Below are 57,671 nucleotides of genomic sequence, written 5' to 3'. Positions count from 1 at the left end.
GGCTGCGCCGGAGTTGATGCCGAAAACAGCCACGGCCACGGCGATGGCCAACTCGAAGTTGTTGCTGGCCGCCGTGAAGGACAGCGTGGCGCTCTGCGCGTAGTTCGCCCCGACCTTCTTGCTGAGGAAGAAACTGAGCAGGAACATGATGATGAAGTAAATCAGCAACGGGATTGCAATCCGGACGACGTCCATCGGAATCTGGACGATCAGGTTACCCTTGAGGCTGAACATGACGACGATGGTGAACAGAAGGGCAATCAGGGTGATGGGGCTGATCTTCGCGATGAATTTCCCTTGGTACCACTCTTTGCCCTTGGTCGTAACAAGCACGAGGCGTGTCAGCATCCCGGCGAGGAACGGGATACCGAGATAGATGAAGACGCTCTTGGCGATCTGCGAGATGGTCACATTCACTGCAACCCCCTGGAGGCCAAACATCGGGGGCAGCACTGTGATGAAGACCCACGCATACACGCTGAAGAAGAGCACCTGAAACACGCTGTTGAACGCAACCAGCCCCGCGCAGTACTCCGTATCTCCTTTGGCAAGGTCATTCCACACGATGACCATGGCAATGCAGCGGGCAAGACCGATCATGATGAGTCCGACCATGTACTCGGGTTTGTCGGGCAGAAGGATAATGGCCAGCGCAAACATCAATATTGGGCCGATGACCCAGTTCTGGACAAGGCTTAACCCCAACACGCGGTAATTGCGAAAGACATCGCCAAGCTCCTCGTACTTGACCTTCGCCAAGGGCGGATACATCATGAGAATGAGGCCGATGGCGATCGGGATGTTCGTCGTCCCGACTTGGAACCGATTGATGAAGGCTTCGACACCGGGGATGAGATACCCCGCGGCGACGCCAATGGCCATACCCAGGAAGATCCAGAGCGTCAGAAACCGGTCCAGAAATGAGAGCTTTTTCAGAACGCCGCTATCCATGCGATCATATTCCTTTCCATCTCAAGCCAAGGGTTTTGTCGCGCTCACATACAAGCTTGTGACGAAGTCGCTCATCTTCGCACCCGGTGGGAGATTCTCTAAGATTTTCTTGAACAGAGGGTCTTTCCAATCTGTCAGCGCTTCGACATACCCCTGTTTTTCCGTCAGTGTTATATTATCGAGACCGGCCTCTCGCGCCATCCGGTCCGTTTCCTTCACCAAGACTGCCCCGGCGATGCACCCCACGAGTGCTTCAACCATCTCCGCGACATTTGGCGGAATAGGCTGAAGCAGTGCCAAGTCGGAAACTGCCACGCGTCCGCCGGGCTTGAGCACCCGAAACATTTCGCGCCACACTTGCGGCTTATCTGGCGACAGGTTGATGACACAATTCGAGATGATTACGTCCACACTGTTGTCGACGACGGGAAGGTGCTCGATCTCGCCCAGGCGGAACTCGACGTTGTCCAAGCCAGACTTTTCCTTGAACGTTACGGCATTCTTCCGGGCTTTGGCGAGCATGTCGGCCGTCATATCGACACCGATGGCTTTTCCGGTGGGGCCGACCTTTCGCGCCGCGATGAATACGTCAAAACCACCGCCACTGCCCAAGTCGAGAACGACCTCGCCAGGCTGCAGTTCCGCTATCGCCGTTGGATTGCCGCAGGAGAGTCCCATATTGGCGCCATCTGGCAACGCGGCAAGCTCTGCTTCGTCATATCCCACCGCTGTCGCCACTGCCGCAGCGTTGCCGCTGCCGCAGCAAGACTTTGAGGGACCGCAACAGGAACCGCCCTGGCGCGCAATTGCGCCGTAGCCTTCTCGCACTTTCTCTCTCACTGCTTCCGGATTTGTTGTCTCCGACGTCATACTGCATCTCCTTTCGGAAGGTCTGTCTCCTGCGAAGTGGCCTTGTGACCGGTCACAATCGCTCCATCCACCAAACGTAGTGTTCTCTGTGCAGTTCCCGCCGCCCGCATGTCATGGGTCACCATGACTATCGTGCGCCCCTCTTTGTTAACCTCTCGCAGGAAGTCTAAGATCGCCTGAGAGGTCTCGGGGTCGAGATTGCCCGTGGGCTCATCCGCAAGAATGACTGGCGGGTCGTTGGCCAACATGCGGGCCAGAGCCACCCGCTGTTGTTGTCCCACGCTGAGTTCGGAAGGCTTGTGGTCCAAGCGGTCGCCAAGCCCAATCCTTTCCAGGAGAGCGACGGCGCGCTGTTTTTGCGCAGCATCGCTCAGATGAGCTAGGAAGAGAGGGATTTGAACGTTTTCAAGGGCCGTCAGATAAGGGACCAGATTGAACGTCTGAAAGACGAACCCGATCTTTTCCCTGCGAACAGCCGCCCGGCGCTCAGGCGACATATCGTACAGCGACTGTCCTTCAATCAGAACGGTCCCCGATGCTGGCGAGAGCATTCCGCCGAACATCAGCAGAAAGGTGCTCTTGCCGCTTCCGCTTGGTCCAACGATAGCCACGAAATCCCCCTTCGGGATCTCGATGGTCACGTCGTCCAATGCCGTAATCGTCTTTCCGCGATGCTTATAACTCTTACTTACGGACTTCATATTGAGCATGGACTACATCTCCTGAAGTGCTGTGGCGGGGTCGAGACGCGCGGCTTGGCGAGCGGGGAAATAACTGGCCATGAGCGAAATGGCGACCGCCACACCAAGCGCCCAGAGCGCCAAGCTTGGCATTGGGAGGACAATCACCCCTGCGATACGTGGTCCAAACACCACAGCGACGGCCGTACCCAGGACATAACCGGCAATACCGCCTGCAAGTCCAAGCAAAAGCGCTTTCATCAAGAACATCTTGAGTACCACCCGAGAACCCGCGCCCAGGGCCATAAGTGTGCCGATTTCTTTGCGCCGTTCGAAAACGTTGGAATACATGTAATTCGCGATACTCGCCCCGCCGACGAGCACGATGATCGCCAGAAAGAGCAGCGATAGACGCGCCATCATCTGATTTGTCCGGATCTGGGTGTCAACGATCTGAGTGATGGTGACCACCTTGGCGTCAGGTAAAAGAGTATTGATCTTCTGGACCAATCCCTTCGATATCTGATTACAGCATCCGACTATTTCTATGGCGTTTAACACGGGGCCTTTTCCGGCAAGTTGCTGTACTGTGTGAAGATGCGCGAAGACTCGCGAATCATCCACGGTGCCGGTTGCAGGGAGAACAGCGGTAACCGCAAAAGACTTGCCCAACAGAGTCAGGGTGTCCCCCTCTTTGACCTTCAGTGCCGCTCCGATATCTGATCCAACAAGAGCTTGGTCTTCTTCAAGTGTAGTGATGACTCTCTTACGGACGAGGGTTTCCTTCGGCGGCTCCGTGCTGGCCCCCGGGACATTCACTGTACCGCAGTTTTCGGGAAGGGCAAATATACCGGCTCCTTGCCAAGCGGCCTTGGCCTGGAATTCCTTTGTCGGCAAGATCCCGGTCAGCGTGAACCGGTTTCCACCCGACTCCACGGGAAGAGAAAGCTTTGGCGAAAGGTTGTCTAATCCCTGGAGGTCCGAGGTAGTGAGTCGCGTCACGTATTCCTCGGGAAACTCCTCGCCCTGCATATCCGCGCTGTAGTAATCTTGAAGCGACGCGGATTTCGGTAGAATGAGGATGTTGGCTCCCAAGGCATCCAGTTCTGCCGCGACGGCCTTCTCCGAGTAGAAGGTGATGTTCTTGACGCCAACAATCACGCTTATCCCGAGCAAGATCGCCACAAAACTCGTGGCCAGTTGGTTCTTCCGCTCAAAGACCTCCCGCCAGACAAATGTCCTGAGTCTCATTCTTGTCCAACCCCTTCTTTATTTTGCCGGTCCACAGCTTCTGGGTCCACAGCCGCTAGCGCCAGGCCCGCAACCCTTCGGGCCACAGCCACCGGAGGAAGCGGCTGTCAAGGACGCGACGAGCGCATCCTTGGTGGTTGCGCCGTTTACTTTGGAAATGATGGAGCCAGGCGGGGCTATGAAAGCGGTAGTGGCTTCCGTCGTCTTGGGATCAATCTTGAGTTTCGTCAGGAATGGCTGTTCGGCAGCGGCAGCGGGGTCAATCGTTACCACCTCGGTTAGCTTTGCATATTTCGCGTCCGCCTTAAAGTCATTTACGCCCTTCATGGCTGCATCGTTGGACGTCGTCGTCCCATTTTGAGCACAAACAAAAACCAGCTTGCCGTCCTGTAAGGCCTTCATGCACTGCTGTTCCGCTTCGCTTGCGATAGAGTCTTGCAGTTGCGGGTCTTTAAGCTTTTCCCCGAAGTATGCGCCCGTAATGGCTCCATTGGGTGCAAAGGCCAACACAATGGGCATCGGGGCTCTGGCCAACTGAAACTTCTCGACCGTGTCTTTTTCCGCCGCGTCGCCGCGCTTGATGAAAGCCAAGTCGGCCTTATCGCCGAGCTTCGCTGCGGCGGCTTCGAGAACGCGCCTAGCCGTCGCGGTTTCCTCGTTCTCACTCTCGGAGACGAAGAGGAACAGATGCCTCTTTGCCTCCGCCGCCTTCTTGATTGCTGCTTGCGCGACACTCTCAGACGGTGCACTCGCAGGTACAGCCTTTGCCTCGGAAGCGGGCGCAGGAGCACTTGCCGGTTCATCCGCTGCCGCCGCTGTCCGGCTCTGTTGCGCCACGAGCAAGAAAGCGCTCCCCAGCACCGCCAACGCAACTACTGCCACTACAATCTTCTTCATCTCGACATCTCCTCGTAATCCATGTTCAAGAGTTTCAGGGTGTCCCCGAAGGACTCGCCCCTCAGCAGCAAGCATCCTTCTTATAACGCGTGCACAAAGCCTTGAGATCTTCCTTTATCACCGCCTTCAGGCGCTTGGCGTCCGCGGAGACAACGGGGAGCTTGACCAGCGCTGTCTGCGTCCATTTCAGCGTGTCTTGAACGAGTACGGGCGCTTCTTCGCCCGACAGACGGTAGTAGTGCCATTTCCCGTTCTTTCTGCGCTCGACCAGGCCTGCCTGTACGAGAATCGCCATATGCTTGGAAACCGTCGACGGGGCCAACCCAAGCATCTCGATAATCTGGCATACGCAGAGTTCGCCGCTCCGTAGAAACATGAGGACCCGCACCCGCGATTCGTCTGCGAGCGCCTTGGTTATGTTGAGAAAATCACGCATTGTCAATACCTCATTTCGCCATTTATCGAAGTATATGCCCCCAACGGCACTTTGTCAAACAAGAACCGTGTGCGAGACTCGCGTGTGTCAGAAGGTCATTTCGCCGGCAGAGACTCCGGTAGGCTTTCGACGAACCCTCGTATCTCATCGCGCACCCTGCGATAGATGTTCAAGGCATCCTCTTCCGTCGCCGCGTTCTTGGCCAGTGCAGGCGGGTCATCGAAACCGACATGAACCACTTTGCTCTTGCCGGGGAAGAACGGGCAGTTCTCGTGCGCATGGCTGCACACGGTCACGACGTAGTCAAATGGAGTCTCCTTGACCTCGTTGATGTGCTTTGAACGGTGGTGCGAGATGTCGACACCGGCCTCGGCCATCACTTTCATGGCAATTGGGTCGAGACCATGTGTCTCGATTCCTGCAGAGTGTGCTTCTATTGCTCCGGTCCTGAGATGCTTTGCCCAGCCTTCGGCCATCTGGCTGCGGCACGAATTTCCGGTGCAAAGGAAAAGAATCTTCGTGGCTTCCGACATATTGCTAATCCTCTATGCGGTGCAGGACTTGAAGGCGCAATCCGTCCCTTTCAAATCCTGCAACCGGAGCCGCACCGGCAGTCGGAATCTTTAGATAGACAGTCGCTACACCGACTCGTCAATAATCCTAATCAGTGCCTCCTCGACTTCGCGAGCGACTCCCTGGAGTGACGGCGAATTGAACAGGGCGATAAGTTCGGTTGGTTTGAGCGTGCTGACCTTTACCTTCCCATGTTCTTCATAAACGCAGATGCGGCATGGCAAGGCATTGGCTATGGACATATTCGTCTCCAGCACAGCCTTGGCTTTGACTGGATTGCAGACCTCAAAAATCCGACATGCCGCATCGAAACTCACCCCTTTGGCTTTCATCCTCTCTTTGAGATCATGAACGGCAAGTACACCGAAGTTGTTGGCTTGCGCAGCGGCCTCAAGTCGCTTGCATACATCTTCGAGATTCTTCTCACTTTCCTTCACGTACAGCATACGAGTTCCTTTCCGGCCATCCGTCTCGGCGGTTGGCGTGTTTTGCCGGTGTGGGCCTATCTTTCAAAGTACTTTAGGTGCGGCAGAACCGACTTCTCCCAATTATCCGCATCGTTTCCGCTGCTCTCGCCACACTGAGAAGATGGAGAACAGGCAGGATTTCCTTGTGGCGTTCTTCCAGTTGGACAGCAAGCAGCACCTGACTCTCCAGTGAGCAACTGCGCACCCGCAAGGAGCCCCGCTTTGACGATGAGTTCGGCAGGAATAGCTTCATAAGTTTTGCCATCAACCGTTACCGTTCTGCATTGTGAGCCTCCGCAAGCAGAACCGCACACGCTCTGGCCACTCTCGGCCGAAAGCCACTTCTCGAGCGGCTCTTCACCGATCCAAATGCGATTTGATTCGAGCGGCCCTTTGAGGAACATGGCAGGACTGAGTGCCTCTTTCTCGAAGATGACATTTATGCCGAGTTCTTTGAGGGAGCGCTTGAGCTTCCCGACTGCGTTCCCTACCGCTGTTTCGGTCAAACCACAGCGATCACAGGTTTTGCCGCTTTCGTCCACGAGGCGCTGCCAACGAATCTTCAGTACTTTCATCGTTTCCTTTTCGCTCGAGTCGTTCGCCCGAAACTCCGCGCAACCGGTCAGCAGTCCGATGCAAACGATCATTCCGATGTATCGTTTCATCTTTCTTTCCATCTTGTCTCCTCTCGGGCGGAATTTGACAACCGCCAGTCTTGTGAGCTACGTGCGGTCAGTTAGCCAGCCTCGGACGAGGCGGAAGGGATTTTCGGCTTAGTCGACAATTGCCTTCCTCCACCAAGTAACCGCAGTCCATTGAAGATAACAAGTAGCGACGCTCCCATGTCCGCAGCGATGGCCATCCACAGGGTTGCGAGGCCGCTCAAGGCAAGAACAATGAACAACAGTTTCAGGCCTAGCGCGAACACGATGTTCTGCTGAATGACCGCAAGCGTGCGGCGCGAATGCCGGACCAGCCAGGGGATCTTGCTCAGGTCGTCAGACATTAGAGCGATGTCCGCCGTTTCGATGGCGGCATCGGTACCGGCCGCACCCATGGCGATTGCCAAGTTGGCCGCCGCCATAGCCGGAGCATCATTTACGCCGTCGCCGACCATGGCAACGCGCCCGTACTGACGCGTCAGGGACTCGACGGCCTGCACTTTGTCTTCAGGCAGCAATTCGGCCCGGAACTCGTCCACGCCGCAGGCATCGGCCACAGCCCGCGCCGTACCCTCGTTGTCTCCCGTTAGCATAATGGTCCGCTCAATACCCGCTGCCTTCAAGTCGCGTAAGGCTGCAAGGCTTTCGGGCCTCAATGCGTCACCGACGCTGAGCATGCCACAGACATGATGGTCGTTCCCGACAATAACCACCGAATGACCCGCATCCTCCAGGGTCAGCGCCTTCTCATGCATCTCAGGGGATTCTGCCCCTTTTTCGTGAAGCATCCGGTGACTGCCCAGCCAGAACAGACGGCCTTCAATGTACCCTTCAGCACCCTTTCCTTTGATCGATTGAAAACCATCGACGGTCAGTGGCTTCAGATTTCGCTCCATCGCCTTGCGCACAATAGCCCGCGCCAGTGGATGGTCGCTCAATGTTTCCAGCGATGCCGCCCGCTGCAGCAATTCATCTTCAGAATGGTCATTCAACGGGATAATCCGCTGCACTTCCGGTTGTCCCCGTGTTAGAGTTCCCGTCTTGTCGAATGCGATCACCCTGAGCCGCGCAGGGGCTTCCAAGTACATTCCGCCCTTGATAAGCACACCCGCACGTGCCGCCGCGCTTAATCCGGCGACAATGCTGACAGGCGTAGAGATGACGAGCGCACAGGGACACGCGATAACCAAGATGACGAGGGCTTCGTAAATCCATTTATCCCACGCGCCTCCCAAGAGAAGCGGGGGGACGAGTGCTATGGCCAACGCCAGAACCATCATGGCAGGCGTGTAGTACCGTGCAAACTTCTCGACCCACTGCTCCGTGGATGCACGCCGGGACTGGGCCTCCTCGACCATGCGGATGATTCGGGCCAGTGTTGTGTCCGTTGCTGCTTTGGTTGTCCTGAACTCGAAGGCTCCGTCCTCGTTGATGGTTCCCGCGAAAACTTCCTGGCCCAAATTCTTTGAGACAGGCATAGATTCCCCCGTGATGGGGGCCTGATTGACGGAAGTGGAGCCCTTTGTTAGGACTCCGTCGAGCGGAATCCGTTCGCCGGGCCGGACAACGACTGTCGCGCCCACCGGCACATCCTCCACGGGCTTCTCTTCGATGTCACCGTCTGTGGGGCAGATAATCCGCGCACGCGGAGGCGAGAGATTCAACAGAGCGCTGATGGCGCGCCGCGCCCGTTCCACACTCCACGATTCCAGCAAGAGCGCGATGGAAAACAAGAACGTTACCGTGGCTGCCTCGAACCACTCGCCAATCGCCATGGCTCCCAAGGCAGCCACCGTCATCAGAAGGTTCATATCCGGTCGCATCCGCCGCGCCGAAGCGACTGCCTTGGGAAAAATGAACCACCCGCCCATTATGGCCGCCGCGACATAAGATGCAATGGACACCAGAGGAAAACGATGGTCCCCGCCTTCACCGGTAACAAAAGCGTCTGTCAACCCGTGCGTTGCTGCGTGAATCAGGAACCCAAACACACAGGCGATGCCGCTCGCTACGGCCATAGCCATCCTGCCATGGCGCTGCCAGAAACCAGCCGCGCCGGACTGTTTGGGTATTTGTTGCCCCCAGGGAACCGCCTGCATACCCGTCCGAGCGACTGCCTGGACGATCGCGTCTTCGGGAACGCCTTCTTCCGGCAGGTCCACTGTCATCTTGCCGTTGATCAAATCGAACTTGACATTGCCATCCGCGCCCAACAACGGACACACCTCGCACTTGAGCGCTGCTACCTCCTCGGCGCAGTCCATTCCTCGAATCCTATAGGTCCGCTGTCTCATGGGCCTTTCCTTTCAGCAAGCATTATACAGATACCCGTTTTGTTTCTGTTGGATTCACCGATGTCTCCATTCGTAGACAGACCAGACGGTAAATCCCAGACAGCCTAGCCAGAGCGGCAAAAAGACAATCGGGATATGCACGTAACCTGCGGTGGCGATCCTGTACCGCGCCCATACGACGCCAAGACCAAGCGATATCACCGTGATTCCACCGCACCACAACGCCATTCTACGGGCGGCACGCTGGCGTTCTTGGTCCTTGCTCAATCGCGTCTTGGGCTTTGTGTTCGTTGTCGAGTTTCCGTGAGGCAGTCGCATAGTCTTACCTCCACGGCTGCTTCCTTCTTGATATAAGCAGCGCGCATTCGGTTATCAGTCAGCTATCACCTCTGCATGTTCCAAATGCTCCTTGTCTGCGTCGTCCGCTAGACGGTCATCCTTGCGGTGCCAGAGGCGGTAGAGCGCCGGTAACACGATTAGCGTAAGCAATGTCGAAGAAATAATTCCTCCGATTACGACGGTAGCCAGCGGCTTCTGGACCTCGGCGCCCGTTCCCACGGACATGGCCATGGGCACGAAGCCGAGCGAAGCCACGAGGGCGGTCATCATGACCGGCCGCAGGCGCGTGAGCGATCCCTGCAAGATCGCGTCCTCCAGTCCCACGCCCTTCATGCGAAGGTGGTTGATGTACGTCACCATGACCAGACCGTTGAGTACGGCCACGCCGGACAAAGCGATGAACCCCACTGCCGCGGAAATGGAAAAGGGGATACCCCGCAACCAAAGTGCCGCGATACCGCCCGTCAACGCAAGCGGCACGCCGCTGAAGACCAGTATGGCGTACTTCGTCGAGTTGAATGTTGTAAACAAGAACAGGAAGATCATAAAGAAGCAGAATGGCACCACGATCATCAGCCTCTCGCGAGCCGCCAGCAGGTTTTCGTATTGTCCGCCCCAGACGAGCCAAGTGCCCGGCGTTAGCTTGACCTCCGAATCGATGCGTTTGCGCACTTCCGCTACGAAGGAACCTAGGTCTCGCCCGCGCACATTGGCCTGCACCACGAGCCGACGCTTGCCGTCTTCTCGGTTGATCTGGCCAAGTCCCTCCGTAAGCGACAGAGTGGCGATGGAACCGAGCGAAATCGTTCCTTGGAGCGTGCTGCCTGCTGGGTCTCGGCCCATGACTCCCTGTGGTTCGGCAGGCATGCCCTCTGAACGCGGCAAGGGAACCGGTAGCTGTTCCAGCGCATTGAGATTCGAGCGAAGCTCCTCCGGCAACCGTACGACGATGTCGAACCGGCGGTCTCCCTCAAAGACCAGCCCCGCTTCGCGTCCGCCGACCGCTGTGGCGACGATGTCTTGCACGTCGGCCACATTCAGCCCATGCCGCGCCGTTGCCTTCCGGTTAATGTCGATGCTTAAGGATGGGAAACCCTCGGTCTGTCCGGCCTTCACGTCGGCAGCGCCAGGAACGCTTTGTACGATCTGGATAACCTGTTGCACGATGGGCGCGATCCCCTCGAAATCGTCACCGAACACCTTTATGGCCAGATCGCCACGTACGCCCGCTACGAGTTCGTTAATTCGCAGTTCGATGGGCTGGCTATACTCGAAAAGGTTACCGGGAATTGTGGCGACCGTCTTGCGGATCTTGTCCACGAGGTCGGCCTTGGACATATTTGGGTCGGGCCACTGCTCGCGCGGCTTGAGGATCACGTATCCGTCGGAGATGTTTGGCGGCATGGGGTCGAAGGCCACTTCCGCGGTGCCGGTCTTGGAATACATCAGGGCGACTTCGGGCAACGCGGAGACAGCTTTCTCCACATTGAACTGCATCGCCTGCGACTGGGTGAGCGACGTGCTCGGGATGCGCAGCGATTGAAGGCTCATGTTGCCCTCGTCGAGCTTGGGCACGAACTCCTGGCCCAGCCGCGTGAAGAGCATCAGCGACCCCGCAAAGATGATGACAGACGCCAGCATAACGGCCCAACGCAACTTGAGCGTCCAACGGAGCGCGGGGGCGTACAGCCACTTGAGTCCCGAAACGATCCAGCTTTCCTTCTCTTTGACCTGGCCGGTGATGAAAATGGCGACCATGGCCGGCACAAAGGTCAGCGAAAGAACAAAGGCGCCCACCAACGCACAGATGACCGTTAGCGCCATCGGGTGGAACATCTTGCCCTCGACGCCCGTGAGCGCCAAGATTGGCAAATACACCGTGATGATGATCGCCTGGCCGGCCACGGAGGGCTGAATCATTTGCTTGGTGGCGGTGAAGACCTCGTGAAGCCGTTCCTTGCGGGTTAGCGTGCGTCCAAGATCGCGTTGCTTTTCCGCCATCATGCGGAGGCAGTTCTCGACAATGATCACGGCGCCATCGACGATCAGGCCGAAGTCTATGGCGCCCAAGCTCATCAGGTTACCGCTAATCCCCAGCCGTGTCATGCCGAAAGCGGTCATGAGCATGGCCAGCGGAATGGCCATAGCCGTTATGATGGCCGCACGCACGTTGCCCAGTAGCGCGAGTAGCACAACAATGACCAGAATGGCCCCCATGGACAGACTGTGTCCAACCGTATTGATCGTTTTGTCCACGAGTTCCGTGCGTACCAACACCGGGCGCAACCGGATGTCCGGCGGCAGACTCGACTGGATACCGTTGACTTTTTCGGTCACACTGGCCGCTACCGTGCGGCTATTGCCGCCGAGCAGCATCAGCACGGTTCCGACCACTACTTCCCGCCCGTTCTGGCTGGCAGCGCCTGTGCGCAGTTCCTTGCCCATGCCCACGGAAGCCACGTCCCGCACGTAAAACGGCGTACCGTCCTTCGATCCCAGCACGATGGCCCCGATGTCGTCGGAAGTGCGTACGCGCCCGTCGGCGCGCACGTTGAGGGCCTCGCCCTGGTGCTCGATGAAACCCGCCCCGGTACTGGCGTTGTTGCGTTCCAGGGCTTCGACAAGGTCACTCATCGTGAGTCCATAGGAGACCAGCTTCATCGGGTCGGGTTGCACGAGATACTGTTTCTCATAGCCGCCGATAGTATCTACGCCGGCCACATCCTTGACGGTCCGGAGTTGCGGCTTAACCAACCAGTCCTGCAGTGTGCGCAGATAGGCCGCCAGTTCAACCTCCGTCTTGAGGCGTTCGCCTTCGGGCGTCAGATAGGAACCGTCGCTCTGCCAGCCCGACGGACCGTCCGTGATGGCGCTGCCCTTGCCGTCGGGATGCTCATACTCGATGACATAGACGTAGACTTCCCCGAGACCCGTGGTGATGGGTCCCATGCGTGGCTCGGCGCCGGAAGGCAGGCTCTCGCGCGCTTCGGCCAGACGCTCCATGACCTGCTGACGGGCAAAGTAGATATCCACCTCATCTTCGAAGATGGCTTCGACTTGCGAGAACCCATTGCGCGTCAGCGAGCGCGTTGACCGGAGGCCGGGAATGCCGGCCAGCGCGGTTTCGATGGGGAAGGCAATCTGTTTTTCGACCTCGCCCGGCGATAACGCCGGGTAGAGCGTGGTTATCTGGACTATCTTGTTGCTGATGTCTGGCACGGCATCAATGGGCAGTCGCAAAAGGGAAAAGAATCCAAGCACGGCCGCGCCCGCTGTCAGTATCAGCACCAACCAGCGATGCTGAATGCTCAATTTGATCACATGACTAAGCATGAATAGATGTCTCCTGGTGAGAGTCTTCGTTTTTCTAGTGGCCGCTGCACGTTTTGCCTTCCATGATTCCCTTGGCGATCTCCGCTTTGATGACGAAGGCGCCCTCCACCACGATACGCGCCCCTTGCTCCAGGCCTTTCACGATTTCGACATGCGTGTCGTTACTGCTTCCCACGGTCACAGGCGCGGGCACGAACCCCTTGTCGGTTTGGACGAAGACACACGTGGCTCCTTCGAATGTCTGCAAGGCGGTCTTCGGCGCCACGACGGGAACAGTCTTTGTCGTTTTGGTGGACACAAACCCAGTCACGAATTGTCCGGGCCGCCATTGGCTCGTCTCATTCGGAAGCACAACGCGCGCAATGGCAGTGCGGGTCTCTTCGCCCACAATCGGACCCATGTAGTCAACGGTAGCGTCGACCCCGTCGGATGGATTTTCCCCCGCGCTTATGAGTACCTGCTGGCCCTTCCGAATGGAAGGGATATCCTTCTGGTACACGCTGAGATTTACCCAAACGGTAGTCAAGTCCGCTATCGTGAAGCAGGGTCCGTCGTCCTTGAGCGATTCACCGAGCGTGATATGCTTCTCAATCACAGAACCATCAAATGGCGCGGTGATTTCGTACCGGGTGTAGGAAATGTGTGATTGGCCCGGAATCCCTTTTAGATACTCTTCCGAGAAGCCCACGGCGTGCAATTGTTGTTCGGCGCTCCTCACGCTAATGGCTGCTTCCGCCATGGCCTGCTTCGCGGACAGATAGTCCTGTTCGGCGGAAATCTTCTTTTCCCAAAGGCCTTTTTCTCGCTCGAAGGTTGCCCTGGCCAGAGACTCGCGCTCTTTGGCGGAAAGGTATTCGGCCTTAATCGTGGCCAGTTCACGACTCTCCAGTACCGCCATGACTTGGCCCGCTTTCACCTCATCGCCAACAGTTGCCAGGGATTCCCGAACAACGCCCGCCACGCGCGGAACCACATGCGCAACGCGATCAGCGTTGAGCCTCACTTCACCGGGCAAGGCCAACTGAACCGAAATCTCTCCCGGTCCTGCTTCAACGACTTGGACGTTGTTGGCCTTGATTTGTTCTTCGGAGAGAACGGCTATATCCGCCTCCTCACCGTGGCCGTGGCCATCGTCTGCGGAGTGGCCCCCTTCGGCCTTGTCCGTCTCCTCGCCGTGGCCCTTGTTACAGAGCTTGCATTCTGCTTCCGGGACTCCGTGCTCCTCACACATTGGGCCCTTCGAGCCGTGGTTGTGGCCGTCGTCTGCGGAGTGGCCATCTTCGGTTTTGTCAGCGTCCGGTGAAGCATGATTGTGGCCGTCCTCGGCGGAGTGACCCTCCTTGGCCTTATCGGCCTCCTGTGCGCCATGGTTGTGGCCATCCTCGGCGGAATGACCTCCTTCGGCTTTATCCGCCGCTTGGGGGACAGGTTGGATTTCATCGGCGTGGGGTTTCGCTGAAGCAGCGACGTGGCCTTCGTACAACCAGACGGTCATGCTTCCCACAAGGACTACTGCCGCAAGAAGGGCAAATCCAATCTTGTATCGCATGGTTACTTCTCCTCTTTTTGGGGTGACTTCAGTTCTTCATTGCTCCACAAGGGATCACCGGTGATACGCTCAATCTCGGCGGCGCTCTGGTGGTATGTTGCCAAGGCATCCAGATACTGTTGCCTTGCTTGAAACAGGGTTCGTTGGGCGTCCAGAACGTCTAGATATCCAAACTTGCCCTGAAGGTAGGCTTCATTGATGGATGCAAACGTCTGCGTGGCCGCGGGCAGGATGCTCTCGTTGAGCGACGTGATGGCCGTGCGAGCAGCGGAAAGACTCTGATACGACTCCGTGAGGGTCGCATGGACCTGAACATCCGTGGCCCGCCTTTCCTCGCCAGCCTTTGCCATCAAATGCTCGGCCTCCTTGATGGACCCTTGATTGCGGTTGAAAAGTGGAAGCGGCACGGAGAATCCCAACACTACCGAGTTGTCCCAGTTGCCATCTGAGCGGCTGCTTTCACTTGAGCGGGAGAGTCCATCCGAACCGAAGCCAAATCCGCGAACATCTGAATCCGGCATGCCCGTCGAACGGAAACCGGCGTACACCGTAAGGTCGGGAACCGCCTTGGACCTCTCGACCGAAATAGCCGTCTGCCGTTTCTCGAGTTCCGCGCGCCAACGGGCCAAGTCGGGGTTCTTGTCCGTTCGCTTGACCAAGTCATCCAACATGGGAATAGTACGAACGATATCCAGGTCACCTTCGGCGCGCTCGAAATTTGCCTCTTTGTCTCCCCATAGCGCCGCGAGCCGGGCTCGCGCGGAATCGAGCCCGCGTTTAGAGCTCTCAGCCTGTACGCGCGCCACCGACAGCGCCGTCTCGGCCTTCGTTGCCTCCAATGGCGAGACGCGTCCCGCATTGACTCGCGCCGATACGGTCTGCAGGACTTGTTCCGCAAGCTGGACCAGTTCGTCGTCCAACGCCACACGTTGCTGCGCAACGAGGACTTCTACAAACCCCTGGGCCACCTTCTTGAGTATGTCGGCCCGCGCCACTTCATAGTCCCAGGCGACCACGTCTCGGTCGCGGGCGGCCAGATGCATTCGTTTGGCGCGCTTGCCGCCCAGTTCTATGAGTTGTGAGAGCGAAACGGTGAACTGCGCCTCCGAGAATCCGCCTCGAGCCCCGCTTTCGGATTCCCGGTCCATCTGCGTGGTCAGACCATTGGCGGACCAACCAGTGGTGCGGCGTACGGTACGCGTTCCCGGACCACGCCCCAAGCGGACGTCTTCGGCCTCAATCGTCAACTCGGGATTCGGACGAAGCCGGGCTTGAAGCTGCCGGGCTTCCGCGGCACGGATGTCCCAGGAAAAGGCGGCCAGATTCGGATTCCGCTCCAGTGTCAAGGCAATCGCATCGGCCAAGGTTAGAACGCCGATACGCATATCCACCGGTGCGGTGGAGGCTGAGTCGGTGACTGCGGCGTCCGTTTCTTCGCTCAAGGCCGGCAAAACCGTACTCATGCTCGCCACGCCTATGGCTAGGTATGCGAACGAAATGCGTGATAAAACGTATCTGCGAAGCATGTCGCTTGTTCCTTTCTTAAGGTTTGCGTTGTTCATTCTGGTAGATAGGTTCGCGGTGGACATGGCCTTTGTGACGACTAACGAGCCTATACCCGACGACCGGACCTCTTTCTTCAGCCTGTTCCAGCGCAATTGCCTTGTCCAGACTCTCTATGGCCTGTGCGATTCGCGTACGGGTTTGTGAGGCATTGTCTTTCCACATGTCATCCAAGAACGACAAGGTCTCCTTGCGTTGCCTATTAAGTGTTCTCTTCACTTCCTTGCCGTGTTTGGTCCTCTGGCTGTCTGATTCGCTGTGCTGTGACTCGGTCTCCTGCAAAGCATACAGTGCTTGCGCCATAGCACCCTTGATGGCTGCGTCCCACTGATCGCGTAACGCACGCGCTTGCCGTGGGAGCTGAGCTTTGAGAGATTTCGCTTCATCCTTCAAACGCCACAGCGCCACACTGTTCTTCGTGTCTGTTTCCTGCGGGGACTGCTGTGCGATACGGGTCGCGGATGCCTGAATCTGGTCGAGCGCAAACTCGATGGATGCTCTCTGTCGCTTGATCTCCGCATCGGCTGTTGCCGTCAGGGTTTGTGCCTCTCGACGATAGACTTCGCGAACGGCCTCGTGTCCCGAATGAGCGCACTCCGGGACGGAGACATTGCTGGATACAAACGTCATGGCGAACGCGGACAAGACGCAGTCACTACTTGCAGAACTGGCTGAGGCGGTAGTCGGCGAGAATGATAGCAGAGCGCCGATCAGAGCGGCGGCGAGCGAACTCATCGCCCATCCGACGCCTTTTCTTTCTGTGAGGGATGGATGTTTCATGGCTCTTCTCCTTGTCTCCAAAAATTCGTTGTCGATGTGCCTGGTTGACAGGCGTGAATTGATGGTAAAACGATGCCAGAGAATGCTGCCGCCATGACATAAACGTGAGTCGGGAAACAGGATTTCTGACAGATGCACGGCTAGCGTGCGGGGAGGGGAGAAGGAGAAATCAGATCCGGAGGATGGTAGTGGATACCGCGATCAATGTGTTATCGGCGTGTCCACCCGACTGAAAAGAAACTGCGGGAAGGAGGTCCGACGCGACTGTCGAGCCTATGTTCGCTGGTAGGACCGAGGTCAAAACCTTGAACGTGCCGGAGTGCCTTGCTGGTGTTGCCGAAGACACCATCGTCCCACTGAGGGGGATATCCAGACACGAACCACATCCGGCGGAATCGGCGTTCCTGTCGGCTGGTGATTCCGTTCTACCCGCAGGCAGGTCCGGACAGGATGTGCAATCTCCAGCCTGCGCCAACTCTATTGCGGTGTGGTCGCGCGCGATACAGAGCACGGTACCTGACACACCCATGACCATCGTGAGAACGACGGCCAATATGCTCAGGCCCGAAAACAATACTCTGTTCAATCGCGAAAACATGCAAATCAACCTTTCACGCATCTTAATTCTACACTGTTCGTTAACCCTTTTCAAACGACCCATATTCCCGCAGCGTTTCAGAATCGTCAATATCAGCGTCACGGAGGATCGAATTCATTGCGTCTCGGACATGGCCTTTGCGGCACGCAGTCGTTTGTAAGCCTCCGTGGAAAGCCAGCCCGTAACCACGCGTTGGAATGACTTGTCGTTCATGAAGCGCGCGAAGATGTCTTCGTTCTGGTCCATGCGTTCCACGAACAGGGTTTCGAGCAGGTTCTTGAACACCAGTTCAAACTTGTCGCCGGGGTTCACCGCCGCCGCCTGCTTGAGCGCCTCATCGGCAATCGCGGCCTCGACGATTTGGTCAAAGAATAACTGATCCGCTTGATTGAAATCGGTGCCAAACCGTTCGTTGACAATATCAATCAGGCGCGACAAGGGGACCGCCTCTTCACGCACCATTCCACTACCCACTTCGGTCGGGCCGTCCAGCGGTTTCGCGATGCCGTCCTTGAGACTGATAGAGCCTTCGCTGATCTTCTGAAGCCGGTAGTATTCCAGCCGTACTTCGTCGTCGAAGTCATAGCCTGGTCCCGTGGCGCGTCGCGGCAGTTTTGCCGCAAGGTGCCGGAGGAACACATAGAGTCGTTCAAGGTCAGAGTCCTGATACGGAATGACCTGGCTCAGAAAACCGTAGAGGTTCCGGAATGCTTGCGTTTTACCGCGCCAGAGTTCCGCCTCATCCTCGTCCTCTTGCTGCAGATGCTGGAACCGTTCGACGGCCGGATCGAGCGCCGCATTCATCGCCTCGTGGTCGGCGGGGCTTTGGCGCTGCCTGGGTTTGAAGTATATCCCGCAAAATCGCTGGACCTCCTCGGCAAGATAGATGCCGGAAGCATCCAGTTCTCCCTTGATTTGGTACATTCGCGCCGGGTCTACCTGCTCGCCCATCTCCGCGCCTTCATAATAGACCTTGAACGCCTCGCGGATCTCTTCGGGGTCGTTTACGAAATCGAGGATGAATGTATCTTCCTTTAGCGGATGAGTCCGGTTCAGCCGTGACAACGTCTGCACCGCCTGGAGTCCTGCAAGGCGTTTGTCCACGTACATCGTGTGCAATAAGGGCTGATCGAACCCGGTCTGGTACTTTTCGGCAACTAAGAGGACCTGATACTCGGCCGTGCCGAACCTCTCCGGAAGTTCCTTTTCCCTGATTCCGTCATTCATCCCTGCTTCCGTATACGTGACATCGGGCAGTTTGTCGTCCTGGACGGCTCCGGAAAAGGCCACCAGCGTCTTGATGGGATAGGCTCTCTGCCGGATATAGTGGTCAAAGGATTGCTTGTAGCGCACCGCTTCCAAGCGCGATCCCGTCACCACCATCGCCTTTGCCCTGCCGCCGATTTTGTGGCGCGTCACGGCATGGAAGTGCTCCACCATGACTTCGGTTTTTTGCGCGATGTTGTGGGGGTGCAGTTTAAGAAACCGCGCCAGCGCCTTGGCCGCCTTCTTGCGTTCGACATTCGGATCATCTTCGCATGCCTTCAGCAGCCTGAAGTAGGTCGCGTACGAGGTGTAGTTTTTCAGCACGTCAAGGATGAAGCCCTCTTTGATGGCCTGCCGCATCGTGTAGCGATGGAAGGGGGTTCCGTGTCGCCCGAACACGGCCAAGGTCTTGTGCTTGGGCGTTGCCGTAAACGCGAAGAAGCTGATATTGGCCTGACGCCCGCGCTTGGCCATGCTGCGGAACAGCTTCTCCAAATGCTCCTGTCCCTCTTCAGCGGCCTTGCGTTTGGCCGCCTCGCGCAGGGCTTCGCCGCCCAAGACTTCCTTGAGGTCGGTCGCGGATTCGCCGCCCTGCGAGCTGTGCGCCTCGTCGATGATCACAGCGCAACGCCGCGTCGGCAGCGCGCCCGTGCCATCCTCGCCCCGTTCCTCGGCCATCTTGAGCAATTGGCGTGAAACAAACGGAAACTTCTGCAACGTCGTGATGATAACGGGCACGGCGTTTTCCAGCGCTTCGGCCAGTTGGCGTGACCGTTCATCAATCTTCTGTACCACGCCCCTCTTGTGCTCAAACTGGTAGATCGTGTCCTGCAATTGCTTGTCCAGGACGACCCGGTCGGTGATGACTATCACCGAATCAAATACGCGATGGTTCCCGGCGTCATGCAACGACGCCAGCCGATGGGCGACCCAGCCGATAGTATTGCTCTTCCCGCTGCCCGCGGAATGCTCTATGAGGTAATTGTTGCCCACGCCCTCACGCCGCGCCGCATCCACCAGTGTTCGTACCGCCTGAAGCTGGTGGTATCGCGGGAAGATCATGGTCTCTTTCTTGACCTTCCGCCCATCGTCGGTCCGCTTTTCCTCGACTTGCAGGTGAAGAAATCGGGCCAGCATGTCCAGCAAGCTGTCGCGCTGGAGGACCTCTTCCCACAAGTATCCCGTGCGGTAAGTGCGGCCGTTGGGGTCGGGCGGGTTACCCGCGCCGCCATCACACCCCTTGTTGAAGGGCAAAAAGTGCGTCGCGGTTCCGGCCAAGCGCGTGGTCATGAACACGGCCTCGGTGTCCACCGCGAAATGCACCAGCGTCCGCCGCCTAAACTCGAAAATCGGCTCGCGCGGATCGCGGTCATGCCGGTACTGCCACAGGGCGTTTTCTACGGTCTGCCCCGTGAGCGGGTTCTTCAGTTCCGCCGTGGCGATTGGAATGCCGTTCAAGCTCAGGGCGACGTCGAGGGAGTGCTCGGAGCGCGGCGAGAAACGCAACTGCCTAGTAATCCCAACCCGGTTCGCGGCATACCGTTCCTCCAACTCCGGGTTCAGTTCATGCGCGGCTTTAAAAAATGCAACGCGCAACGTCCGCCCATAGCACTTGAACCCGTGCCGCAGCGTGGCCAACGACCCATTCGTGTCCATCCACTTGCACAGGTCCGCAAGCACCTGTTCCCCGGTGGCCGCCCCGTGCAATGCCTCCAGCTTCGCCCATTCCCTTGGCTGCGTTTCCCGGATGAATGTCAAGGCCGTCTCGGGAAATATCGCTCGCTCCCTGTCAAAGCCTTCCGGCGGCACACTGACGTAGCCATGCGACAACAAGCATGACTCGATGACCGTCTCGAACGCTTTCTCGCTGGTTTGGCTCATGAAGTGGCTCCGCTCAGAAGCATCTGTGCGTTTCCCGTGCGCCGTTCGAGTAGGAAACGAGCGCGCTCGATGCGAAGCATCTCGAAAGGAGTGATGCAGCGAACGCCCAGGCCGATGCATACGTTCGGAATCTTCACCTTGCGCGCTGATGGCGAAGGAACCTCATGCGTTACCACCGTATGCCCGTGCGCCAGCGCATGGGCCACGAGGTAGTAATCGGCCACCTGCAAGAACGTGTTTACGGCAGCGGGATCGTAGTGCTGCTGGGTAACCCAGTTGCTCACGCGGCCAAGGGTTGTCAGAAGCGCCGCATCGGCAGGCAAGAAGAATTCCACGCCGTGCAGAGTTGCCCATTCGGCCAATTCGTCCTCGCCTGCCTCAATCTCGTCGCCTACTTTTTCGATGCTGAACACATTGCCGTTCCGGTTCTCCACTTCGAGCCATTCCCAAAACGCCGGACAGAAATCGAGACCGTAATGCAGATTCTTCGCCTGGATGAATACGTTGGCATCAAGGAGGTAAGCCATCAGGCGTATACCCCCACGTTGCGGCCCATCTCGTTAAACGTCTCCACCTTCGCCACGCCCAGCATTTGAAACGCGTCGCGATACAGCGTGTGGCCTTCCAGCGTGCTCACGACGAGCGCGCGGGCAAAGCGTTTGCTGACCCGGGCCGCCTGTGTGAGGTAGAAATCGCCGCCGCCGCTGCTCTTCGACATGACGGCGCGCAGCCGCGCGATCTCCTCGCTATATGCCTCCTGGAACTCGGGGCGCGTGATTCCTCCGGCATCGAAAACCCGCCGCAGGACGACCAGCGTGCTCACCTTGAAACGGCGCGCCAAGCGCCTGACCTCGGCGTCGAGTTCCTCATCCCGGCGGAATTCGTCACGAACCAATTGCAGGGGCGCGAGCAATTCCGCCGCGACGCGGTTGCACCACGCTTCCACCGCATGATCGGGAACGGCATACGCCCCCGCGTCCGACAAAGCGGATTGGCCAATCCAGATGTGCGCCAGTTCATGCGCAAGCGTGAACATCTGCGCCGCCTTGGTGTCTTTTCCATTGATAAAGACCAGCGGCGCCAACGGATCGGCCAGCGCAAAGCCCCGGAACTCTTCCGGATCGAGCGGGCGGTGCGTATTGTTGCGGACTACGCCGCTGCACATCACGAGCACGCCCAGTTCGTCCGCCTGTTCGATGAAACGGCGCAAGGCGTCCGTCCAGGTCGGACAGGACCGCCGCGCCTCCAGATCAAATCCCAGCGCGGTCCGCATGGCGTTTGCCACGGATTCCACGGAATCGGCGGTGCTGACGGACCCCACAAAGGCGCGCGGCGCTTCGCCCGTGACCCGCGCGAATTCCTGGTACCACGCCTGACGTTGCTGGCAGGCGTACACCGTTTCCAGCAGGTGTGGGCTGGGCTGCGCCATGGGCCGGTCGCCCAAGGTCCGGAAATCCGGAATCGGCAATGCCTCCTCCGGCGGGGCAGACAGAAACAGATAACCAACCGGCGTATAGGTCGCCTTGGCGAGCGCCTCCACCTGCTTCAACGTCGGAAGCGTCTCGCCGCGTTCCCACGCGTCGAACTTCGGGAAATGCTCGGCGAAATACGTGTCCGGCCTTCCCGAGCGCTCACGCGCCCAGCGAAGCATCCGCGCCGCTATGTTGACTCGATTCTGTTCCATCACACCATGTTCATTTTTCTTCTGCCCCGGCTCCATGCCAAGGCGGGAATACTATCTCGCAGATTGTTTAGTTTACATCAACTTACCTGAATCCGCCGAATCTATCTGCCCCGTCACCGCCGCCGCGATCAGCGCCGCACGTCGCTCCTTCAACAACGCTACCGTCCGTTCCGTGGCGGAACGCAACGCGTCCAGCTTGCCGGTCTCGCGCTCGATGTGCGCGACGATGGCTTCCTGGTCTTGCTTCGGAGGCGCAGGCAACCAGAATCCGAGAAAATCTTCCGAATATAGCCGCAAGAAACCAGAGCTTCCTGTTCCAAGTCCTTTTGACGCAGTACGAAAAACGGTTTGTAGCAATGATGTCTTGAAAAGAAGCGTGAAGTATTCAGGGTATGCATCTTCTGATACCTTGAATACGGCATAGTCGGGACTCACCAGACCATCTTGAGGGGCTATCGCTACAAGGCCGCTGCTGGCGCGCATTCGGTTGATCACGATCTCACGGGTAGAGCACTTCTTGTATCCAATAAGTTCTTCGGAACGCGTTGTCTTCTCGGACACATCATTATGTGGAACCAATCCGAGTTCCATCCTCAACGAAAGTAATTCCTCGTCGCCGGTTTCCGAGCGTTCATCGCGTTCAGTGAAGAGCCACTTCGCACGTTTTGTTTCCCAATGCTTCGGGATTTGTCCGAGCCAGGGGAGGCCGGAATCGCGAAGGGGGGCGTTGGGGTTCAGGCCGCGGGTGACGGCGCGGGTGATGAGCGCGCGGCGTTTCTCCGCCAACAGTTCGAGCACCCGTTCCTTCGCCGCCACCAACGCATCCAGCCGCCCCGTCTCCCGGTCCAGATAATCCGCAATCGCATGTTGCATCTCAACTGACGGCACAGGCAGGACCATCAAGCCGATGGCGTTCTTTGGAATCCCGAAACGTGTAACCCCATTCGCCGCCAACTCAAGTTGCACACGGATGGGCTTGGCCTGCAGACAGCGGAAAAGGAATCTTCCATCAAGCACACCACTGCGCGGGCGCAGAATGGCAAGATGGTAGCCGCAAACCAAGTCATCATCGGTCTCAGTTACGAGGGCCGGAACGCCTATGTCGTCCCACGACTCAGAATCTTTTGTGATAACCACGTCCCCTACGCGGAGGTGGAATTTTTCAATCTCACCAGCGGTCGCGGTGCTCTGCATGAAGTCCATGCTGAGATTGATGTAGTCGTTGTTGTAGACGTCGGTGTAGTTGCACAAACGGACCGGCAGTTCGTCGTCTGACGGCACTTTGTCAACGTTGCTGACCGTATAGTCTGCGACAGCACGGAGGGGTTTTGCCTGCCAAGACCGGGGCAAAGCGGCGAGGCAAGAGGCTAGAGCGCTCATACTGCCACCTCCAATTTCGCCGGTCGGCTTGTACATATTGGTGAATTGCGCCACAAATACTTATTAAATAACGACTTACAACGCGTTTCTGCCTGTCTGCAACTTCGATTTGCAGACTTACAATGCGGCGTTGTAGACATGGAATTCGACGTTGCAGACTTACAATTCGGCGTTGCGCGTCTTCTCGCGCCTATCTCACGCCAAGCCGCGAAGCCGCCAAGGGAGTTCTTCATGGCTTCCCCCTTCGCGTTTTGCCGCTCTTGCGCGCGGTTGCCTTCTTCTTGACCGTCCTTTCGGTTTCCAGCTTTTCCGCCGAGTGGCGCAGGTCGTCCAGGTATCGCCTCTCCGCTTCGGCCTCGGCCGCGAGCCTGCGGCGCTCCGCAAAGGCGTCGTACTGGCCGGTTGCCCAGGCGAGGGCCTGTTCCCGGCTGACGGTTCCCGCGTTTTCCAGTACCGGAAGCTCCGTGTCGCGCAAGAACTTGTCGAGGAAGGTTTCCCAGTCGCGTATGCGAATGTCCTGGCGTCGGTGGGCGCGGAATTCGGCTTGGTCGAGGAACATAACCGTGATGCGGTTGAGCGTGTCAATTTCCTTTGCATCCAGGTAGTTCTTCGCGGTGCTCACGTCGCGTTTGAGCACATGGCCGCCTTTCCAGGCCATGAGGCCCATGTTGGGCTTGGCCGCATCGGCGCGGTCGCGGATGATCTCGGCGGCGGTCATGCCCGCGGCGGCGTAGTGCATCTTATTCTGCATGGCGGCGAAGAACCGCTGGGTCTCATGTTCGTCTTCGACATAGTCGCTGGCCAAGGCGAAGATATCGCGGATGCGCTGGTAGACGCGGGCCTCGCTGGCGCGAATCTCGCGAATGCGGGCAAGCAGTTCGTCGAAGTAGTCCGCCAATCCGCCGCCGCCTTTCAGGCGTTCATCGTCAATGGTGAAGCCCTTGACGAGATACTCGCGCAGATGTTCGGTGGCCCATTGCCGGAATTGCGTGCCCCGGGGCGAGCGCACGCGGTAGCCGACGGCAATGATCATGTCGAGGTTGTAGTACTCGACCATTCGCCTGACGCTGCGTTCACCCTCCTGGCGAACTGTCAAGTATTCCTTGACAGTTGCCTCCGGGGTAAGCTCGCCCTCCTCGTAAATGTTCTTGATATGGAGACTTACGTTTTGCTTCGTGGTCTCGAACAATTCAGCCAGAGCGGCTTGTGCCAGCCAGACGGTCTCGTCTTCCAGCAAAACCCGAATCCGATTCCGGCCGTCTTCGGTCCGGTAAACGACAATCTCCCCGCCCGGTGTTTCGTGTACATTGTTCATTGTGTCACCTGCCGGAGCAGCCGCATGATCTCGTCCTCGGCTCGTTTGAGGTCGGCATCAATCTCTTCGAGGGGACGGGGCGGCGTGTAGCGGTAGAAGTGGCGGTTGAAATTGATCTCATAGCCAATCTTGTCTTTGCTGCGATCCATCCAGGCGTCGGGGACATGTGGCAGCACTTCGCGGCGGAAATAGTCGTCAATGTTTTCCTTGAGCGGGACATTTTCGCAATCGCGGAGAGCCGAGTCGGGTTCGTACCCCTCGCCGCGCTTTCCTTTGAGCACGGGTTCGGCAACGGGATCGGATTGCGTGAATGTATCGCGGAAGAGCTTGTACTCCGGCTTCTTCCATGTGGACTTGCGTTCGTGCAACAGATCGAGGACACTGGCGTGGACGGTATTCCAATCCCTGAGCGGTCCGCGGCCCAGCGCCTTTTCGAGAGCGGCGATATCCCCGCGCAAATGCGGATAGGCCGCGAGGAATCGGGCCTTGGCTTCGGCGGTCATCTCGAACTGCAGCCGCAAAGGCCGCTCGACCGTGACGCGCGTGTACCCGAAATCCGCGTTGTCGAATATCTTCGTGGTCTCGGAAGCTTTGAACCGGCCATACTCTTTGACCGTAATGGCAATTTGGTCCGGTTCGCCGTCCTTGCCTTCGCCGATCTTGCGGCGCTTATCGCCCAGGCTCCGGCGCATGGGGACGTATCGCTCGCGCGCGTCGATCAATTGAATCTTGCCTTTGCGGCGTTTGTCCTTGCGGTTGGTGACGACCCAGATATACGTGCCGATGCCGGTGTTGTAGAACATCTGTTCCGGCAGGGCGATGATGGCTTCCATCCAATCATTCTCGATCACCCATTTACGGATGTCACTCTCTCCGGACCCCGCGCCGCCGGTGAACAGCGGCGAACCATTGAACACGATGGCCAGCCGGGAGCCGTGCTTGTGTTGGTCCGGCAAGACCGGTTCGAACTTGCTGATCATGTGCTGAAGGAACAACAACGCGCCGTCATTGACACGCGGCAGCCCCGCGCCAAACCGTCCGGCGAATCCGAGCTTCTCGTGTTCCCGTTCAATGTCCTTCTGCTGTTTCTTCCAATCCACGCCAAAGGGCGGATTGGCGATGAGGTAATCGAACCGCTGGCCTGCGAACTTGTCGTCGTCGAAGATATCGCCGTACTGAACGTTTTCGCCGCCGCCGTTGTGGTCCACCTGCTTCATGAGCATGTCGGAGGCGGCGGTGGCGTAGGCGCGCTTGTTGTAATCCTGGCCGTAGACATAGAGCCGCGCCGCCGAATGGTGTTCGCGCAGATAGTTTTGCGATTCGGCCAGCATGCCGCCCGTGCCGCATGCCGGGTCGAGCATTTTGCGGACGGTGCCGGGTGTTGCGAGAAGGGCGTCGTCGTTGATGAACAGGACGTTCACCATCAACCGGATGACTTCGCGCGGCGTGAAGTGATCGCCGGCGGTTTCGTTCGCCAATTCATTGAAACGGCGGATGAGGTTCTCGAAGATTAGCCCCATTGCCTCGTTTGGAACGCGATCCGGGTGCAGGTCGACCTCGCAGAACTTCGATACGACGAGGTAGAGGATATTGGCCTCGCGCATCTTCTCGATCTCGTTCGTGAACTCAAAATACTCGAAGATCCGGCGGACATTGGCCGAGAATCCGTTGATGTAGCTGACCAAGTGCTTGTCTATGTTGTCGGGGTCGCCTTTGAGCTTTTCAAAGGTGAGCGGCGAATGGTTATGAAAACGTTGGCCGGAGGCTTTGTTGAGCATTCTATCCAGGGCGTCATCGGTGAGTTTTCCGCCTTTGCGTTTCTCGACTTCGGCCAACACCTTTGCCTTCGTGGGCGCAAGCACGCAATCAAAACGGCGCAAAACGGTCATGGGCAGCATCACGCGTTCGTATTGCGGCGGACGATACGGTCCGCGCAACAGATCGGCGATCTGCCAAATCAAACTTGCATGGTCGTGGTGACCGGACATAGAACAACTCCCTGGCGCATCATGGTTTTTCCCAGAAGGGTGACGCGTTCGCCCAACGGCGGACTTCTTATCGTAATTCGCATTCTCAGACAACGTACTCATAATAGGGATTTAGCCTGGCTTTCAGCAAGTTTTGGCGTTTGTCGTGATGTAGACCCATGCCGCCACCGATGCGTTGCCGCGAAAGACCGGCGTTAGCACACGCCTGTAGAGGCTCGGTCCATCGGGATGGTATCCCTCAAGGTGGTCCAACCGAGGGAGCCGTTCCGCAGGGTCATCGAAGGTCATCAGTTCCCCGCGAATAAGCCCCCAACCGCGTCGCGTGCGGCCTTTGGCGCGCGGGTCGTAGGGTTGGGCCATTTTCGGCTCAAAGCGCGCCTGTGTGGCGGCGTCCGCAAGCGAATCGGCGGTGCCGTGGGCGAGGATGGACTCCGCGGGCACTTCGAGAGCAGGGTATGCGCCGAGGTCGTAGAGGCGCCCCCAAACGGTGGCCGGTTGGATGTCGATGGCGTTGCGGCAGAAACGGTCGTGGTTCGGAAAGCCGCGCTTTAAGGTTCCGTAGACGAACAGGGTTATGACTGGGCCGGGGCTGTCATTGCGGTTTGTGTTCTTCCTCGGGGTTTCCTTGGGATTCATGCGGGTACTCTCCGGGTACTTTCTGTTGCTTCGATGGAACTGCGGCGGCGTTCTTGGGCGACAAAGTCCACCGCGTGGAAGTCGGGATGGAAGATGTCCTCGCGGTGGAAACAAGCGAGGGTCATTGACGGCAGGGCGAAGTCTCTCCATCCGCGCAAATCGCCGAGGACGGCATCCAGGAAGCGGCCCTCAGAGGCATAGGCGATGACACGCAGCCCGCGATGTGCGCGCAGAACCAGCGGGCGGTTGCCGTGGAGAACGTAGGCGGTCTCCGGAGTACACAGGGAGGCAAAGACGGCGCTCAATTGGCCCCGTGCGGGGCGCAGGGCATCGGTAAACCGGGGCACCTCCAGGGTTCCGATGTCGGCGAACTTGTCGGCCAGGCGCAGGACCAATTCGCTGTCGACCTCGGCGTGGCGATAGAGCCGGTGTCGGCGGAACAGCCTGCTTGCGTTGTAGATGGTGCCGTTGAACGTGCCGAGCCAGTCGGCGGCGCGCAGGGGATGGTTGTTGGCGTTGTTGGCCTCGTCGCCGCACGTCCGGTGCCGCGTGTGCCCGAGAATGAGCGTGGTGCGGCCCGCGAAGCGTCCGTGGCTGCCTTCGACAGTGCCCAGAGCATCCGCGTAGCCCGGCTGGGCCAGAAGTTGTGTCGCCGGCATGGGCCGCTTGAAGAGTCGGTATTCACCGTCCTGGTCGACCACCGCCACGCCGCTGGCGTGCCGCCCCCGGACTTCACTGCGCATCAACAGGCCGGAGAAGAGTGTCTTGAGGACGGCGATTTCGGCATCGCTCCGCCGTTTCTTCCCGAGAATCAGTCCCGCTTGTCCGCACATGCTGCGATGCCTTTCTCGTCCGGCGCGAAACCGCGGAAGATGCCCGCGGAGTATTCGCGGTGATGCGTGCGGACCCATGCCGCCGTCCTGTCCATCCCCATAGCCTCGGCGATCCGCGCCACGGCGGGCCAGTCCAGCATGTTGCTGCGTCCATCGCGGCGGATGGCTTCGAGGTCGTCGAGCACCTGCGCTGGGATGACGACCGGTCCCGGATCTTCGAGCGTCATGCTCACTTCGGCATGGGCCACCTTGTCCGCGACGAACTCGACAAGGCCGTGCGTGGCCAGGGCGCTCAGGAAATCGGCGGCGCGCTGTTCCGCGTTACCGCCGCGCACGGGCGGCTTCTCCGGGAGCCGGGCCAACAGATCTTCCATATACTCGTCCGGCGTCTGCTGAGCCGTGAAGGGCGTTTGCGCGCACATCTGCTCGACGAGCGCAAGGCAATCCGGCCCCTCGATAAACTGGCCGGTCTCCGGGACCGGCCGCCCCTCCTTGTCCGTGGCGCGAATGATCATCTTCATCGGTGTCCCTCCGTTCAGCATGCGGTCGCATGCGGTTGGGTTTCTGTTTCCAGTGCGGTCTGCGGCCGGCCCTTCTTGAAGGCCGCGTCACCCGGCATGTTCGCCAGCAGGTGCTTACGCACCGCCTTGAACTCTTCGCCGATGAGATTCAGGCGAAGCAGGAAGACGCGGAAGTCATACTTGGCGCTCGCCGGATCGAAGGCTCGCTTATGGCTCGACGCCGCGCGTCCGTTCAGGGCCTTGGCGGCGAGCGCGAGGCAGAGCGTGATGTACGCGCGCACCTTGCCGGCGTGGAGCGTGGCCTCGAACCAGCGGAACTCGACCGTGCCGCGGTACCAGACGTTGTGCAGGTTCACGCCGTGGTAGCGGGTCGAGCAGTAATGCTGCGGTTGCGTGTTGTGGTAGCCGTACCAGATGCGATTGAGTTCGTCTTTGGTCTTGGGCCGCTGGCGTTCGACGTTGCGAATGAACTCGTCGCTGATTGGGCGTGTATAGCGGTTGAGGCGTTCCTGGCTGATGCCCAAGGCGTGCAGGATGAGCGGCTCCTGTTTGTACACGATCTTGGCGAGGTTGCCGAGGCGGCGTCCATCGAAGGGCGCGGCGTCGATGTGGACGTGCATGCCGCATTGCGTGCTTACGCGCGCGCCGCAGCGGTGGATGGCGCGGACGACTTCCTGGAGCTGCGTGATGTCTTCGTAACCGAGGACCGGGGTCACGACCTCGGCGCGCAGGTGGAAGGGCACATGACTGAGCGAGGCGTCGGCGACTACCTTCCACCGCCGCCCGTGCAGATCCACGACCTCCCAAGGGTCGTAACAGTTGGGCTGGCCGACGTATTGCACCGTGCCGCCGACCACCGAGTGGATGGCCCGGGCGACTTGTTCCCGTGTCCGTTTGACCGTCTCAATCTCGACCCCGAACCGTATCTCGCGCATGTCCATGTCCGCTGTGTTCCTTCCTGCGTTCCGGCTTCAACTCGTGGGCGGCTGTTCCCGCCTTCCTATGCCAATGAACGCTTGGTTCGGGGCTGGAAGTCAAGAGAAAGAACACGAGAAGAAAAAGCGCAACACATTGGCGCAGAATGACTTATGGATACCCGGCATAACCTACGGACACGCCGGGACTTGCGTGCTTCGTGCCCTGCCGGGGCATGACCGCCAAAGGGCCAGAAGTCTTCCGGACAACCCTCGATATCTCCGCTTGGCTGTGCAGCTTTGGCGCGCGGTGTTCGCTATTGCCCCACGGCCGAAACGTCACCTGACCGCAGTTCCCGGTTGAGAAGAACCGTGCGTTGCTCCTCTTCCCGGATGCGGGCCAGCAATGAAGCGCATGCCTCTGCGTCCTCCTCTGGCAGGTCGAATGCCTGTTCAAGGCGGACGAGGCGTTTATGCAGCAGTTCGACCACCTCGGTGAAGTGATCGCGCACCAAGGCTTCGCGCTTCTCTTTTGGAGTCGGGATGTACTCGGTCATGCCACCGCGCCGTTTCACGAGCATGGGGTGTTCCTCCTTCGTTGGACCGCGTGCTGGATTTCCTGGAAGCATTCGCGGCAAAGGTAATCGTTGTCCCGGCGGTAGCGTGTGCCGCCGGGCGGCTGGACCGCTTCACAATGATCGCAGCGCCAGCCGCCGCACTTGAGCACGATCTTCTCCAGCCGCAGATAGTCGGCTTGAAGGGCTTCTACAGCCCGACGCAGCACCGAGGCGGCGCTGGGCCGCCCCGGTGTCTCGTCCGGCGATTGTTTCAGGTCGCGGATCATCCTTAGCTCAGGGTCGCCCCCAGCGTGTGGATGCGCGGGTAGATCAGCGGCGTGCCGGTCATGGCCGCCTTGTAGCGGACACGGTTGCCGGTGTTGTTTGTGAAGGTCCGCATGAGTGTGTACTCGGTCCACTCCTCCGTGATGGGCCGGGTGACATCGATAGTCATGGCCTCCCAGGTGACGCCGCCGTTGTTGCTGCAGAGCCACTGGATGGTCGTTCCGCTCGGGATATCCATCTGCGCATAGACCTTGGTCGAGGCGACGCCCTGAGCCAGTTCGTTCTCACGGGTGACGTATACCCCGGCAGTGCCGTTCAAGTACCCGACGAGGTTCACATCCCGGAAACTGAGCACGGGCGAATCATTGTCCGCGTTCGACGCCAGACGCACCCGCACCAGCACCTGCGTCGCGAGGTTCGGCAGGCGTTCCTCCTCGGCGGGCACAAGGGCGTCCCAACTCGTTCCGCCATTCATCGAATACTCCCACAACATGGCGCAGCCCTCGGGGATGGTGCTGTACTCGTCGATGTTGAAGGCGGCAAACTGAACGCCCGTAATCGGCATGAACCTGACCACGCCGTCGAGATCGAACTTCCGGCCATAGACCTTCATGGTGAGGCTCGTGTCTGGCAGCGGCGTCCACGCCTCGGCGTTGGCGCTCTCGAACAACGCCCCCTCGGTGTAGTCGAGGCGCGTGATGAGCCCATCCTGGCCCATCTGGCCGAGCTGGGCGACGCGCACCTCGTAGAGCGGGCTTTCGCTGCCGATGACCAGCGCGTACCGCTTTCCCGCCTCCGCATAGAACGGATCGTCGAAGTCGATGCGCGTCTCGGTGTTGTAGACGATATCGCCGGGCGCGACGCTCTTCTCCGCGTAGACCGTCCCGTTCGGCACACCGTTGGTGATCCCGCGTACCTGGACGTTCACCGGCTGGAAGGCGTCCTTGCTCGTGAAGAAGAGGCCGATACCGCTGACGACCTGGTTCCATTCGAAGCGGAAGGTCTGCGCCAGCGGGTCGACACGCGTCGGCCACGTGCGGATCTTCCAGAGGATCGTGGTGACGATCTTGCGGATGATGCGCATGAGCGCGGTCTCGCCCGGAGACGCGGCAAGCTGGCTGCCCTCGCCGTCCTCATCGCCGCTGGCGACCCGCAGTATGCGGGAGATGTCCAGCGGCGCGTTGATCTCCATGCCGACCTTGGCTTCATAGACGCCATCGCTCATCAGCACGATGCGCGTACCGTCCCGCACGTCCGCGGGAATCGTGAACATGGCGGTCAGCGCGCCGGAACTGTCCGCGGTAAGGCCGGAGAGAACCAGTTCCCCATCGCAATGAACCGAGACATTCGCCGCGTTCGGCGTGAAATGCATCCCGCGCACATGGACGTCTGTAAAGCCCCTGCGGCCCGTATTTGGGGAAATCTCGATACGCGCGCGGGGCTTCTCGAAAAGCGCGTGCGGGTTGATGTTCTTCGAACCCGACCACTGGGTTTGGTTGATGAGCAGCGTTTCCGTGGAAGGCAGCATGGCCAGCCCCTCGCTGAACGTGGCCTGGCTGTTGCCGTAATCCACGGCGAGGACGTTCGGGGTGGCGGTGCGGTCCGGCGCCACGAAACGGTATACCGGATCGATGCGCGCGCTCCACTGGGGGTGATACCGGTCGGACTGGGCATCGTTGGAGAAGTCGTCCGAGTAAATGCCTTTCTTCGTCTGGGCGTCGCGATTCTGCAAGTCGTTGTTCATCTGGTACTGGGCGTCGTTGTACTTGAGCGCCTCGACATCCCGGATGATGGCATGAATCTGGTCCATCGTGATGCGGGTGAGCCGGAAGTTCCGCACGACCAGGGCCGTCGAATTGGGCGGACACTCGACGCTGCACAGCCCCAGCGCCCCGTCGGGCAGGATGGGTAGCTTGGGATTATCTGCGGGCGCGCCTTCGAGCCGCTTGATCTCCGAGATCGTCGCATAGATGATGTCGCGCCGGCCAAGGTAGTAGTTGTAGTCCACGCTGCAGTTCGAACCACTGATGGGCTGATCGCCCAGATTCGTGCGCCCGAAATTGATCAGGTCCGTGTCTCCCGGCGCAATTGCGAAGGCGGACATGTCCAGCGTCGTTGGAGACGACTGCGGCGGCACGGAGGACGTGGTGGTTTCCACGCCGTCATCCACATAGCTGATGGCCTCCGGCCCCAACTGGATGAGACGGACAAAATTCGTGCGGCTGCCGGGATTCGTGGCGCGATAGACCCGGTAACCCTGCGCGCCCGCGACAGGCAGCCACGTCAGCAGATTGAGCCCGCGCGCCGCCGTCGTGATCGAGACGACACTGCCTGCCTCGAAGATCGTCTCCCCCGTGGCGTCGAAGGCCGTGACGACATAGTGATAGGTCCCCGACGCGGGATGGCCCGCTACGCCAAACCAGCCGCCGTCGACGTAGTCCGTGTTCTTGACCATCTGCTTCGTGTACGTCCAGCGGACGGAATAGGTGGTGCCGATGGCAGGTGCGTTCCCGGTGCCGAGCCAATCCACGCTGTTTCCGGACTGCTGCCAGTCCACGCCTTCCTGGTAGATGGTGGCGCCCTGGCTCACCTCGATGATGTCCACGACGGGATTCGGGGTCAGCAGGTCCTCGCCGCCCGCCACGGAACCGCGCGTGACGTTCGCGGTGATCTCGACGATGGCCTCGACCTGGGTCGTGGCCTGGAGCGGACCGTTGTTGAGCGGATAGCGCCGCTGGCTCGAATTGAAGGTCTTCTGTTCGCCGCGCACCGCCTTCACCGCGACGGATTTGGGGACGTGGGTGGTATTGGGCCACTCCCTGTGGAAACGGAATCCCCGGATATACGCGCGCCCGGCATTCGTGATGACCTCTACGTCGTTTCCGTCCACACCGCCGAGGAAACTGTTGAATCCCTCGACGAGATAGCTGCCCGCCTGGTCATAGGTGCGCTCGGCGAGGTTCTGCAGAAGGGACTGGAGTCCTTCGGCGGCCGCGAAGGCGAGGTGGTCTTCCGTGATCGAGCCAACAGTGATGCGCTCGCCCGGCAGCATGCCCTGCAACGCTTCCAGGGGCAGATTCAGCCGCTGCTCGCGCACGGGCATGAACACGCCTGTCGCGCGGTCGAAGAAGAGGACCGGCACGACCTTGCGCTCGGTGACGTTGTTCGGCAGGGCGCTGCCCGAGGTGTCCGTGGCCTTGTAGCTGAGCACCCATTTCTCGCGTTCGGCGGTGGGTTCGCCCGTGGCCGGATTGATGAGGGCCGTATCCTGCGTGTGGTCGATGTTGTACTTGAGCAACTCGATGTAGACCACGTCCACGCCGGTGGTCTTGCTCGGGTCATAGGTCAGCGTCGCGCCTGGAACCATTTCGAGGGTGCCGTCGACATAGACCGCGCCTCCTTCCATGGTCACGATATTGCCGCTGACCGGTTGCGGCGTGTCGCCCATGTAGAAGCCGTCGCCGATAAGCAGGTCCCACATCTTCTTGTGCTCGATGTGGGCGATATCCTGCTGCTCGTTCAGTTCCGAATCGAGCAGGTCGCGGTCCTGGTGATAGCGGACGCGTTTGTAGTTCTTCGCGGGGTCAAAGGTGTTTCTGGAAATTGTCATGGGGCGCTTCTCCTATATCTTGATGATGCCAACCAGCTCGACGCGGGTGTCGTTCACCTTGTTGAAATCCGGTATGTTCTTCACTTCGTAAAGGTAGCCTGGGTGCAATACTTCGCCCATGGGGTTCGTATCGGGATGATGGACGCCGTTCAGGGCGTAGGCGCCGGAGACCCCTTCGACGTAGGCGACATCGCCGCCGAAGAAGCCGTACTCGCGGATGGTGATGCCGTTGGCCTCCTCCTCGTCGAAACGGAAGAAGACGCCGATGATGTTCGTCTCGTCGCCCGTCTCGATATAGTGGACGCCATTCACGATGAGCGTGCCTTCCGCGTGTTCCTTCAAGAAGGTCCGCTTGTACCAGCGTTTCCGAGCGCGCTCGTTCTTGAGCCGCGTCTGGCCGATATCCGGCTGCGGCGGGTTCATCGGGTCGGTGAAGGTTTCGTCACCGTCGCCGATGGCGCAGTGCGTCAGGCCCTCCATCGCCTGCCCCAGCAGCAGTTTCGCGGTCAGTACGCGGCCGCTGTTCACAATCAATCCAAGTGCCATGTGTTCAGGTCCTCCTTATGGGCCGGTGCGCCAGACGAAGTCGCGCCGGGCGCGGTGCAATCCGGCCTGGTTGAGCGCCATGCGTCCCAGGCGCAAAGGGTGGTGCCGTTCCACGGACAGCCGCAGGGCCGTCCGGTTCAATTCGTTGTGGTTGAGCGCCAGGGGTTCGACGCGGCGGCGGCGCGGCAGGCCCGTGTCCACGCGCAATTCGAATGCGGCCGCCACGGACCCGGGCGCGGCGTCGCTCAGCGCCCCGGTATTGAGGGCCGTGCCGTTCAGGGTGAATGCCGGGGCATTGGCGCGCCAGCGTTCGACCACGTCCCATGCCTCCTCGACCTCGGCCCAGGTATCCGTCAGGAAGCATTGGGTGAAAGCGTTGTCCGCCTTCCAGAAACCGTTCAGGCGCTCCCATGCGCCCAGCCGGGTATGTCCGAGCCGGAACCCCTCGCGCAGGTCCGTCTCATGCAGAAAGGACAGCATCCGCGTCATGCCGCGCGCCTCCGGGGCGAGCGGCGGGGTTTCCGCGCGGAAATCCTGTTGGTGGAATCGCCACCGGAAAGGCTTGCGCGATTCGCGGAACCCGGCCTCGTTGAGCGGAGCGTGGCCGAGGCGCATAGGCCGGGTGCGCGCGACGCAGAGGTGGAGTCCGGTATGGTTCAGGGGCCGCCGCTGGTTCAGGCGGAGATTGTCCGGCCGCAGACGCCGGGGTGCGCCGGTATCCACGTCGAGTTCGAAGGACGCCACATCCTCGTTGATAGCGCTGTTCGTGAGTAGGCCGTGGTTGAGCCGCTTTCCGTTCAGACGGAAACGCGCGCCATACATGCGCCAGCGCTGGACCAGATCGTGGGCTTCGGTCGCCTCGGCGGCCCATTCCGTATCCACCATGAGCGTGGCAATCCACATGCCCGCCTTGAACGCGCCGTTGAGCCGGTCCGGACCGCCCAGGCGCGACCGGTTCGGACGCAGGAAGTAGCCGAGCCGCACGCTGCTCAGACGGGATACGTCCACGCGCTCTCCCGCGCAGGCCGGGGCCAGGAGCGGCGTTTCGCCATAGCAGTCCTTTTGCCGGAAGCGAATCCGGCAGGGCACGTTGGCATGATTGAGGACGGAAGCGCCGATGGGTGTCTCGTTGAGGCGCGCCGTGGGGCGTGGAATGGCAGGTTGCCGCCGGGCCTCGATCTCGCAGCAGACGGCAAACTTCCGCTCGCTTTCCCAGGTGTTCGCGAGCATGCGGGTATTGAGCGCCTTCCGATTCAGACGCATGCGGTCGCCGCGCCCGTGCCACGACATGAAACACGTCGCGGCGTAGTCGAAATCGCTCAAGAGCGTCGTGGCGGAACTGTGGACCAGGAAACTCCACATCTTCCGCTTGTAGGTCAGGTGAAAGCATGCATTGAGTTCGGACCGGTTGAGTTGGAAGGTCTCGTCGGGGTCCGCGAAAAGAATCCGGCGGACAAAGAGCTTTTCCAAGCCGGTCAAATCACTCGTGGCCTCGTAATACGCGAGCAGCCATTGCCAGAACCACGCGCGCGTACCGGCGGGATGATGGAACTTCAGCGCGTCGCGAACGCCGGGGGTCAGGGTTTCCGAACGGATACGATACGCGCCGAGGCTGTGGATGAATCCGGGGAGTTTGGCGCGGTTCAGGATGGGGCGGCTGTTGAGACGTAGTGCGTCGCGGTACGTCTCCTCGATCATGCCTTCCCAGCCCAGGTCCGCCAGCGAGCGATGGATGGCGGGGATAGTGCTTTTCCGCTGGTAGAGCGGCACGGCTTCCTTGATGATGTTCCGTTGCGTGTCTGGCGCGATGCTCCCGTCATAGGGTCTGCCGACGATATGGGCGAGGTACGGAAGGTAGCGTGGTTCGCACCGGTCCACGTTGAAGATGGCGGGAAACCGCTCGATGAGTTCCTTCAATTCATCCAGACTTGCGGCGGGAACCTTGAGAAACGACGCCAGATCGCCGGTCTCGTCCTCGATGGCGTACAGGGGCGCCAGAAGGTCGAAGAGCTTCTTCTCGAAGTACGGCGCCATCACGTAGCCCTCCGCAACCGGAGTTGCACCTGGCCAAGGGTTGGGATTTCGCCGCAATTGAGAATCACGTCATCCGCCGGGGTATGCAGATGGACATGGCTCACCCCGCGAATGCCGTCCAGGAGTGCGACCACGTCGGAGAAGTGGATGTCCTGATCGAAGTCCACGTTCTCGAAGGCGAAGAAATCCGCGAGTCCCTGCTCGATACGCCCGCGCACCGTGTCCTCGGACTCGCCCGCCCAGAGGTAGACGTCCGCGTCGATGTCGATGGCGTGGTATGCCGGGTCGTAGAGTTCGAATTCGACCGTGATGACCTTCCGCGCTTCGAGGAAGGCGGTGAGTTCCTGCTTGAGCAGCGGCGAGGCGATGCCGCCGCCTTCGGGCGCGACGGCGATATGGACGTTGTAATAGCGGATGCCCGCGCAATCGTTCGTATCCAGAACGCGGGCCTTGGCCACGCCGGGGAAGCCCACGGCGAGGGTCTGGTAATCCTCCTTGGTCACAGCCTTCCAGAGCGTGCGCAGTTCGGCGGGCGCCTGGGCGCGGGCGAAGTCGATGGATTCCCGGCTGGCTCCGCCCGTCGCGGGAATCGTATTGGTCACCGTGAGATGCACCGGAACGCCGTCGAGCGTCACCGGTGAGAGAATATCGCGGATCAGATCCGGCGCAAGGTTGCCGTCCGCGCCGAGCGTTTCCAGCCAGGAGACCTCGATGTTCGTCCCGGTGGCCGGCGCGCTGCCGTGACGGCTATCGCCGAAACGAATGGCCGAGACATCCAGCCCGTCCGTCTCCACAATGAAATGCACGCTCTCCGCGCCGCTTTCCTGGAATTGAAGCACTTCCGTCCATTCGACGCCGCTGGTGACTACCCGTACACTGCCCTGGGCAATGTTCCTGCCGGTAAGTTCGAGGCGTTGCCAGAGCGTACCCGTGCCGGTGAAGGTCTGGCCCTTGCGTATGCCTTGCCGCGCGGATACGTCGACGTATAGCGCGCCGTGGGGCAATACACCGTCCGCCGCCGTCTCGAAATCCGCATGGCCGTCGTCGAGCAAGGCACGGCACACGGTTCCCATGGGAATGAGCAGATCCTTGGCGAGCGGCGCGGCGAGGGAGAAACGGAGCGTGGTCGCCGCGGCGACGGGGCCGTCGAGCCGGTAGCCGATGAGTTTGCACAGGTTGATGACGTTCTGCCGCTGCCGTGCCGTGGGCAGGAATGCCTCGGCGGCCTGAGCGTCGAGGTAGTAGGCGAGCATGTCGCCCACGCCGCAGAAGAGTTCCAGCAGCACGACGCCGAGGTCCGATGCGTTGAAGTCCGTCCAGCGGTCCGTCAATTGCGGAACGCGGGCGAGCAGTTCGCGCCGAAGGGATTCGTAATCCTTGTTCGTATAGGAGACGCTTGCCCGGCCCATCACGCGCCTCCCAGTTCACGGAAGAAGGGATATACCAGGTTCCCCTCGACCTGCGTCTCGATGACGCGATAGGCGATATGCACCAGCAACGCGTTCCGGTCGGCAGTTGCGGGCGACTCGTCGAAGGAGACGTGCGTGACCGTGACGCGCTTTTCCCAGCGGCGAATGGCGTCGATGACGTGGTGGCGGACAAGCCCCTTCAATATGGTGTCGTTCTGTTCGAACACCAGGTCCTTCAGGCGCGAGCCAAACTCCGGGTTCATGAACCGTTCGCCGGGGCGCGTGCCGAGAATCTGGAGAATGCTCTCGTGGATATGCGCGTGCTCGAGCGAGGTCGCCGTCGAAATGCGCGCCCCGCCGGAACGCCGGTGAAACTGGAACGGGAACTTCAATCCCTTGCCGAGGAAATCGAACGTCATGCGTCATTCCTCCGGCATTCCCCCGCGCAGAGGGGACGCGTGTCCTGCGCATCGACCGGCGGCGCGGGTTCAGGGAAGCGGATGACGAGGTCAAGACCATTCGGGGTGGCGAGCCGGATGGTTCCATCGAGTTCGATGACGCCACGATGCCCGCTCTCCAGGGTAGCGAAGTTCTTGATGCTTCCCGGTAGGATGTTCACATCGACCTGTTCGCCGAAGGCCTCGATGCGGGGATAGCTCAGAAGGACCGTCGTGCCCGCCAGATGGAAAAGGGTCGCCGTCCGGTCGTGATGATTGACGCTGAGTACCGCCGCCTCCGAGAAAGGCGCCAGGAAACGGCCGTCGGCCACCTGTTCGGGTGTGATATCCACCGGCAGGCCAGAGATCATGGCGGCCTCGTGCGTGACGCGCACCGCCGCCGGGTTGATCCGCAGCGTCGTGCCGTTCGGCAACGTCACGTCCCGGCCATGCGCCGGAGCCAGGGGTTGCGCCGCGCCGTCCGCTCCAATGAAGGCCATCGTCCCATCCGCGCTCACGCGGATCATGTCGCCGTTGGCCAAGCTCAAGAGCCGTCCGCCATCGGGCAGGTCGCGCGCCGTCGCGCCTTCCGGCAACGATTCGAAGGGATACGGGTCTACTGGCGCTGGTTCCTCGGGCGGGGGGTTGACATTCTGCAGATAGGCCGCGACCTGCTGCTGGTTCGCCGCAATGGCCGCCTCAGCCTGGGTGCGAATAGCTTCGGACGCCTGGTGGCTGGCCTCGAAGGTGTTCTTCATGGCGGTCAGGGTCGCGCCGATGGCCTGCAACTTGTCCTCCAACCACTGCGGGAGGGGCTGCTGGCTGGTCTGGATGCTTGTCTGCAATGCCGCGAGTTCTTCCCGAATCTGTTCCAGGCTCGCCCGCAATTGGGTCGAGAAGGTTTCCGCTTCGCTGGAGAGACAGGCCGTGAGTCCGTTGGTGGAGGTCTGCAACGCACCCAGTTGTTGTGCGAGCGTTTGCCGCAACGAGGTGTGGACGGTTTCGAGGGAGGTGCGCACCAGTCCCAACGCCGTCTGGACGTTGTCCACGCTCGTGCGCACTTGGCCCAGGACCATTTGGATATTGTCCATGGTGGTACGCATCTGCCCCAGCGCCGTGTTAATTCCGGCGAGGGCGGTTTCCAGCCCCGCGATGCGTGTCGCGAGCGTGTCCAGTTTCGGGCCGACGGCGTTCTGGAAGGCCGTCAATGCCTGGGTGTTGGCGTTTATCTTGTCGCGCACTTCGCCCAGAACCCCGGCAACGGCCTCGAATTCCAGGTGATGCCCGGCGCGGCTGGAGGTGTCCATCAATACGGCCATTACGCAATCCCCACGGCGGTTTTGAGCAGGTCCACGCAGGCGCGGGTCTCGCCGATATCGATGTCATAGGGCGGGGTGCCAATCATCTCGGCCAGGCCGCGCCGCCATGTCCGGCGTCCCGGCACGGTGCCATAGGCCGTCCCGTCGCCCATGGCCGCTTCGAGCAGGTTGTTCGCGCCGTCGGGCGCGAAATCATAGGTTGTTCCAGTGCCGTCAGGGATGGCGCGGGTGTTCACGATGCGCTCCACGGCCTGGCGCATGTCGCGAAGGTAAAGTGGCACGAAGGGCTGATTGTCGATGGCGTTCAGGGCGGGTACGTTCACACCGCCGTCGGGAGCGCCCAGCGATTGCCGCTGGCCGTCCTTCGTATAGCGGTACCACGTGCTCTGCGTGATGACGATCTGCGTCACCATGCTCACAATCATCGCAACGATGTCCTCGGTCGAGGGCGCGATGAGATAGAGTCCGCCCGTGCCGTTCGCGAGCGCCATATAGCTGGCTTCGCAGAGCGGCCACATGTTGGCGTTCGAGCAGATGATGCAGGCGATGATGGAAGCCGCATTGAGTTCGCCGATGACGGCGGTCAATTCCTCGGTGGCATTCGCATTGTGCTGCGTGCCGACGCGCCATTGCGCCGCGCTCTCGTCGCCGATGGTGAGAATCATCCTGCGCGCGTCGGCGGCCCACGTGGTGCCCGTGATGCCAAGACGCAGCGCGTTGATGTACCACTCGCCGGAGCCGTCCGCGGCGGGAAAGCCATTCATAGCGGTCTGGAAGGCGGCTTGGTCTCGCGTAGGCTGGCAACGGATCAGCGCGCGCCGCGCATACGAGGCGTTGTTCGTGTCGCCGTCCACGCCCTGCTGCATCACGCCAATGCGGATGTTGTCATGCGTGCCGATGATTTGGGTGAAGAGCGCGCTTACCTGGGCGCGCACGGCATCGATGGTGGACTGCATCGAGCCGGAAATATCGATGATGATCATCACGTCGAGATGCGAGATGGTCTGTTCGAGTACATGCTCGATGGCGTTGATCTCGCGCATCAGCGTGACGACGTGCCGCCCGGCGCAGCGTTGTCCGACGTATGGATTCCTCGCCATTACGATTCCCCCCAGGGCAGCCATACGGCCTGCGGTTCCTCGGGCGCGACGACCTCGACTTGGATGTGGCGTATGGTGGTCTGGCCCTGCAGATTGAGGTCATAGGCGGTGATCATGGCCGCGCCGACGACCGTTCCAAGGGATACGGTGCCGTTCGCGTCCACGGAAGCGATGCTGTAGTCCGTCGATATAAAGATCGGCACGCCCACCAGCGTCCCGGAAATGGTGAGTGGCACCGTCCGGTTCGACGTGGACTTCGAGATCTTGATGTGTTTTGGGAACACATCCCAGTAACGAACATCGCTCATGATTCCGCCTTCATCCGTTGAGGGTATTGGGGCTGCCCGCCACGATGACCGCGCCGCAGCCCGTCGAATCGCCCACGCGGGCGATAGGTTTGCCTTCCACCAGGGTCTTGCCGCTGCCCGTGACGATGGGGGTGACGCCGTGGCCGGGCAATGGGCACACGTGCATATCGCCCATGCGGGCCACGAGGATGCCGTTTGCCAGGGTCCGGCTCGCGGACGAGATGATGACGCCCCCGTGATTGCTCGGGTCGCCCAGCCGCGCCACGGGCTTGCTCATGGCCGCACCTTCATCATGAGATTGATAAGGAAGCCGATGAGCCCGCCCACGGTTCCGCCGATGGCCAGCGCGAAACCGGCAATCTTCCACATGGTTTCCGTGCCGAGTTTCTCGCCGACCCGGCTGTGCAGCCGGTTGATTTCGTCGGTGTGGCGGTGCAGTTCCTCGTGGATGCCGCGCACCAGCACGTCCACGTTCTCCTTGTCCGATTTCTTTTCTATCTCCCGCTCGATTTTCTCGAGCCGGTCCTGAATCTCCCGGCGGTGGTTCTCCAGGATGTTGCGGAACTCTTGGCGCCAGGCGTCGAAGGTTCGCGCGAGGAATTCCTCGTGGCAGGCGATACCGCCGGGTTGGGATTGGTCTGTCATCCGTGATTGCTTCCTATGGGTTGATGAGCACCAGGGCCGCGGACCGAACCAGGACATTGCCGGACGCGCCGTCGAGCAGCACGTTGCTGCCCGCCCGGTCCGTCAAGCCGATCCGGGTGGACGCGGCGTCCATCAGAATCTGCTGACCGCTCTTGTCGACCGCCGAGATGCGTTCTTGTCCCGGCGCGGCGTTCATGAGAATCACCTGACCGGCCTTGTCTGTAAGCTGCACCTTTTCCGCGCCTTGCGTGGAATCGATGAGGATTTCCTGCCGCCCGTTGAGGCCCCAGAGATGTACCTTCTCGCGATTCTTCGTGGTGTCCATGAGCAGCTTCTGCCAGCGTGACCGCTGCGCATCGCAGGATTGGACATGGACCTTCTCCTGGTCCTTCCAAGCCTCCAGGCGCAGGAACTGGCGGCACACGTCGGTAATCTCGACGCGGGCCTTGCGGTCCACGATGTCCGAGTCGATGCTGAGCTGGTCGCCCTTCTCCGCATCCTTGGTGGCGCGCCGGCGTCCATTCCCCGTCTGCACCGCCCCCTTGACGCGGCCCTCCATGTGGAAGGTCTGGCCAGCGCGGTCGACGATCTTGAGACACTCCTTCTCGTCGCTGTCATCGGCGAGGAGGGTGTGGCCAGTTTCCGTCTTGAACAACACCTTGAGTCGCGGACAGTAATACGGCGGATGGCCGTGATACTTCGTGTGCTCGCGGTGGTCGTGGGCGTTGCTCTGGCGTTCGTTCTTGTCCTCACAATCCAGGCACGCGCAGTCGGAACATTCGCGCTTCGACTCCTCGGGCTGTTCGCCGGGGTTGCTCTTGGCCAGCCACGCGCCGGTCCAGATCGGGTGTTGCACCTGGCCGCCCTCAAACTCCGCCCAGACCGACGCGCCCGCCTCGGGCACATAGAACATGCCGGTATCCTGATTGCCGCCGTACGGGAAACATGCATAGGCCCATTCAGACCAGTTGTCGCGGCCCGAACCGAGTACGGCCGGGATTTCCAGACGCACACGGCCCAGCCGTTCCGGGTCGTTGTTGTCCCGGACGAAAGCGCGGTACTTGCCGAACCATCGGTTTCTGTACCGTTCCTCGGTCTGGCGGTCGCGGAAATCCAACATGATGCGCCTCGTGTCCTACTTGTTGCGGATGACGCCGCGCAGAAGTTCGCGGACGAGACGGGCCGCCGGGGGCGCGGGCGTTTTCTTCGGGTCGGCCTTGGCCACCGCATGCTGCAGCGCATCCTTCACCGGCGCCGCCAGCTTGGACTCCTGCGCCGCGACGCCGTTCTTCACGAAGTTCGCGCCGAGCCGCTCGATGACGCCGATGACGGCATCCAGCGCGTCGGCCTTCGCACGGCCCCACGCGGTGAGTTTGACGATGGCGAGCACCGTCATGATGAGCGTGACAAAGAGTTCCTTGTTGTCCAGGATGGTTCGGTAGAAGGTTTCAAGCTGTTCCATTATCGTTTCCTCCGTTGTGGTTCATGGCTTCTTCGAAAGACACATAGTTCCCGCCGAGACGGCCCCAGCGGGCCTTGCTGCCGCGCACGTCGACATGGATGAAGTTGTCCTCGGGGTAGACGCCGATGCCGCCGTCGCGAAAGGCTGGAATGAGTTCGGCGAGTTCCGCGAATCGTTGCGGGGTGAGTCCCTTCGGACACAGCAGGTCCGCCGCGGTCCCGAGGCAATGCTGGCTGTCCAGCGAACCGCTCACCGCCTTGTTGTGCGTGCGGCAGCGGAAACCGCTGGTGATCACGAGCGGCGCGGCGACGCGGTCGCGGAGTTCCTGCAGGGCGTGGACAAGCTCCGGCTGAACCGGCGCGCTGTGGTTGCAGCAGTTCGCGCCCTTGCAGGCGAACTCGCTTCGGCTGAAGTTCTTGGTCAGATCTCCCATGATGGTTTTCTCCTGGTTGAGGTCAATTGATGCGCTCGCCGCTGTTGGCGTCGATGGTCACCATCTCCGCGCGAGGCACGGCGGCGTCCGCGCCCGGCTGTGGTTCTTTTTCGTTGGCGGAACCCTTGGTCTCGCCGGCCTTGTCGCCCGCGCCTTTGCCCAAGGCGTTCTTTTTGAGTTTGAGTTCGCAGGAATAGCCGTGCCCGTCAATCTTGTGTTGTACGGAATGGCAGTAATAGACGCCGGAGAACTTGCGGCCCACGCCCGTGACTTCGATGTTCTGCTTGGCGCGCAACGAGGGGATGCCGATGGTCTTGGCCGTGGCTTCGACCTGGCGCATCTCCGCATCCTTGAATTTGCCCTCGGCAGTGTCCTGCGCGGGTTCGTGCCGGGGTTCCTGGTCGAAGGCCTCGGACCGTTCGAAGGAAGGGACTATCTCGCCCGATTCCTGTTCTTTGTACCGGCCCTCGCCGGTGTTGCCGTCCACGAGATAGGTCTTGTGCCCCAGCGAGCAGCGCTCGGGCGTGGAGTCGTTGTCCGCGGTGTGCTCGACGCATTCCTTTCTGCGCGGGTCTATCCCGACGGCTTTGGTCGCGACGCCCGCGCCCTTGGCGCCCTGGGACTGGGTCGAGGGATTGAAGGAACGGAGCAGGCCTTTCCGGTCCGTAAAGTATTCGAGGGTGATCGCCGGGGCGGATTCCAGGTTGCGCGGATGGAAGTGCAGTTCGTCGTCCTGTACAAAGAAGACATAGCCGGTCACGCCGTCGCCATCCTTGGCGCGCGCCTTGGGCGCAAGTTCCTGAAGGAACTGAGCGTCGGAGATATTGCTCTGTGCGACGCGCAGATGCCGGTCGCGCGTGGGCGTTACGACAGGGCGCAACCCGTTGGCCGATGCGATCTCCTCGGCGATCTCCGAATAGGCGATGCCCGGTGCGGGTTTCTGCCAGACCTTCTGGTTCTGTTTGCCCGCGAGCTTGAAGCCCTTGTCGAAGGCCTTGATGCGGATGGTGGGCGCGCCCCTGTGCGGGAAGTCGTAGTCGATGTCCTTAATGACGGCCTTCTTGCGGGGCGACAGGTTGCCCACGTATCCGAAGCGCGCGGCGATTTCGTTGCCTTCCTGGAAGAGCGGATCGTCCACGAACTGGAGATTCCGGTTGGAAACGCACAGCTCGAGTTCGTCCATCTCCTCCTCGTTGTCCGTGAAGGAAAAGGCCTCGATTTCCTGTGTGATGTCCTTCGAGAGGGATTGCCCCTCGATCTCGATCAAGAAGGTCGGTTTGAAGGTGTCCAGGTCCATCGGTGTCTCCGGCGGCGCGCCAAGCGCCCACGGAGATTACTTACCGGAAGAAAGGGGAAACTGTCGGGTGGATCGCGGGGAGACGATAATGCCGAGGAAAGAACCAACCAGACAATAAAGCTCAATTTGCACGATAAAATAGGGCGTCTTATCGTGCAGGATTTACTTTATTGTCAGGGAGATCGTGAAAACACCAGTTAACGGTCTGGGGTCTCTCATCGTGTCTCTCAGCGTTGCATTCTCAGGTTCAAAAAGGAGATCATGCATCCCGTCGGGCATGAATCCTGTCGACGCACGTTGCCTCTCGAACTCCTTAGCAACCACGTAACAAGTCGTGGCGAGAAACATGAAGATAGGCACGCCCGGTTGGACGAAGTGGAGTGAAACACATGGAAAAGAGCCAAGACAAAGCCACGCCGAGCATAGACCGTGAGGCCTTCAAAAAGGATTTGGAGTGGGTTGCGGAAGACAATGGAGTCCCATTTGGTCGTCTCGAAAGATACTGGCAAGCCGAGTCCCAGTATGTCCACGAGTTCCGATACAAACAGGGTGGGCCGCTCATGCTTACACGGTCCTGCCGAAGCTTCTACCTCGAAACGGTCGAATACTTTAATCTTGCAGTACCCGCGTTGCCAAAGGATACGGAGCTTACCTTCTACACCCGGTTCGTCCCAAAGCTCCTGAGTTGTTTCCACCAGTTTTGTAGTGCCGAGTTGCTCGCGACCCACGGATATCCACTTCAGGCCTTCGCCCAGCTTCGAAACATATTCGATCATCTTCTCTTGATTGCCGGGGCCATGCACGGCCTATCGGACTTCTTCAAGCTGGAAGGATACGAGATCGACAAGCCGTACGATATGAATGAAGCGAGGAAACTACGTCTGAAGGAAGAAAAAGCCGTCCGCGAACAGATGATAGGCAAAAAGAGCGGGCTTTCCGAGAACACCTTACATAATCTGAAGCTGTGGAATGACCTTTTCGATCTGGAGGTACACGGTTCCAAGTTTTCACTCGGTACAGCGATGGGGTGGATTCAAGGTAACGAGCCACTTCCCGTCTATCCAGAGTACAATGCGATGACTTCGACCATGTTTGCTAATCGGGTCTGTGAAATCGCCTGGATTGCGCACCGTGTTTTACCCCTCTTGCAGCACTCTGCCATGATGTTCCCCGCGGAGTGGGAAAAGAAGTGGAAAATGCTGGACTTCTGGTTTGAGGAGATGATCAGGTTTCTCGCGGCACAGCAAGATATCAAATTAGGGACGGCTATCCTGGAGTTAGTCCTGGCGAAATTCCCGTTCTCGGCGAAATCGCGTTATCCTCTCGAAGGGAAAACAATTGCCCAATGCTCAAATCAAGTAGGTGAACGCAACGATTAGGGTATTCGAGATTGAGGGCCTCGATAGGAGTTGCCAGCATCTCGGTCTGGGAATAGCTAGGATTTGGCAACCACTTCTTTCTTTCGGCAAGTCAAAACAATCCGAGACTTCGGAAGACCTAAGCCAACACCCGCATCTGCACATGCTCAACGGAGGGAATCCGCAGGACCGTGCCAGGGTCGAGGTCCAGCGGTAAGAAGAGGTCGTTGTAGTCGCAGATGATCCACCAGAGCTTGGCGTCGCCGAAGTAGCGGCGGGCGATAATGTCGAGCCGCTCACCGTCGGTCACGGTATGAAAGCGGTCGTCGTACCGGGGCGTGGCATCAATGCGTTGCCGAGTCCCCAGACATTCCCCGTCCTCGTCGCGGTACAGGACACACGTCGCATATCGCGAATCCTTGCCGATCATTGGCGCACCTCCGTGTAGTTGACCGACTCGTCCACATACTCTTCCAGAACCAAATCCACCTCGGCGTGCTGCGGCAGGAGGTTGTCCCGGTCGAACATGTGGAAGTACCGTGCCTTCACGTTGCTCACGACACATTCGACGCCGGGGTACAGGTCGCCAAAGATGAACAGCACCCGGTGCGGTGCGTTCTTGAGCATGGTGCCCGCGTGTTCCGGATAGAGGAGCGACCGCAGCCAGTGGACCTTCTCTTTGACCGGCCCCTTGAACAGATGCAGCTTGAACGCAATCTTGCGTGGCTTGCCGGAAACGTATTGGTAACGGGGATGACTCATGCCGGGGATCTCAACCTCGGCATAGTCCGTGGACTTGTCGTCGGCGATATCGTCCGGATTGTATTGGAACTCCAGTCGTTCATTGGTGTCGATATCGACGATATAGCCCTTTATTTCCCGCTGGTCCCAGCCCACCTCAAATCTCCGTGAGTTCGGCGACCACCTTGCCCAACCTTTGCGCCTGGGCAATCTCGCGGCGCATCCCGTCCGACACCCCGTCTCCCACATAGGCCCAGACCTCGTCGCATACCGTCATGAACTCGAGTCCGCAGGCGATGCCGACCTCCCGTTCTTTGGGTTTGGTGTCGTCCATGAACTGGGGATACAGGAGGTGCGGCGCGAAAGGCGCATGGCCCCGCTCAACCGCCTGGCGGCAGAGCTTGCGGGCCGTTTCTATGTTCCGGTCCACGTCGCCCGCGAACCGGCTGCAGATGAAGACACGTTTCATGGGGTACTCCTCACAACGTTTCATAGTTGCGAATCTTCTGTTCGCGCATGTCCTTGTATACGGCCTCGGCCACCACGCGCCCGTCGATCTGCGTGGTCACCGCGAGGTCAATGGGCCGCTCGGCCACGGAATCCAACCGCGCCAAGACGCCTTCCAGGAGCATGCGGAGCGAGGCGTCACGCTCCTGTGTTGTTTCCGCTGCGTCGCCCTGCCGCTGACGCTGATCCGTCAGAATTTCCATGCGCCGGACAGGCAACTCAGGCGATAGTTCCGGAGCGGCAACCGTAACCGGTGGCATAGGTCCAAGGGCTTGTGGCAGCAGGTCAACAGGAACCGCGCCCGGAAGACTTGGTTCCTGCATCGTCCATTGGAGCGGCATTGTCGCCGGTGCGAGCCGTGGCATCGCCGCCGACACAATCGCGGGAAGCTGCAGCAGCGCCAACGAGGGGACATCCGGTTGAACTTGCGCGGCAAGCGCCGCACTGGGCAACGCGGGAACGTCCGGCGACAAGTGAAGCGGAGCCTCGAATTCGGGCTCGCCGGAAAATGGCCCAATCGTGATCGGGTCGACCCGTCCTGGGACATTCATCGTGCCAGGCACGGCAGGGAGCAATTGCGCGGACAGGCTTACGTCCGGCAACTCAGGTGAAAACGCAATGACGTTTCCGGCAATGCTCGTATCAAGCGCGGGCACGCTCAGGGGTCGAAGGTTCGCCCCGAGTTCCAGTTCCGGAACGGGGCGCGGAACAACATCCAGCGGCACGGCCGATAGTGCTCGTGGAATATCCCGTAACTGCGCCGAGACCGGGACGTTCATCGCCGATGCTTCGGGCAGAGCTATGCGTGGAGTGACAACCGGCGCGGGAATCCTGGCCATATTCATTCCCGCATCGAGCGGAAGGGCGGGCGATTCCGGAATCACCGGGCGGGCAACGGCTTCTACGTCCCGAGGAGGTACTGCAAGCGCGGAAAAGACAGGCTCTTGAGGCGTCTGCACCATCGTGATCGGCGCAGGCTGCGCAATACTCTTTGCCACAAACGTATCCGGCACGGCCCCGGCCATTACCGGCGTCAAAAGTAGTGCGGCCTGGAACGTCCGTGGAATCAGCGAAGTGTCGAGCCGCGGCATGACTTCCGCGAAGAGCTTGGGCAGTTGTTCGGTAAGCACGGGCTTCAGATTGAGCACGGCCTCCAACGCCCGGGGCATGAGTTCCTCGCGCAGTTTGGGAATGAGCGAAACCTGCTGCGTGACAGCGGGGACCGCCGCCACCGGCACAATAACCGGAGGCGGAGGTGGTGTACCCACGGGCTGCGGCGTTTCCGTTCCGGCCACCCAGGAAGCGGCGCTTTTCAGGCCACCCCAGATGCCGCCGGCCACGTCGCCCACGCCCTGGAGTGCGCCACGCCCCACATCCATGACCGTGCCACCGACACTCGCCGCGATGTCTTTTGCCTTCCCAAGCACATTTCCAGTCGCCGAGGCCACACTCGCCAGACCGGACTGAATGGCGCCTACCACAGAAGCCATACCATCGCGCAGACCATTCCACAGCGCGGTGGCGCGCTCACCGATACGTGCGAAGGCGCCAGTCATGGCGTCATGGATACCCGTCGCGGCGGATTGCACGCCCTGTGCGAATCCGTTCAGGCCCTCCTTGATGCCGGTCCATACGGATTGCAGCCCCGGTATGATGGATTGGGCTGCAGCGGTGACCGTCTCGAAGGCGGACGATGCGCCTGTCCGCACCGTTTCCCACAAGGCCCCGGCCACCGAGGCGCCCGCTTGGAACGGCGCGGCGAGAATATTGCCGATTCCGGAGAACAAGCTGGCGATACCCTCGGGAATCCGGCCCAGCGCGGATAGCAGGGCACCGCCCAGCGACGCAACCGCTTCGAGCGGCGCGGTGAACAGGCTCACGATCCCGCCCGCCAGCGACTTCAGAATGCCCGCGCCGAACTCGAATGCCCGGCTCAACAATCCGCTTTCGCCGCCGGAGAAGAAGCCGATGACCTTCTCGAACACATCACGAAGTAAGCGCAAAGGAAACAGGACCAGAGACAAGATACCTTCGCCCAGCGTTCGAAGAATGGAAGCGCCGAAGGAGAACACATTCCCCAGCATGCCGCCGCCATCACCGGTGAAGAGTCCGCGAATCCAGTCGAAGACGCGCCCAATGAGCCGGAATGGAAGAAGTATGACGTCACCCAGTCGGGAAAAGAGGCTGCCGATAACTGACGGAATGGCCTTCAACCCTGACCACAACCCGGCAAGAACGTCCTTTGCCCATCGGAATGGGGTCAACAGGAATTGCCCCACCGCGCCCGCGATGGCCTTGAGTCCGTCCACCAGCGACATGTCGCCGGTCAGCACCCGCCAGACCGCGTGAATGATCCTGCCCGCCGCCACGAAAGCCTGTGCAATCATGCGTACGGGCAACAGGAAGCGATAGGCGAATTGCCCCGCCCATACCAGGCCAGACACGATTATCTTTGCCGCCCAGGTCACGACCCGCACCACGATGGCCAAGCCCCGGACAATCAGCGACAGGTTCCAGACCACGACGCGCAGGGCGTAGGCCAGACCTTGCAGCAGCACGCCAGCCACGGTCCCAATGACCTGCCCGAGACTCCGCCAGGCCGCGCCATCCGTGGCGCCGGCCGCCACGCCAAAGACCTCCAGGATGGAGAGCACCGCCCGGCCCAGCGCGCCGAAGGCCGTCATGAGCGATTGCACGGCGGGTTCGAGTATCGCGCGGACGCGTCCAAACGCTTCCGAGAACGCGCCCCACAGCCCCGCCAGAAACTCCCGGACCCGGTAATAGACTTGGAAGACCGTGGTGACAAAGCCCATGAGTCCCGCCGCCTCGAGCTTCTGGGCCAATTCCGCGGACATTTGCCCGACGCCGCCATTCAGGGAGCTTACCAGCGCCTGGATGCCCTGGACCGCGAGCCGGACCTTTTCCCAGACGCCCGCGACCATGTCGCGGATGCCGCCGAAGTTGGTCTCCCAAGCCTTCTTCAGGAGGTACACCGCCAGGACAATGCCCGCGATGGCCGCCGTGACGGGAAGGAACCATGCGGCAATGGCCGAGCCAACTCCAGCCGCCGAAGCGCCGATGGCCAAGACGCCCGCCTTGATGGCCGGCAGGGCGAGTCCAAGCATGCCGATGCCCGCCATGACGCCGCCCGCCGCCACGAGAATGCCGCCCAGCGCCATGGACAGCGTCAGGACCACGCGCGTCACGCCGGGCACGGATTTTGCCAGGCGTTGCAGCACAAGGATGGCCTTCGAGATTCCGCCGATGACCGGCCCGATGACGGGCAGCAGCGTCTTGCCCAGTATCTCGAACAGATTGCTCACCTGTTGCCGGAGCAGCGTGAACTGCGAGCCGATGTCCATGTTCATGGCCTTGGCCATGGTTTCCGTCACCGTCGCGCCGGATCGCATCGCGTCGCCAACGGACTGAATATTCGTCTCCAGCGCGTCCATCCCCTGCGTCATCTGCAGCACGAACTTGACGGCCTCGTCGGACCCGAACGCTTTCTTGAGCGTCACCTGCGCGGCCGCCTGGGACAGGTCCGGAAACTGGCTCTGCAATTCGCGGAGGATGGGGATGACGCCCTTGAGCCGCCCCGCGGAATCCGTGAACGACAACCCCAGTTCGTCTCCGGCCTCGGCGGCCTTCATCATGAACGCCTTATATAAGGTGCCCGCCTCGGAGCCGGGCATGGTGGTCTGAAGCTGCCCCAGGATGGCGAGTTGTTCTTCCATCGGAACTCTGGATGCCGCCGCGACCGCGCCGATGTTCTTGATGGCGTCGGCCATCTGCGGGCCGGTGGTCTTGAAGGCGGCCACGGTCTGGGACAACGCGCCGGAGAAGGCGGTTGCCCATTCCATGTCGCTCATGTCCGCCATGATGGGCTTGAAGATGCCGTAGGCCGTCGTGAACGTGCCGACCATTTCGTCCGTCGTGGCCTTGGTCGCCTTGCCGGTGATCGCCGCCATGTTCGTGAAGATGCCGACGGCCTCGTCGCTCAGGTTCGCCAGTGCGGATTTCACGTCGTATGTCGCGGTGATGAACTGGGCTTTCCGCGTTCCGGCCCACTGGTTCGTGAAGGACTCCGCCGCATTCTCGATGGCGTTGAGGTCCTTCACGCCCACCGACGAGAGTTCGCCGAGGGCCTTCTGCGTTTCTGCTGTCGACGCCACAAGCGCGGCGGGAACGGCGAGCATGGCCAGGCCCGCGCCAATCATCATCGTGCCCTTCTGGATACGGTCGAGATTCAGCGTCATCCGCTCGCTGGCCGCCGCGACGGACGCGTCCAGCGATTGCATGGATGATTCGATGCGCATCGCGTTGCGCGAAAACGCATCCTTCATCGAAACGACAACGCCCAGTCCCAGATCGTTCACTTCCTGCGCTCCATCTGTTTGCGCTCATACTCGAGTTGGGTTTCCAGCATCTCCACAAAGCGGCGGCGGACGTGCGCGGGCATGGCCATCACGTCGCCATAGCTCCAGTGCAGTCCGCCGTAGGCAAGGAAGAAGGCGTCGGTCAGAGGGTGGCCGCCTGGGGGAATAAAAAAGCCGGTTCCGCCTCCAGCCGCGTTTGGATGACCGCGCCGCAGGCGAGGCAACTGGTCTTGATCACCGTATCGATGCCGCCGTCCTTCGCGCGCATTTCCGCGCGCAGCGCATTGAGGTCATAGGCGGGCAGGTCGAGGAACGTCTTGCGTGTCGGCGGTTTGCCGCCCAGTTCCTTGATGCGCATGAGCATGGCGGAATGGATGCCCGGATTCTTCAGCGCCACGAGCCGCTTTTCCATGTGTCCATCGAGCGGTATGAAGACAACTTCCTTCTCCGATTTCGGCAGCTTGAACCGGAACTCGCGCTCGGCGGGATAGGGTGTGACCGTGAGGTCTTCGAGATTGATCTCGACCGGATTGTCCTCGCCGCAATACGGGTCCGGGCAGTGGAGCGACAACGCCACCTCGTCGCCGAAGGAAATCTGGCGCAGCTTCACGAGCAGGAAAAGCCGGTCGCCGCTGAGCAGTCCGAGCACGTCTTCCATGGCCGGTGCGTCATTGCCGCCGAGACTCTCCAGGCAGTTCAGGAGCACCTGGTTCACCGCCGCGCCGTTCTTCATCAGGCGGCGGTCGGTAAGCAGCGATTCCTCGTTGCCGGTAATGGGACGCAGCGCGGCCTCGATGCCGCTGGGAAGTTCGAAGGTATGCATGTTGGTTCTCCTCAATCGTCCGTCCAGAACTGGTAGCAGATGGTTAGCGACTCGATGGTGTTTTCCGTGTTGCCGCCCTCGAGTTCGGTGTACTCGACCTTCTTGACCCAGGCGCCGTGCAGCGTCCAGCGCCGCGTCTCGTTGCCAGAGCGGTCATAGCGCACGATGTCGATATCGCGCATGTAGTCGTTCGGCAGGCCGCCGGTGGTCGCGTTCACGTCCACCTCCTGCTTCAGCCAGTCGAGCGTGGCCTCGTCGGTGCCGTCCTGGAGGATGCCTTTCTCCAGCACAATGTCGTCGAACTTCACACGGCCCGCCACCTTCTGGTCGAACATGGAGCCGCCCGGCGCGAAGACGACCTCCTCGAATTCCGTCGTCGGTTCCTGGCCCTTCTGGAACAGGGCCACGTCGAAGCCGTTCACCTCGATGGCGAATTGCCAGTTCTGATAGAGGCTCTTCGGCATGTTGCCACTGCGCATTGCGGATACCTCCTATGCGTTGCCGAGGACTTCCGAGAAGGTCGCCCCGGTATCGGTCATGATGAAGTTGAGTTCGATGAATTCCGCCGTCTTCGTGGGTTTGACGAAGACGCGGCAGATGAGTTCGTAGCGGTCGATGACGGCGGGCGTGTTGGTCTCCTCGTCGCATTGCACCGCGAAATCGTAGAGTCCGCCCTTGTCCTTGATGTCCTGCAGGAACGGTTTGATGAGCCGCAGCAGCGCGCGCCAGGTCTGTGGATTGTTGGGCTGGAAGACGACGAAGCGCGAGGATTCCGCGATGGCCTCTTCCATGAACATCATGAGCCGCCGCACGTTGACACGGTCCACGGCGGACGGCTGGCTCTGCAGCGTCCGCTGGCCCCAGATGTTGATACCCGTATCGGGGAACACGGCGATGACGTTCACGCCCTCGGGGTACAGAACATCGCGCTCGCCCCGGCTGGTTTTGTACGCCACCGAGAGCGCATTCAAGACGCGGCCCCGGTCGATGCCCGCCGGCGCGTACCACACCTCGGTCTTCTGGTCGCTGCGGGCGTAACACCCGGCCACCGCGCCGGAAGGCGGAATCAGCTTCGATTTCCCCGTCATCGGGTCGGTGATTTCCAGCCACGGGTAGTAGAGCGCGGCATAGGAGGAGTTGAAGGCCGCGTGCGAATAGAGCCCCTGGCCCTTGCGGAAATCCACGGCCTCCTGCGGTTCCAGATGGATGGGTGTATCCGCCAAAAAGATGAGGTCCTGCCTGCCTTCCACGTAGGCGACGGCGCCGCTGATGACGGGCGCCGTGGTCACACCGGGGACGGACAGTATGTTCAGCGCATCCACTTCATCGAAGGCATAGACGCCCGTGTGCTGGGAAGGGTCGCCCAGATAATCGATGTCGGAAAGGTCCGCCAAACCGTCTTCGCCGCCGGAAAGCGTTTGATTGCCCACGGCGGGCCGGTCCGTCGCGAGGCCCGTGGTTACGGAAAGGTCGCGCGTGGTGATCCAGTTGGACTTCCCGTTGACGGCCAATTCGACATGGTTCGCGGAGGACTCGTCCATGGACAGACCCTTGAACACCTCGACCACGTTGCCTTTGTAACGCACAGTGAGGTCAAAGACATTCGCGGGGTCCAGGTTATTGTCCGCGATTTCCACGGAGAGCCGGTCGCCCCAGGCACCTTCATTGATCGCCGATATTTCGAGTGTGCCCGCGGAATTTGCGCCTCCGGCAAGCGTTGCTTGCGCGGCGGCTGCGGCCACACCGCTGTCCACGGTCGCCGCCGACACCAAGGCGGACGCTGCGAGGTTCGCCGTGACACCCGTAACCACTTCGTCCGCCGTAGTGATTGCCTCGCCCGTGTCGTCCGTGGCCAGATGGACGGTGATGGCCGTCCCCGTAACTTCAACCGACAGCGGGGTATCGCTGCCCGCCGCAATAAGCGCGATGGAAATGGCATTGCCCGCCACGCCAGGATTCCTGGCGGTCCATGTGATCCGGTCCGTACCCGGCGTGCCTGAACGCAATACCGCCGCAACGGCATTTCGTCCGGTGAGTGTGGCCGTGGCCTTCTCCGCCGTGAGCGTGCTCCGGTCCGTCGGATCGGTCAGATGGGCGACGCGGTTCACCCAGAGCACCGCGCCGCCGTTGTCGAAGAAGGCGCGCGCGGCATAGGCGAGGTATCCGGCGGCAATATAGCCGCCGAAGGTGTTTATGAATTGTTCCCAGCTCGTTACGAGCGTGGGCTTGTTGATGGGACCGCGTTCCGCGATGCCCACCATGGCCGCGGAAGAGGTCGAGATCTGCTTTACGTAGAAGCTGAAGTCCGTCTCGCGGACCATCACGCCGGGGGATAGTTGTGTCGTCATGGTTACTTGCCCTTCCGCGTGCGTTTCCCGCCAGAAATGACCTTGGCTGGAGACGGCGACGAGGTTTCCAGCGGCGCTGCGATTTTGGGTTGCTCGGTTTCGCGGAGGTCCACGTAGTTGCGCCGCTGGGCCTGCTCGAGTTCCGGCGATACCAGGTCCGAGGCAATGGTGCGGCGTTCACGCGGCCCAAGGTGCAGGCTCGTACCGTCCGCCAACTGGAAAGTCAGCGGCTGAAACAGAAGGTTTTTCACTTCAATCATGGTTTTCTCCTTGTAGAGGGGGTTCATGGGTTCGGGTTTCTTCGATGCCGCCGGTGTACTGGAAGGTACGGTCGCGGGTGAGCTTGCCCTCGCGGACGATGCCGTCGTAGACGGGACAGTCCTCGATCCGCGCGCGGCCGCTGGCCTGGCGCAGGTTGGAAAGGTTCACGCGCTTCAGACCGCCCAGCGGGGTAAGCTCGGTGAGATTGAGCGTCCCGTCCGGCGACAGGTCGAGCACCTGATGGACCTGGTAGAACCGCGCAACGCGCTCCTGGAACTCGAGCAGTTCCGGTTCCGCGGCCGTCGTGACGATGATGTCGAAGTCCAGGTGGTAGAGGCGCGGCGCATTGCATTCCTCGTAGGAAAGCGCCGGGACATCGCGCTCAAGAAACCGCGCCAGCGTCCGCCGGACCGTGTTCTCCGTGAGCACCGGACCCTGCAGCAAAACACTCGGGGTTCGCTTCACCTCGAAGACATCCTCCGCCGCGACCAGCACGGCATCCGGATGGATGTCCCGCTTCGCCAGCCGGATGAATTTCTCGACGACTTTCCGAATCGCGCTCAAACCACGGTCCTCCAGTAAGCACTCTGATGGTTACTTACCGGAAGAAAGGGAAAACTGTCGGGTTGAGGGTTATACTGCGGACACGCTTGAGGAGATGTCATGAGGGAGATTCTTCAGATATAGTTATTTCAATCTGACCAGCACGGACTCGTGTGGATAAGGAACTTTAGCGGCTGCTCAGCCAGGAGATTGAAATGGACCCCCGACAACTGTGCATAGATGAGCGACTCCGTTTGGGCTGTGTTTATTGCGGAGGAGAGCCGGATACGCGGGACCATGTTCCGTCGAAAATCCTACTTGATGAACCGTTTCCGGCGAGCCTACCCGTTGTTCCAGCGTGTAGAGAATGCAATCAGAGTTTCTCCTTGGACGAGGAATACTTGTCCTGTTTGCTGGAAGTTGTCCTGAAAGGTTCCGTCGACCCGCAAGAGCTTGAGCATGCGCGAGTCAGAGATATACTCACGCGTAAACCCAGCTTGGCCGATCGCCTTCTTGATGCCAAACATGTGGACGAGAATGAAGAAATCACATGGCAACCGGAATTGGAGAGAGTGAGAAACGTATTGCTTAAACTGGCACGCGGCCACGTTGCATATGAGCTTAATCAATCAAGAACAGAGAGCCCGAATAACATAACAGCAATTCCACTGGCTCTATTGTCAGAGAGCGACCGAGGACAATTCGAGCGGGGACTTGTTGACGAAATCTCTGGATGGCCCGAAATAGGCTGCCGTGCATTTTACAGGGCATGCGGTGTTCCTCCCGATCCCCATCAGGACGGCAATTGGATCGTAGTCCAGGAGCATCAGTATCGTTACATGGTTTTTGAAACCTCAAGCGTTGTCGTTCGTATCGTTCTGAGGGAGTATTTGGCCTGCGAAGTTGTTTGGGATATTGCGTAAGGAAAGGGACGAAGCCACCTGCAAACACGACAGGTTCATCACAAGTATGTCTTCTTGCAGTGATTCCGGTCATAAGCCCAATGCCCTCAATACCTGCCGGTAATTCTCCAGAACCTCTTCGCGATACTGCTCCATCACCGGATGCAGAAACGGACGCGCGGGGATGATGATGGTCGCGCCATTGGGGTGATGGATGGTGGCGCCGTACTCCATGACCGCGCCGATGTTCACCACGTCCTCGCCCTGGGGATTGACCGTCCCCCGCAAAAGCCCGACAAAGGCCTTGTCCGCCATGATCTTCTGTGTGATGGCGTTGACGAGGAATCCCGTATCGATAAGGGCCTTGCTGGAGCCTTTCCGGTCGATAGTGCTTTCCGCGAGCTTTGCGAAGGGCACGCCGCCGGGCGCCTGACTCTTGATGCCCCGCTGAATCTCCCGCACGAGCAACAGCGCGTTCTTCACCGTCGCAGCTCGCAACGCCGCCGCCATGCGAGGTCCAAGCGAATTCCCAAGAACGGCTTTGGCCTTGGCCCAATCTCCCGTGCGCCTAACCGGCATGGATCTTCACCAGCCGCAAGGATTTGTGCGTGACCGCGCCGAAAAGTCGCTCTTCAACCACCGCCTGTATCCGGTACGTCTCGCCGTCGGCAGCAAGCCGGTCTTCGGCACGGACATCCGCCTCGGGCAA

Annotated in this window: 53 protein-coding genes (2 of these 53 cut by a window edge); 2 read left to right on the top strand and 51 right to left on the bottom strand. The window is 60.1% G+C overall.

Annotated features, from left to right (window positions below; genetic code table 11):
- From arsB to P5540_08030, 40 genes are all read right to left on the bottom strand, one after another.
- Positions 1 to 951, bottom strand: partial view of an ACR3 family arsenite efflux transporter gene (gene arsB, locus P5540_08225; GenBank protein HRT64803.1) — the 5' portion only. The gene continues 132 nt to the left of window position 1, outside the view; only the first 951 of its 1,083 coding nucleotides appear in the window; its start codon is at positions 949 to 951; the stop codon falls past the left edge of the window.
- 21 nt (positions 952 to 972) lie between these two features.
- Positions 973 to 1,821: an arsenite methyltransferase gene (locus P5540_08220; GenBank protein HRT64802.1), complete on the bottom strand. Its 849-nt coding sequence runs from the start codon at positions 1,819 to 1,821 to the stop codon at positions 973 to 975.
- Positions 1,818 to 2,531: an ABC transporter ATP-binding protein gene (locus P5540_08215; protein ID HRT64801.1), complete on the bottom strand. Its 714-nt coding sequence runs from the start codon at positions 2,529 to 2,531 to the stop codon at positions 1,818 to 1,820. Before P5540_08215 ends, P5540_08220 begins: the two co-directional genes overlap by 4 nt.
- 3 nt (positions 2,532 to 2,534) lie before the next feature.
- A complete protein-coding gene (locus P5540_08210) occupies positions 2,535 to 3,752 on the bottom strand; it encodes an FtsX-like permease family protein (GenBank protein HRT64800.1) in 1,218 nt (405 codons plus the stop codon).
- 18 nt (positions 3,753 to 3,770) lie between these two features.
- A complete protein-coding gene (locus P5540_08205; protein HRT64799.1) occupies positions 3,771 to 4,649 on the bottom strand; it encodes a hypothetical protein in 879 nt (292 codons plus the stop codon).
- 61 nt (positions 4,650 to 4,710) lie between these two features.
- Complete coding sequence (locus tag P5540_08200; protein HRT64798.1) at positions 4,711 to 5,085, bottom strand: metalloregulator ArsR/SmtB family transcription factor; 375 nt, start codon at positions 5,083 to 5,085, stop codon at positions 4,711 to 4,713.
- Between the two features lie 95 nt (positions 5,086 to 5,180).
- Positions 5,181 to 5,618, bottom strand: coding sequence for an arsenate reductase ArsC (locus tag P5540_08195; protein HRT64797.1), 438 nt, complete (start codon positions 5,616 to 5,618; stop codon positions 5,181 to 5,183).
- A gap of 105 nt (positions 5,619 to 5,723) precedes the next feature.
- Positions 5,724 to 6,104, bottom strand: coding sequence for a DUF302 domain-containing protein (locus tag P5540_08190; GenBank protein HRT64796.1), 381 nt, complete (start codon positions 6,102 to 6,104; stop codon positions 5,724 to 5,726).
- A gap of 56 nt (positions 6,105 to 6,160) precedes the next feature.
- Positions 6,161 to 6,802, bottom strand: a complete 642-nt coding sequence (locus P5540_08185; GenBank protein ID HRT64795.1) for a DUF2703 domain-containing protein — start codon at positions 6,800 to 6,802, stop codon at positions 6,161 to 6,163.
- 59 nt (positions 6,803 to 6,861) lie between these two features.
- Positions 6,862 to 9,081, bottom strand: coding sequence for a heavy metal translocating P-type ATPase (locus P5540_08180; GenBank protein HRT64794.1), 2,220 nt, complete (start codon positions 9,079 to 9,081; stop codon positions 6,862 to 6,864).
- A 372-nt stretch (positions 9,082 to 9,453) separates the two neighbouring features.
- Positions 9,454 to 12,753: a CusA/CzcA family heavy metal efflux RND transporter gene (locus P5540_08175; protein HRT64793.1), complete on the bottom strand. Its 3,300-nt coding sequence runs from the start codon at positions 12,751 to 12,753 to the stop codon at positions 9,454 to 9,456.
- A 34-nt stretch (positions 12,754 to 12,787) separates the two neighbouring features.
- Positions 12,788 to 14,302 (bottom strand): efflux RND transporter periplasmic adaptor subunit, encoded by a 1,515-nt coding sequence (locus tag P5540_08170; GenBank protein HRT64792.1) that lies wholly within the window; start codon positions 14,300 to 14,302, stop codon positions 12,788 to 12,790.
- A gap of 2 nt (positions 14,303 to 14,304) precedes the next feature.
- Positions 14,305 to 15,765 carry a TolC family protein gene (locus P5540_08165; GenBank protein HRT64791.1) on the bottom strand — a complete coding sequence of 487 codons (1,461 nt, stop codon included), beginning with the start codon at positions 15,763 to 15,765 and terminating at the stop codon, positions 14,305 to 14,307.
- 79 nt (positions 15,766 to 15,844) lie between these two features.
- Positions 15,845 to 16,645, bottom strand: a complete 801-nt coding sequence (locus tag P5540_08160; GenBank protein ID HRT64790.1) for a hypothetical protein — start codon at positions 16,643 to 16,645, stop codon at positions 15,845 to 15,847.
- Between the two features lie 712 nt (positions 16,646 to 17,357).
- Positions 17,358 to 20,390, bottom strand: coding sequence for a DEAD/DEAH box helicase family protein (locus P5540_08155; GenBank protein ID HRT64789.1), 3,033 nt, complete (start codon positions 20,388 to 20,390; stop codon positions 17,358 to 17,360).
- Positions 20,387 to 20,917, bottom strand: coding sequence for a DUF4411 family protein (locus P5540_08150; GenBank protein HRT64788.1), 531 nt, complete (start codon positions 20,915 to 20,917; stop codon positions 20,387 to 20,389). The genes P5540_08155 and P5540_08150 overlap by 4 nt, the downstream gene beginning before the upstream one ends.
- The gene (locus tag P5540_08145; protein ID HRT64787.1) at positions 20,917 to 22,074 is read right to left on the bottom strand and encodes an ImmA/IrrE family metallo-endopeptidase; all 1,158 of its coding nucleotides are present in this window, start codon (positions 22,072 to 22,074) and stop codon (positions 20,917 to 20,919) included. The genes P5540_08150 and P5540_08145 overlap by 1 nt, the downstream gene beginning before the upstream one ends.
- Positions 22,075 to 22,146: 72 nt before the next feature.
- Positions 22,147 to 23,454: a restriction endonuclease subunit S gene (locus P5540_08140; protein ID HRT64786.1), complete on the bottom strand. Its 1,308-nt coding sequence runs from the start codon at positions 23,452 to 23,454 to the stop codon at positions 22,147 to 22,149.
- A gap of 229 nt (positions 23,455 to 23,683) precedes the next feature.
- Positions 23,684 to 24,769, bottom strand: coding sequence for a virulence RhuM family protein (locus P5540_08135; protein ID HRT64785.1), 1,086 nt, complete (start codon positions 24,767 to 24,769; stop codon positions 23,684 to 23,686).
- Positions 24,766 to 26,757, bottom strand: coding sequence for a class I SAM-dependent DNA methyltransferase (locus P5540_08130; GenBank protein ID HRT64784.1), 1,992 nt, complete (start codon positions 26,755 to 26,757; stop codon positions 24,766 to 24,768). The genes P5540_08135 and P5540_08130 overlap by 4 nt, the downstream gene beginning before the upstream one ends.
- A 123-nt stretch (positions 26,758 to 26,880) precedes the next feature.
- Positions 26,881 to 27,393 carry a gamma-glutamylcyclotransferase gene (locus P5540_08125; protein HRT64783.1) on the bottom strand — a complete coding sequence of 171 codons (513 nt, stop codon included), beginning with the start codon at positions 27,391 to 27,393 and terminating at the stop codon, positions 26,881 to 26,883.
- Entirely contained in the window at positions 27,390 to 28,226 is an 837-nt protein-coding gene (locus tag P5540_08120) for a glucosamine 6-phosphate synthetase (protein ID HRT64782.1), read from the bottom strand. Before P5540_08120 ends, P5540_08125 begins: the two co-directional genes overlap by 4 nt.
- Complete coding sequence (locus tag P5540_08115) at positions 28,205 to 28,747, bottom strand: DUF5049 domain-containing protein (GenBank protein HRT64781.1); 543 nt, start codon at positions 28,745 to 28,747, stop codon at positions 28,205 to 28,207. Before P5540_08115 ends, P5540_08120 begins: the two co-directional genes overlap by 22 nt.
- Positions 28,748 to 28,761: 14 nt before the next feature.
- Entirely contained in the window at positions 28,762 to 29,688 is a 927-nt protein-coding gene (locus tag P5540_08110; GenBank protein HRT64780.1) for an amidoligase family protein, read from the bottom strand.
- 290 nt (positions 29,689 to 29,978) lie between these two features.
- Entirely contained in the window at positions 29,979 to 30,242 is a 264-nt protein-coding gene (locus P5540_08105; GenBank protein HRT64779.1) for a VrlD, read from the bottom strand.
- Positions 30,233 to 30,505, bottom strand: a complete 273-nt coding sequence (locus P5540_08100) for a hypothetical protein (GenBank protein ID HRT64778.1) — start codon at positions 30,503 to 30,505, stop codon at positions 30,233 to 30,235. The genes P5540_08105 and P5540_08100 overlap by 10 nt, the downstream gene beginning before the upstream one ends.
- A gap of 2 nt (positions 30,506 to 30,507) precedes the next feature.
- Positions 30,508 to 34,113: a DUF4815 domain-containing protein gene (locus tag P5540_08095; GenBank protein HRT64777.1), complete on the bottom strand. Its 3,606-nt coding sequence runs from the start codon at positions 34,111 to 34,113 to the stop codon at positions 30,508 to 30,510.
- A 12-nt stretch (positions 34,114 to 34,125) separates the two neighbouring features.
- Positions 34,126 to 34,659 carry a hypothetical protein gene (locus tag P5540_08090; protein ID HRT64776.1) on the bottom strand — a complete coding sequence of 178 codons (534 nt, stop codon included), beginning with the start codon at positions 34,657 to 34,659 and terminating at the stop codon, positions 34,126 to 34,128.
- A gap of 15 nt (positions 34,660 to 34,674) precedes the next feature.
- Positions 34,675 to 36,693 carry a phage tail protein gene (locus P5540_08085; protein ID HRT64775.1) on the bottom strand — a complete coding sequence of 673 codons (2,019 nt, stop codon included), beginning with the start codon at positions 36,691 to 36,693 and terminating at the stop codon, positions 34,675 to 34,677.
- A complete protein-coding gene (locus tag P5540_08080; protein ID HRT64774.1) occupies positions 36,693 to 38,102 on the bottom strand; it encodes a baseplate J/gp47 family protein in 1,410 nt (469 codons plus the stop codon). Before P5540_08080 ends, P5540_08085 begins: the two co-directional genes overlap by 1 nt.
- A complete protein-coding gene (locus P5540_08075; protein HRT64773.1) occupies positions 38,102 to 38,521 on the bottom strand; it encodes a GPW/gp25 family protein in 420 nt (139 codons plus the stop codon). Before P5540_08075 ends, P5540_08080 begins: the two co-directional genes overlap by 1 nt.
- Positions 38,518 to 39,858, bottom strand: coding sequence for a hypothetical protein (locus tag P5540_08070; GenBank protein HRT64772.1), 1,341 nt, complete (start codon positions 39,856 to 39,858; stop codon positions 38,518 to 38,520). The genes P5540_08075 and P5540_08070 overlap by 4 nt, the downstream gene beginning before the upstream one ends.
- Positions 39,858 to 40,958 carry a VWA domain-containing protein gene (locus P5540_08065; GenBank protein ID HRT64771.1) on the bottom strand — a complete coding sequence of 367 codons (1,101 nt, stop codon included), beginning with the start codon at positions 40,956 to 40,958 and terminating at the stop codon, positions 39,858 to 39,860. Before P5540_08065 ends, P5540_08070 begins: the two co-directional genes overlap by 1 nt.
- On the bottom strand, positions 40,958 to 41,266 hold the full coding sequence (locus P5540_08060; GenBank protein HRT64770.1) for a hypothetical protein: 309 nt from the start codon (positions 41,264 to 41,266) through the stop codon (positions 40,958 to 40,960). The genes P5540_08065 and P5540_08060 overlap by 1 nt, the downstream gene beginning before the upstream one ends.
- Positions 41,267 to 41,276: 10 nt before the next feature.
- Entirely contained in the window at positions 41,277 to 41,543 is a 267-nt protein-coding gene (locus P5540_08055; protein HRT64769.1) for a PAAR domain-containing protein, read from the bottom strand.
- Positions 41,540 to 41,911, bottom strand: coding sequence for a hypothetical protein (locus P5540_08050; protein HRT64768.1), 372 nt, complete (start codon positions 41,909 to 41,911; stop codon positions 41,540 to 41,542). Before P5540_08050 ends, P5540_08055 begins: the two co-directional genes overlap by 4 nt.
- Positions 41,912 to 41,924: 13 nt before the next feature.
- Entirely contained in the window at positions 41,925 to 43,031 is a 1,107-nt protein-coding gene (locus P5540_08045) for a phage baseplate assembly protein V (protein HRT64767.1), read from the bottom strand.
- A gap of 15 nt (positions 43,032 to 43,046) precedes the next feature.
- Positions 43,047 to 43,373, bottom strand: coding sequence for a hypothetical protein (locus tag P5540_08040; protein HRT64766.1), 327 nt, complete (start codon positions 43,371 to 43,373; stop codon positions 43,047 to 43,049).
- Entirely contained in the window at positions 43,360 to 43,806 is a 447-nt protein-coding gene (locus P5540_08035; protein HRT64765.1) for a D-Ala-D-Ala carboxypeptidase family metallohydrolase, read from the bottom strand. The genes P5540_08040 and P5540_08035 overlap by 14 nt, the downstream gene beginning before the upstream one ends.
- A gap of 22 nt (positions 43,807 to 43,828) precedes the next feature.
- Complete coding sequence (locus P5540_08030; GenBank protein ID HRT64764.1) at positions 43,829 to 45,103, bottom strand: hypothetical protein; 1,275 nt, start codon at positions 45,101 to 45,103, stop codon at positions 43,829 to 43,831.
- A 389-nt stretch (positions 45,104 to 45,492) separates the two neighbouring features.
- Between P5540_08030 and P5540_08025 the strand changes: the two genes are divergently transcribed.
- Complete coding sequence (locus P5540_08025) at positions 45,493 to 46,482, top strand: hypothetical protein (GenBank protein HRT64763.1); 990 nt, start codon at positions 45,493 to 45,495, stop codon at positions 46,480 to 46,482.
- A gap of 118 nt (positions 46,483 to 46,600) precedes the next feature.
- On the opposite strand, the gene P5540_08020 is transcribed toward P5540_08025, so the two are convergent.
- The 9 genes from P5540_08020 to P5540_07980 all read right to left on the bottom strand — a co-directional run bounded on the left by P5540_08020 (position 46,601) and on the right by P5540_07980 (position 56,081).
- Positions 46,601 to 46,891 carry a hypothetical protein gene (locus tag P5540_08020; GenBank protein HRT64762.1) on the bottom strand — a complete coding sequence of 97 codons (291 nt, stop codon included), beginning with the start codon at positions 46,889 to 46,891 and terminating at the stop codon, positions 46,601 to 46,603.
- Positions 46,888 to 47,358 (bottom strand): hypothetical protein, encoded by a 471-nt coding sequence (locus tag P5540_08015; protein HRT64761.1) that lies wholly within the window; start codon positions 47,356 to 47,358, stop codon positions 46,888 to 46,890. The genes P5540_08020 and P5540_08015 overlap by 4 nt, the downstream gene beginning before the upstream one ends.
- 1 nt (position 47,359) lies before the next feature.
- Entirely contained in the window at positions 47,360 to 47,671 is a 312-nt protein-coding gene (locus P5540_08010) for a hypothetical protein (GenBank protein ID HRT64760.1), read from the bottom strand.
- 10 nt (positions 47,672 to 47,681) lie between these two features.
- Positions 47,682 to 52,085: a phage tail tape measure protein gene (locus P5540_08005; GenBank protein HRT64759.1), complete on the bottom strand. Its 4,404-nt coding sequence runs from the start codon at positions 52,083 to 52,085 to the stop codon at positions 47,682 to 47,684.
- Between the two features lie 142 nt (positions 52,086 to 52,227).
- Positions 52,228 to 52,908: a hypothetical protein gene (locus P5540_08000; protein HRT64758.1), complete on the bottom strand. Its 681-nt coding sequence runs from the start codon at positions 52,906 to 52,908 to the stop codon at positions 52,228 to 52,230.
- A gap of 11 nt (positions 52,909 to 52,919) precedes the next feature.
- Complete coding sequence (locus P5540_07995; GenBank protein ID HRT64757.1) at positions 52,920 to 53,387, bottom strand: phage tail protein; 468 nt, start codon at positions 53,385 to 53,387, stop codon at positions 52,920 to 52,922.
- Positions 53,388 to 53,399: 12 nt separating this feature from the next.
- Positions 53,400 to 55,256, bottom strand: a complete 1,857-nt coding sequence (locus tag P5540_07990) for a phage tail sheath subtilisin-like domain-containing protein (protein HRT64756.1) — start codon at positions 55,254 to 55,256, stop codon at positions 53,400 to 53,402.
- Positions 55,257 to 55,258: 2 nt separating this feature from the next.
- Entirely contained in the window at positions 55,259 to 55,516 is a 258-nt protein-coding gene (locus P5540_07985; GenBank protein ID HRT64755.1) for a hypothetical protein, read from the bottom strand.
- A complete protein-coding gene (locus P5540_07980) occupies positions 55,509 to 56,081 on the bottom strand; it encodes a hypothetical protein (protein HRT64754.1) in 573 nt (190 codons plus the stop codon). Before P5540_07980 ends, P5540_07985 begins: the two co-directional genes overlap by 8 nt.
- 389 nt (positions 56,082 to 56,470) lie before the next feature.
- Here P5540_07980 and P5540_07975 point away from each other — a divergent pair, with 389 nt between their 5' ends.
- Positions 56,471 to 56,983, top strand: coding sequence for a hypothetical protein (locus P5540_07975; protein HRT64753.1), 513 nt, complete (start codon positions 56,471 to 56,473; stop codon positions 56,981 to 56,983).
- 69 nt (positions 56,984 to 57,052) lie between these two features.
- Here the strand turns inward: P5540_07975 and P5540_07970 are convergent, their stop codons facing one another.
- Both P5540_07970 and P5540_07965 read right to left on the bottom strand, forming a co-directional pair.
- Positions 57,053 to 57,472, bottom strand: a complete 420-nt coding sequence (locus P5540_07970) for a hypothetical protein (protein ID HRT64752.1) — start codon at positions 57,470 to 57,472, stop codon at positions 57,053 to 57,055.
- Between the two features lie 58 nt (positions 57,473 to 57,530).
- On the bottom strand, positions 57,531 to 57,671 hold the end of the coding sequence (locus P5540_07965; GenBank protein HRT64751.1) for a hypothetical protein. It continues 177 nt past the right edge of the window; only the last 141 of its 318 coding nucleotides appear in the window; the start codon falls outside the window, past its right edge — the gene reads right to left on this strand; its stop codon occupies positions 57,531 to 57,533.

The organism is Candidatus Hydrogenedentota bacterium (genome assembly GCA_035450225.1).
Lineage (GTDB): Bacteria > Hydrogenedentota > Hydrogenedentia > Hydrogenedentales > SLHB01 > DSVR01.
This window is presented reverse-complemented; position numbering and strand designations above follow the sequence as displayed.

Coding starts and splice junctions, on each gene's coding strand:
- P5540_08220 (HRT64802.1), bottom strand. CDS start 1,821: ATGACGTCGGAGACAACAAATCCGGAAGCAGTGAGAGAGAAAGTGCGA.
- P5540_08215 (HRT64801.1), bottom strand. CDS start 2,531: ATGCTCAATATGAAGTCCGTAAGTAAGAGTTATAAGCATCGCGGAAAG.
- P5540_08210 (HRT64800.1), bottom strand. CDS start 3,752: ATGAGACTCAGGACATTTGTCTGGCGGGAGGTCTTTGAGCGGAAGAAC.
- P5540_08205 (HRT64799.1), bottom strand. CDS start 4,649: ATGAAGAAGATTGTAGTGGCAGTAGTTGCGTTGGCGGTGCTGGGGAGC.
- P5540_08200 (HRT64798.1), bottom strand. CDS start 5,085: ATGCGTGATTTTCTCAACATAACCAAGGCGCTCGCAGACGAATCGCGG.
- P5540_08195 (HRT64797.1), bottom strand. CDS start 5,618: ATGTCGGAAGCCACGAAGATTCTTTTCCTTTGCACCGGAAATTCGTGC.
- P5540_08190 (HRT64796.1), bottom strand. CDS start 6,104: ATGCTGTACGTGAAGGAAAGTGAGAAGAATCTCGAAGATGTATGCAAG.
- P5540_08185 (HRT64795.1), bottom strand. CDS start 6,802: ATGGAAAGAAAGATGAAACGATACATCGGAATGATCGTTTGCATCGGA.
- P5540_08180 (HRT64794.1), bottom strand. CDS start 9,081: ATGAGACAGCGGACCTATAGGATTCGAGGAATGGACTGCGCCGAGGAG.
- P5540_08175 (HRT64793.1), bottom strand. CDS start 12,753: ATGCTTAGTCATGTGATCAAATTGAGCATTCAGCATCGCTGGTTGGTG.
- P5540_08170 (HRT64792.1), bottom strand. CDS start 14,302: ATGCGATACAAGATTGGATTTGCCCTTCTTGCGGCAGTAGTCCTTGTG.
- P5540_08165 (HRT64791.1), bottom strand. CDS start 15,765: ATGAGTACGGTTTTGCCGGCCTTGAGCGAAGAAACGGACGCCGCAGTC.
- P5540_08160 (HRT64790.1), bottom strand. CDS start 16,645: ATGAAACATCCATCCCTCACAGAAAGAAAAGGCGTCGGATGGGCGATG.
- P5540_08155 (HRT64789.1), bottom strand. CDS start 20,390: ATGAGCCAAACCAGCGAGAAAGCGTTCGAGACGGTCATCGAGTCATGC.
- P5540_08150 (HRT64788.1), bottom strand. CDS start 20,917: ATGGCTTACCTCCTTGATGCCAACGTATTCATCCAGGCGAAGAATCTG.
- P5540_08145 (HRT64787.1), bottom strand. CDS start 22,074: ATGGAACAGAATCGAGTCAACATAGCGGCGCGGATGCTTCGCTGGGCG.
- P5540_08140 (HRT64786.1), bottom strand. CDS start 23,454: ATGAGCGCTCTAGCCTCTTGCCTCGCCGCTTTGCCCCGGTCTTGGCAG.
- P5540_08135 (HRT64785.1), bottom strand. CDS start 24,769: ATGAACAATGTACACGAAACACCGGGCGGGGAGATTGTCGTTTACCGG.
- P5540_08130 (HRT64784.1), bottom strand. CDS start 26,757: ATGTCCGGTCACCACGACCATGCAAGTTTGATTTGGCAGATCGCCGAT.
- P5540_08125 (HRT64783.1), bottom strand. CDS start 27,393: ATGAATCCCAAGGAAACCCCGAGGAAGAACACAAACCGCAATGACAGC.
- P5540_08120 (HRT64782.1), bottom strand. CDS start 28,226: ATGTGCGGACAAGCGGGACTGATTCTCGGGAAGAAACGGCGGAGCGAT.
- P5540_08115 (HRT64781.1), bottom strand. CDS start 28,747: ATGAAGATGATCATTCGCGCCACGGACAAGGAGGGGCGGCCGGTCCCG.
- P5540_08110 (HRT64780.1), bottom strand. CDS start 29,688: ATGGACATGCGCGAGATACGGTTCGGGGTCGAGATTGAGACGGTCAAA.
- P5540_08105 (HRT64779.1), bottom strand. CDS start 30,242: ATGCTCGTGAAACGGCGCGGTGGCATGACCGAGTACATCCCGACTCCA.
- P5540_08100 (HRT64778.1), bottom strand. CDS start 30,505: ATGATCCGCGACCTGAAACAATCGCCGGACGAGACACCGGGGCGGCCC.
- P5540_08095 (HRT64777.1), bottom strand. CDS start 34,113: ATGACAATTTCCAGAAACACCTTTGACCCCGCGAAGAACTACAAACGC.
- P5540_08090 (HRT64776.1), bottom strand. CDS start 34,659: ATGGCACTTGGATTGATTGTGAACAGCGGCCGCGTACTGACCGCGAAA.
- P5540_08085 (HRT64775.1), bottom strand. CDS start 36,693: ATGGCGCCGTACTTCGAGAAGAAGCTCTTCGACCTTCTGGCGCCCCTG.
- P5540_08080 (HRT64774.1), bottom strand. CDS start 38,102: ATGGGCCGGGCAAGCGTCTCCTATACGAACAAGGATTACGAATCCCTT.
- P5540_08075 (HRT64773.1), bottom strand. CDS start 38,521: ATGACGTTCGATTTCCTCGGCAAGGGATTGAAGTTCCCGTTCCAGTTT.
- P5540_08070 (HRT64772.1), bottom strand. CDS start 39,858: ATGGCCGTATTGATGGACACCTCCAGCCGCGCCGGGCATCACCTGGAA.
- P5540_08065 (HRT64771.1), bottom strand. CDS start 40,958: ATGGCGAGGAATCCATACGTCGGACAACGCTGCGCCGGGCGGCACGTC.
- P5540_08060 (HRT64770.1), bottom strand. CDS start 41,266: ATGAGCGATGTTCGTTACTGGGATGTGTTCCCAAAACACATCAAGATC.
- P5540_08055 (HRT64769.1), bottom strand. CDS start 41,543: ATGAGCAAGCCCGTGGCGCGGCTGGGCGACCCGAGCAATCACGGGGGC.
- P5540_08050 (HRT64768.1), bottom strand. CDS start 41,911: ATGACAGACCAATCCCAACCCGGCGGTATCGCCTGCCACGAGGAATTC.
- P5540_08045 (HRT64767.1), bottom strand. CDS start 43,031: ATGTTGGATTTCCGCGACCGCCAGACCGAGGAACGGTACAGAAACCGA.
- P5540_08040 (HRT64766.1), bottom strand. CDS start 43,373: ATGGAACAGCTTGAAACCTTCTACCGAACCATCCTGGACAACAAGGAA.
- P5540_08035 (HRT64765.1), bottom strand. CDS start 43,806: ATGGGAGATCTGACCAAGAACTTCAGCCGAAGCGAGTTCGCCTGCAAG.
- P5540_08030 (HRT64764.1), bottom strand. CDS start 45,103: ATGGACCTGGACACCTTCAAACCGACCTTCTTGATCGAGATCGAGGGG.
- P5540_08025 (HRT64763.1), top strand. CDS start 45,493: ATGGAAAAGAGCCAAGACAAAGCCACGCCGAGCATAGACCGTGAGGCC.
- P5540_08020 (HRT64762.1), bottom strand. CDS start 46,891: ATGATCGGCAAGGATTCGCGATATGCGACGTGTGTCCTGTACCGCGAC.
- P5540_08010 (HRT64760.1), bottom strand. CDS start 47,671: ATGAAACGTGTCTTCATCTGCAGCCGGTTCGCGGGCGACGTGGACCGG.
- P5540_08000 (HRT64758.1), bottom strand. CDS start 52,908: ATGCATACCTTCGAACTTCCCAGCGGCATCGAGGCCGCGCTGCGTCCC.
- P5540_07995 (HRT64757.1), bottom strand. CDS start 53,387: ATGCGCAGTGGCAACATGCCGAAGAGCCTCTATCAGAACTGGCAATTC.
- P5540_07990 (HRT64756.1), bottom strand. CDS start 55,256: ATGACGACACAACTATCCCCCGGCGTGATGGTCCGCGAGACGGACTTC.
- P5540_07985 (HRT64755.1), bottom strand. CDS start 55,516: ATGATTGAAGTGAAAAACCTTCTGTTTCAGCCGCTGACTTTCCAGTTG.
- P5540_07970 (HRT64752.1), bottom strand. CDS start 57,472: ATGGCGGCGGCGTTGCGAGCTGCGACGGTGAAGAACGCGCTGTTGCTC.